Here is a 56,372-nt window from a genome sequence, read left to right on the forward strand (position 1 = left end):
CCCCCGTGTCGGTGTCGGTCGGTCCCCGGTCCCCGGTGGGTTCGGTCCCCGTGTCGGTGTCGGTCGGTCCCCGGTCCCCGGTGGGTTCGGTCCCCGTGTCGGTGTCGGTCGGTCCCCGGTCCCCGGTGGGTTCGGTCCCCGACTCGGCGCCCCTCGGTCCCCGATGCGAATCGCCCGTCTGAGCAGGCACTTCGACACCAGGACCGTCGGTTCCCGCGCCGCTGGCGGTCCCCGCGCCGGGGTCCTGTTCGACGGGGACGGTCCCCGGGACGGCGCCCACGTCTGGGGTCTTGGTCCCCGTGTCATCGCCCTCGGTCCCCGTGACTGCTGGTGCGCTGACGTCCCAGTTCTCGGCCCCCGGTCCCCCCGGTCCCCCCGGCACGCCCGGTCCCCGGTTCCCGTCCTCCGGCTCGCCGGGACCGTGGGGACCGGCTACGGGGACCGGTGCTTCTGGCGTCTGCTGCCAGGGGACCGTGGCAGCCGCGGTGGTGGTAAGCCCCGGGGACCAGGGAGAGGGGAGCGAGACCGTGGCGAGGGCGAGCGCGTGCCGGCGGGCGGCGAGCTGGTCGAGGAGCTGCGTGCGCTGGAGGGGGTCGGTGCCGACCGAGGCCCTGGCGACCGCCTTCGACAGCCGTCGGGCGAGCCGCCGGCCTCGCCAGCTTTCCCGCCGCTCGGGGGCGCGCTCGGCGAGGCGCGCGGCCAGGTCGACCGCGCGGGCGGTGGCCCGGTCGTGGGTGATCTGCGCGGCGTCGCGGTCGCGGGTGGCGATGCCGAGGCGGGACAGCAGCCGTTCGCGCACCTCCCGCCCCAGGACGGCGAGCAGCCCGTGGGAGGCGGCGCCAGGGGTGTGGAGACGCAGCTCGATTCCCATGGCGAGGTGCCACAGCATGGCCGCCATGACCGGGCCGACGAAGGCCCGGACGGTGCCACCGACGGGACCGCTCTCGGCGTAGGCGGGGATCACCTGCACTCCGGTGATCACCCAAACCAGGGTCCCGGGCAGGCCCGGGGCGCCCTGCGTGGCCAGGTTCTGCCGCGCCATCAGCGCGGTCGCGAAGAGCGCCAGCTCGGCGGCGGCGAACATCCCGGCGCGCTCGGCGGTGCCGGCCATGTCGAGGTAGTCGGCCGCGAAGCGCCAGCTCGTGTCGGCGCTGTAGGCGGTGCAGCCGAGGGCGGCGAGGGCGGCGACCTTGACCGCCGGACCGCCGACGCGCTTCTGCGGGCGGCCTCCCCGGCGCTGGATCGTCCAGGCGACCAGCACCAGGGCGAAGACGGCGGGGACGCCGGCGACGAGGAGGAGAGGGAGGTCCGGAGCGTCACCCAGGGACAGGACGGGGTGGGTCATGCGGCCTTTCCGAAAGAGGCGGGCGTCGCGGTCGACGCTGCCTGGCGGGACACCGGCTGTCGGGTGCCGGGCTTGGTGGTCACGGGGCGGCCCGATGCTGGAGCGGTCTTCTGCCGCTTCTTCGTGGACCGGGGCATACCCTGGCGGCGATCGCGGTCGAGCACCTTGTTGGCTGCCTGCCGCAGCAGGTCACGGGCGTGCTTGGGGCTGATCTGCAGGCTGGCGGCGAGCCGGTTGGGCCGCCAGCCCCGGACATAGGCGTGGTCGACGACGACCTGGCGCTCGGCCTCGGTCAGGTGGACATCGCGTCCCTGGAAGAACGCGATCACGCGCCGGTAGTCGAGGCGCTGGGGCAGTCCGTCGTGCCACGGGCGGCGCTCGGCCTCGGTGAGCCCGCCCCAGATGCCCTCCTTGAGGACGTTCTCGAGTGCGTAGTTGAGGCACTCGCTGCGCACCGGGCACCAGCCGCACAGCTCCTTCGCCTCGGCGATGGCTTCGTGGTCCCGGGGGAGGGGGAAGAAGACGGCGTCGGCGTCCTCGACGTCCATGCCGTGGCAGGCTCCGCGGGTGTGCCAGCTGGTGTCTGCGATGCCGCGCAGGCCGGTGGCCGGAGCGTCGTGGGTGGTGATGTGGCGCAAGGGGGTTCTCCGATGTGCTGCCGCGCCAGCGGGCCAGGGCGGTGCTCGGCGGGCACGGCGTCGGGTGCCGGCCGCGGCGCGGGAGTGTGCGCCGCAGCCGAGGAGGGACGGTTGTGGTCGGCGGTGCACCGAGCGGGGTGCACCAGCCGTGGACGCCGGTCAGACCATGGCCGGCTGCTGGGCCCGCTGGGCCTGTTGGGCGGCGGCGAGGTCGAGGCGGCCGGGGTGCGGGGTGGCACGCGGGGCGGCTCCGCGTACCCCGTCGTCGGGACCGATCCGGCGCCGGCGGCAGGGCTCACCGGGCTGCGCCAGGCACCAGCCGCAGCGCACGCCGAGAGGGTCGGGCTGGCCCTGCGCGACGGCCGCCTCGCGTGCGGCCCGGGCGGGCCGGTAGGGCGCGAGGGCGGCCCGGGCGGCGGGCGGTATGCAGGAGCCGATCTCCCGCAGCCGGGCCTCCAGCTGCGGGTTGATCCCGCTACGCCCGCTGGTGATCGCCCTGGCCTGCGCCGGCTGCGCGAGGCCGGCGGCGACGGCGCGGCGGGCGCCGGCCAGCGCAGCGGTCCAGGCGGCCTGGTCGTCCGGGTCGACGGACGGCGTGGGGTCGGAGTGCCTCGCCAGGCGGTCGCGCCGGTAGCTCTCCCAGGGACGGGCCACGTCCGCGGGCAGGATCTGGTACGGCGAGGTGCGGATGTGCTGGCGGGCGGCGACGCGGGCGTCCCAGCCGTGCGGGGTGGCCATCGGCACGTCGCCGAGCAGCTCGTGCCACTGGGCGAGCTGGTCGCGCGCCTCGCCCTGGTCGGTGCGGATGGTGCGGGGGTCGAGTCGGCCGATGTAGGCCAGCAGGGCGGCGATTTCGCGGCGGTCCACGGTCAGCCCTCCGTTCCGGTCGGCTCGTCGAGGGCGGCGAGAAGGGCGGCGGTGTGGGCCTCGGCCCGCGTCATACCGCCGGTGGCGGCGGAGGCTCCGCCGGGCACGGCGTAGAGGTTCGGGCGGCTGGGGGCGTGCTCCCGGGCGATCCAGGAGCGCCAGTCGGTGGCCCAGGCGTCCGCCGGCCTCGGCTTGAAGGCCGCCCGGTGGGCACGCCACTTCGCGTCGGCCGCCCGCAGGCCCTCCTGGCCGAGGCGGTCGAGGTGTCCCTGCTCGCGGGCCCAGGTGTGGGTGGCGGGGTCGACCTGCCACTCGGCAGCCGAGAGGACGGCGGCACCACTGCTGTACCTACGGTTCAAATCCGGTTCACTACGGTTCTGTGTGCCGGTTTCCGGTACACCGCTGTGCCGGTTTCCGGTACGTCGGGGTGCCGGTTTCCGCCGGGGCCTGCCGGTTTCCGGTACTGCCGGATTCCGGCCCCTCGCGGGGGATTCCGGCACCTCACGCGGCCGGATTCCGTACCGCCGCAGAACCGAGACCCGCAGGGTGGGGGCGGCCTCGGGCCCGCCCGTCGGCGCCTGGTCGGCGTCCTCGGCCTGCGCGGTCTCTGCGACGGCCTGGGCGGCGAGGGGCAGGCGGTAGACCGTGCTGCGCTGCGGGCCGGTGAGGTCGTCGAGCTGCTCCAACTCACCGGCGTGGACCAGGCGATCGATGGCCTCGCGCACCGTGGAGACGGAAGCGCGCGTGCGCTTGGCCAGGCTCGACAGCGACGCCCAGGAGACGCACTGCTCGTCGGCCACCCGGTCGGCGATCGACAGCAGGACCAGGCGCGCGGTCCCCCGGCTGGAGCTGTGCTCCCAGACCCACTCGCGGGCTTCGCTGCTCATCGGCCGCTCCCGGCGACGGCGCGGAGCCGACGGTTCGCCGGGGCAGGGGAGGCGGGCTCCGTCGCGGTGCGTGAACGCGCCGGGGCGGAGGTGGCTGCCGCGCAGGCCAGGTGAAAGGGCCTTTTACGCAGGGCATGAGGCATGCGATACTCCTCGTTGCAGTGTTGCCACGCTGACGCGCCCCTCGGAAGGACTCAGCGTGGTGATGGTGGGCAACCTCCGCCCTTGCCGGGGCGGACATGCCACTTAGCGTTCGGCGTCTGGGAGTTCCCGCTCCCGGGCGCCGTCGCTGTATGCAGACCTACACGGTCTGGTCGGTGCGTATCTCGCTCCTCATGATCGCGGTGCCGGGCGGGTGCCAGGAGGACGACGAACATACGCAGGGACCCGCGTCAAGATCCAGACTTGGTTCTTAAACTCTGTAGAACTTGTTGCCCCATCAGGCGCAGGCGCCGAAGGCGCAGCTTGCACTGCAGAGAGATCGTTTCCTGGCGGGGCGGCGACGACGCCCGTCATTCGCCCTGGGGAGTGGCCTCTCCCGGACTCCGTCACCTTTTTCCTGGGATTAGCGCCCTGACGGGCTGCGCGATGGGCGCTGTCCGGTGTGCGGGCCGCCACAAATTGCGCCACATGCAATTTAGCGGAAGTGATGCGGCTCACTGTGAGAGTTGCTTCCTGTCCGTAGGGCTCTAAGAATTGAGGTGGAATTTATGCCTGCCAGGCCCTGCGCGTCAAGGGTGGTTTAATGTCTCCGGAATTTGCGCGTGGCGCAATTCATTCAAATTGCGCGTGGCGCAATTTTGCCGAATGATCTTGAAGCGCTGAGAGGTGAGAAAGTGCGAGCTGTCACTATGTCCAGCCACGGTGGCCCGGAGGTCCTCCAGCTCACGGAGGTCCCTGAACCGGAGTCGACGGCCGGACACCACAGGGTCGAGGTCCTCCAGGCGGGGGTGAACTACGCGGACCTGCATGTGCGAGAAGGGGACTACCTGGCCGGTGTCACGCTCCCGTACGTCCCCGGCAACGAAGTGATGGGCTACAGCGACGGGCGGCGGGTGGTGGCCCTGACGCGCGGCGGCGGATATGCGCAGGTGGCCTTGGCTCACCGCCGCTCCACGATCGCGATCCCGGACGACATCGACGACGCCACGGCAATCTCGTTGACCCTCCAGGGCAACTCGGCCTGGCACCTGCTGCACACCGTGCTGCGCATCACCCCAGGGGAGACTGTGATCGTGCCCGCAGCCGCCGGCGGCGTCGGGTCCCTAGCAGTGCAGCTCGCCAAGCGGGCCGGAGCCCGCGTGGTGGCCCTGGCCGGCACGGACTCCAAGCGAGCTCTGGCCCTCGGCCTCGGGGCAGATGCCGTCGTCGACAGCACCTCGACAAGCCTGGCCGTAGACCTGAAGGAGGCGACCCGTGGCGCAGCCGCCGCGGCGCTGGAGATGACAGGCGGCGATACCCTCCGTTCGACCTTGGAAGCCCTGGCACCCATGGGCCGGATGGCGGTCTACGGAAGCGTCAGCGGCATCGAGACCACCATCACCACCCGCGACCTCATGGCTACCGGCAAGACGGTCAGCGGATTCTGGCTCCCCCTGCTGTTCGGGCATCGGACCGCGCTGCGCGACTCCATGACCGACCTCTTCCAGGCCGTACGGGACGGGGAACTCGCCGTCCCGGCGCCCACCGTGTACCCGCTGAGTGAAGCGGCTCGCGCGCACGAGGACATGGCGGCCCGCCGAACCACCGGCAAGGTCGTCCTCGACCCAGCTGCCTGACTCGGCTCGGTATCCGGCGCGGCTCGGACCCCGGTGCTCTGCCCCCACGAGGGGAGGGGGCGAGGCTCGAGGTCGAGCTCGCTGCCGTCAACCGACCGGCTCGTCCAGCTGCTCGCGCAGATCACGCAGAACCACCAGGCGCTCCGACAGCTCGGCGATCATCGTGTCCAGCTCACTGCCGGCCTCTCTCGCGGAGGCCGGCAGTGTCGTGCGCAGAAGCTGCTGGTACTCGCGCACCACGCCCCGGCGGGACGACTGCGGCACGAGACGGCTGAGCGTCGCCTCCGCGGAGAGCGAATTCACACGCCACCCGCCACCGTCCTGCCGATACGCCCACACCACGGTCCGGTCCTGCGGGTTGAGCGTGAGACGGCACCCAGGGCCGGCCAGAGCGCTCAGCTCTGGCAGGTCGATCGCCCCGTTGCCCGCGAGTGCTGCCGCGTCCTCCGCAGAATCAGCCCACCCAGCCTGCGCCCAAGAGGCGTCCCCGATCGCCTCGGAGCCCTCGGCCCCACCCGCTGACAGCGCATTCGGCTGCTGCACGGATCCGGGCTGGAGTTCGTGCTCGCTGCCGAGCCAGGTGATCACCACCGCCCGCAAGTCCGGGTGGCCGGCCGGGAAGAGGAGGTGCGAGACGACCTCGACCTCCTGGAAGTCGAACCGTGGCAGGCGCATGCGGAATCGGTTGCCGTCGCGATGGGCGACCACATGGGGGCTTTCGTCCCACAGTCGACGGCAGTCTGGGTCCTCGTAGATCTCGCGCAGCAGGGAGGTCATGAAGCGGTCGGCCTTATGGCGCGCCAGGAACATGCGGATCATGGCCAGGTACACACGGGCATGATCTTCCCAGCCCACGTACTGCTTGCGGGCGTCCGGGTGCAGCAGGGCCCAGCGCATCAGGTTGGCGTCCGGCTCGACGACCCAGGGGTACCAGTCCGCCATCGCCCGGTTATAAGCGATCATGGACCAGCGGGCGTCGGTTACATAGGCGGGGTGGGGCATCTGCTGGTCCAGCAAGAACTGCAGGGTGCGTAGCTCCGGAGGCTCGTCCCTCGGTCTGGTGCGGCCGATCAGGGCACCGCCAGGGGTGTAGTACAGAAGCGTCTGACGCTCGTCCGGCCCCAGGTGCAGCCGCCCGACCAACTTCTCGACCGCGTCATGCGGGAGGCGAGGAACCGCGCCCCGTTCCAGCTGCCCGTACCACTTCTCGGACATGCCGATGGCGTGCGCCACCTCTGCTTGAGGGATCGCGCGACCGCGCCCCTCCTTCAGCCCCGCAGCGAGGCGCCACGCCCTGAGCAGACCGGCCAGCCCCATCAGCTCTTCCGGGCCGAGTTCTCCTTCGTCGCTTTCTCCGAGACTCATGCGGCACCAGCTCCCATCGCGTGCCGCCAGCTTGAGGCAGCCCGAAGGAGGCGACAACTTGAGTCACGCCGGCAGGGGCGCGAGGCGCCTCTCCTGCAGAGTCCTCAGAAGCCCAGCCCGGAGCGGTAGTCGTGTTCCGGTAGCCGTGTTCCGGTACTCCAGTTCCGATTCCGCCCTGAGAACGTGTGCGAGCCGGGGACGGAGACGGCTTTCCGTCCCTGAACTTGCACGTCGGGCACCAATCATCCCGCTATTAGTTCTGGATTCAATATGGCATCCGAGCGCCCCAAGGGGAGCAGCCACGCAGAGCGAGTGATCCGGGTCATGCAGGCATTTGCCGAGCTCCCCGGAGACACGCATTCTCTGAAAGTCATTTCCGATCACACGGAATTGGATCCTGCGGTGGTTCACCGCATTCTCGCGTCCCAGGTCGCCGCAAAATGGGTCGAGCGCGTAGGTCGAGGCAAGTACCGGCTCGGCAGCCACGCGGCCCGCGCCGGGATGCAGGCCATGGCCGGCATGTATGACGGCCTGGACCAGCACGAGATCCTCGTCGACCTGCAAGCGGACTGCGGCGGCCTCGTCCTCTTCTACAGCCTCGCCTCCGTCGGCGCGCGCCGTGTCTGCACCGACTACGCGATCGGCAACTACTGCCCGGACGACTTCGGTATGACGGCGTACGACATCTTCACTGCCGGCTGCTCCCTGCGCACCGGGGCCTCCGGGCGAGCCCTGCTCGCGTACGTCCCCGAGAGCCTCCGGGAGATCGCACTCGCCGAACCCATCCCCGGAACGGCCGGCCCGGGTGCGCTCAGCAACGACGATCTCCTCGCCACCCTGGACGGAATCCGCACCCGGGGCTACGCCATCGGACGGCAGGAGTGTCTCCCGGGATGGGACTCCGTCGCAGCACCGGCCCTGTGGGGTGAGACGGCCCTCGGGGTCGTCCTGCTCCTGAAACCCCTGAGCGACACTCCGAACGACATCACCGATTACATCGACCAGGTCCTCGGCGCAGCACAGTTGATCAGCCTGGCGGCCACCCAAGGGGGTCGCAACCCCCAGCTCGTTGCCTGACCGCGAGAAAGCACAGGACACCATGACCTTCATCGCTCACGTCCAGACGGCAGACGAGGCCAGCGAGCTGATCGCTGACCTCGCCGGCGGCAACGTTCGCGACCTCGACGCGCTGGCCCATCACCTGGGCCCTGTTCGACTCACCCTTGCCCCGGAACACCAGGAGATCTGGTGGGCGGCACCCGAGCGCGATCGATGGGCTGTCGAGACGACAACCCCCGGCCAGTGCCTCGACCTCATCCACGATCGGGCCGACCCGGCCTGGGCCTCGGAACCGACGGCGCGCGCTGACTACCAGCGCATCCTCGACGTACTCCTTCCGCCTGTGGAACTCGCGGGGCGGCAGGCGCCCGTATCAGGGTGTCTCTGACGGCTGTTCGGGATCGGTGGGGACGGTCGGCAGGAACTTCCCGGCCTTGTCGGCCAGCTGCCGGTGCAGGTAATCCGCGGCGTCGTTAGGCCGCATCCTGTACAGGGCGACCATCCCGGTGATGACCACGTCCGCGACCTCGGAGTGGACATCGCTCCAGTTGTGACTGTCTCCCTTGCGCGGGTTGGTGCCACGCGCACCGATCACGGCCTGGGACGCCTCACCGGTCTCCTCGGCGATCTTCAGGACCTGCATGGTCCACTGTTCCTGCGGGGCGAGGCCGTGTTGCTCGTCGTGATCGTTGAACCAGCGCGCGAGATTTTCGATGGTCTGCCAGATGGTGTCGTGCACGAGGGCGTCTCCTTGATTGGGTGTGGGCGCAGTGCCATAGGTGATGAACAGGGCAGGGGGTTGAGCGCCGTCTTCAGGCTGGGTGACGGGCACGGATGAGCATGGAGGACAGCGAGCTGTTCTCGTCGGGCCCGCTGAGGACGTCGATCGCGCCGTCGAGCAGGCCGTGCTCGACGAGGAGCCTTCCCAGAGAGCGGGGGAGAGCACCCACACCTGAACAGTCAACGGCTTGCCTCCCGCGAGAGGGGGGCCTCGGGCCTGGCGGCGACGAAGCTGCAGGGGCCGTCATCGGACGGTCAGTCAGTCGGAAGCGAGCGAAGGAGCGAGCCAGCTCTCACGAGGTCTTCAGGTGTGTCGATGGCCAGGCCGTCGTCGAGGACAGGAAGCATCCGTATGCCGTGGCCGTGCTCGACGAAGCGCAGCATTTCTACACCTTCGGTTCGCTCCAGAGGCCCTTGAGGCAGTTGTTGGAACAGGCTGAGGGCCGCTCCCGTGAAGCCGTAAAGCCCCAGCTGGCGTCGGTACTTCGGTCGGTCTCCTCGTGGGTAGGGGATCGGCTGGCGGGAGAACATCAGCGCGTTCTCTTCGGCGTCGACGACTACCTTCACGACGTTGTGGTCAAGGACCGCGCCCACGTCGTCCAACATCGTGTACGCGTTCACGGCGAGCGTTTCCGGGACGAGGTGTTCCAGGGCTTCGGAGACTGCGTCGATCGCGGCAGGGGAGATGAACGGCTCGTCGCCCTGCACGTTGATGTACGCGTCCGCCGGCAGACGCGTCGCGCACTCCGCGACGCGGTCCGTACCGGTGCGGTGCTGGCCAGTGCGCATGCACTCGATGCCCAGCTCGTGGCATACCCTCTCGATGCGCTCGTCGTCAGTGGCGACCACCACGCCGTCGAGACGCTCGGCCTCCAGGCAGCGCTGGTGGACGTGCCAGAGAAGCGGCTGGCCTCCGAGCTGCGCCAGGGGCTTTCCCGGAAACCGAGAGGCTCCCCAACGGCAGGGGATGACGGCCACATGATGGTGGCGTGCAGTATTCGGTGGTGCGGTCGTGGTGGCGGCCACGGCGTACTCCCGTCGGTGAGTGTCAGGAATGGGTGGGACGAGGGAGGAGGACCAGGTCGGCCAGGGCGACCGGCGGGGCGGAGTCGTCGAACGAGCGCAACGCATGGCTCCTCGGCTCTTCGGCGTGCAGCTCGGTGGCCAGAGCTCTCATGTGGGCGTGCATGCCGTTGTGAAGGTCGACCTGGGGCTGCCAGCCCAGGACCTCCTGGGCACGGCCTCGGTTGGCACGGGTGGTGAGTACGTCGCCGCTGCGCGGGTGCTCCTGGTGAACCTGGATCTCGCGACCGGCGAGGCTGTTCGCGATGTTGATCACTTCGAGCAGGGAGGCGCTCGAACCGCCCCCGACGTTGATCACCCCGCTGGCCGTCGGGATGGTGGCCGCGGCGATGGTGGCGGAGACCGCGTCGTCGATGTACGTGAAGTCCCGGCGCTGGTGCCCGTCCCCGTAAAGACGCAGCGACCGTCCGCCCAGGGCGGCCGTGAGGGCGCGGTGCGTGAACATGTCGGGACGCTGTCGAGGGCCGTAGACAGTGAAGTACCGCAGGGCGACGACACTGGTGGGGCAGTGGGCCTGGGCGGAGTGCGCGAGGCAGAGCTGCTCCTCGGCGAGCTTCGTGACCGCGTACGGGGATGACGGCTGGGGCCGGTCGGTCTCGACGCTCGCACCGCCATCGGTGGGGCCGTAGACGCTGGAGGAGGAGGCCACTACGAGCCGGGGAACGCCCATCCGGGAGACGGCGTCCATGACGCGGTGGGTGGCGAGGACGTTGGAGGCCACGTAATCGGTGAACTTCGGGCCCCACGAAGGGCGTACCCCGGGGATGCCCGCCAGGTGGAAGACGGCGTTCGCGTCCACGAGAAGTGGCTCGATCGCGCAGCTGAGGAGATCGGCGGTGACGTGCATGTACCCCGGGAGCCCCTGCAGGACGGCGAGATTGGCAGCGGCCGTCGGATCGGTGGCCGAGTCGCGTCGGTCGACGCCGACGACAATGGCGCCGGCCTGGACGAGGGCGTGCGCGAGGTGGGAGCCGATGAAGCCGGCGGCGCCGGTCACGACCGCCCGGCGGGGGACAGCGGTGGTCAAGTGGGGTGGATGCTGCGGCACGGGAATCTCCATGAATCGGGGGAGGAGGCGGCTTAGGTAAGGCGTGCCAGCACGGTGCGCCCGTGGGTCTTGAGGGCGAGGTCGTCCTGCTCGTGTCCACGCACCAGGGCGGTGACGGCCTCGATTGCGCCGAAGGACTCCAGCAGCCGCTGCTCGGTGTCGTTCAGCGGCTGTCCGTATCCGGCGAAGAACGCCGTTCGCAGGTTCGGGACGGCCTGCCAGCGGCGAAACTCGAGCCGGGCGAAGTCGCGGATGCGGGCGTCGCGCCGCATGTGCTCGAAGTCGCACAACCCGAAAGCGTCGCCGAGGAGCCAGTTCCGCGGCTGGTAGTCGAGGTGGCATACGGCGCTGTCCATGAGCGTGTTCGCCAGGACGTCCGCGTTGTGGTTCAGGCGGTCGCGTTCGACCTTAGAGATGAGGTCGGCCCGGTCTGCGCGGGCGATCCAGTCGCGCAGCCGCTGGGCGAGTTCCGTGCCGACGGCGCCGGTACGCGGCACCGCAGTGGAGTGGTGCAGCTTGCTCAGCACGCGTCCGGCCTCGTAGTGGGCCTGCTCCTCCTCGGGCGACCCCGGTGTGACCATGTCCGCCCGTACGCCGGGGACAGCGGTGAGAAGCAGGGTGCATGTTGCGTCCTGTCGGCCGACCACGTGGGGGACGTGGCCGATCAGGTGGGTCCCCCAGGCGAGATAGGCGTGCAGCTCGCGGGTGTACCGGTTGCGTTCGCTGTGCTGCTTGGCGAAGAACTCGTTGCCGTCGGTGTTGACGAGGCGCAGGACGCGGGGCGGGAGAGCCGGATCGTGCACGACACGGACCTCTCCGAGGGCGCCTCGGGCCAGGTTCAGGCGTGGGTCGTCGTAGATCGTGATCACGGGGCGGCCTCCTGCGATAAGGCGACCAGGTGTGCGGTGTCGTTGTGGCGGTCGAGCATCCACCTTTTCTGTCCGAGGCGGTTGAGGTGGTGCTGCCAGCGGGTGATGGAACCGTGGGAGACCGTGAATCCGGCCGAAGAGCCGGGCGGGATCCCCAGGAGCTGGGTGTGCGCGGCGATCACGGTCTCGCCGTGCGCGGCGAACAGGACGCGTTCGCCTTCGTGCCGGTCGATGAGTTCCTGCAGGAAACGGCCGGCCCGCTCCAGGTATCCGTTCCAGGTGTCGGATCCGACAGCCCAGGGCTTGTCGGGGTGGGCGTGCGGCCCGCCGTCGGCGGCGGTCTTCACCTCGGCCCAGGGCAAGCCGTCGGCGGCGCCGTGAACGGGACCGTCGAGACGGCCGTCCGTGTACATGAGGAGCTGGAGAGCCTGGCTGATGATCTCGGCGGTCTGGCGCAGACGGATGCGCGGGCCGGCGTACAGCGCGTCGAAGGGCTTGTCGCGGTGTTCGGCGGCGAGCCGACGGGCGACCCGTTCGACCTGGACGTATCCGCGGTTGGTCAGCCCGGTGCACGTGCGTGGGCCGCCGACCAGGCCGTCGACGTTGCACTGGGCCTCGCCGTGGCGGACGAAGACGAGTTCGGTGGTGATCATGCGGATCCTTGGGTGCGTGGTCGGGGCGGCCAGCTGTAGCGGTAGCCGTTGCGCCCGGCGTATGGAGCGGTCAGGACGGCGTGCAGGGAGAGGAAGTCGTCGAGCCGCTGGCGATCCGTGGTGGCGAGTCGGGGGTCGTGGCGCTCGGCTGCCTCGTTGTAGGCGTGCAGGGCGGAGTCGATGGCAGGGGCCGGCAGATGCCCGTGTGTCAGGGCAAGTGTCGCGATCAGCTTCGCCAGGTCGTACCCCATCGGCGCCAGCGTGAGGTCGTCGGTGTCGACCGTATAGACGTCGCCGGCCTCGGTGATGAGGAAGTTCCGGGGGTTGCTGTCCTTGTAGAAGGCGGTCGGCCCCTCGGCGGTCCTCTCCAGCAGCGTCAGCATCGCGTGGAGGGCGGCCCGGTCCGGCAGGTATCCCTGTTCCAGTCGATTTCGCAGGGCGGTTTGCCGGGGACCGATGTAGTCGCCGAAGGCGATGCCGTCCCGGAAGCGGTGCGGCGTGTTCAGGGAGGACGGTCGGAGGTCGGTGGTCCAGGCGGCTCCGTGGGCGTCGCCCAGCAGCGCGGCCAAGGCCGGCAGATCCTCGGGCCGGGCGGGGCGGCCGTCGACCCACTCGTACGTCAGGCTCGTCGGCCCGATCACGGTCAGCGCCGGCAGCTGCAGCGGTCGGGCGTGCTGGGCGAGCCAGGTGTGATGGCGGGCTGCCGACGCCACCCGCTCAGGAGCCTCGTAGCGCTTGGTGAAATACCGGGGCCTCATTTTCGTCCTCCCCGTGACTGGGTGACCACGAAGGTGACGAGGGACGTGGTGGTGAGGGGCCGGTCCGGCATGGACTCGTGCAGGGTCGTCGCGAGCGCGTCCGCGTTGCCGTAGAGGCCGGGGGCGAGGTCGTACTTCGGGTTGGTGGCGAGGTACTCGGCGACGTGTTCGTGGCCGTCGAAGGTGAAGCTGTGTTCCTCGTGCTCCACGGTGAGTACGTCGAGCGACACGGCGGCCAGGCCGGCGAGGTTGCCACTGTGCGCCGAGACGTAGAGGCTCTCGTGCTGCTCGGCTCGCGGGTCGAGGCCGGCGGCGGCCACCAGCTGGTCCATCTCCCGGTAGCTGTCGAGGCTCTTCGTGACGAGCACGGCCAGACCGCCGGGAGCGAGTGCCCGACCGATCTCTGCGACCACAGCCTGTGGGCGCGGCGAGTGGTAGAGGCAGAACGCGGCGACGACGACATCGCACGACCCGGCGGTCACGGGGAGACGGTGGAAGTCGCCCTGGTGGAAGGTCACCGAGAGGCCGTGCAGTTCCCGGGTTCGCAGGCGAGCTTGCTCAAGCAGGGCCGACGCGGCGTCGAGGCCGATGACGCGCCGGGGGCGGAGTTCCTTGGCGAGGGTCAGGCTGCTCGTGCCGCGGCCGCAGCCGAGGTCCAGGACCAGGCCGAGGCGATCCGGTCGCTCGTGGTGGTCGCGGACCAGCGCGACGATTGTGTCCGGTATGGGGCGTCCGGAGGTCTTCGCCCGCATCAGCGCACTGGACCGGCCGGCCAGCCGAGAGGCGTGTCCGTACAGCTCCGCCTGGCGCGCGGGGTCCAGGAAGGGGTTGATGCCGCTCATGCCGCACGCTCCCCTCGGGGGAGCGGCAGGCTCAGCGGTGCTCGGCGGCGACCTTCCGCAGCCAGCGGCGCGTCTGACGTCGGCTGGACAGCAGCACCACGTCGGCCCGGCCAGACGCGAATTCCTCGATCTTGGCGATGACCCGCGGGCGCATCTTGCTGCGGTACGTCGCCACGTACTTGATCACGCCCCAGTGGATGCGGTTGTGCACGCCGTTGCCCTTGTGCCCGGACCCGTGCCGGATCTGCCGGGAGAAGATCCCGTACAGCGCGGCTACGGTCGAGACGTCCATCAGGACCACCGTGTCGCAGGCTTCGAGCCGGATCTGCAGCGTCGAGTTGTAGTTCCCGTCGATCACCCACCTCGGCTGCGCGACCAGCTCCCGCTGCAGGTCGGCGAACTTCTGCATGGGCAGTGCGTTCCACTCGTCGTCGTAGAACGCGGCGTCCAGGTGCGTCACCGGGGCGTGGAGAATCCTGCCCAGCTCGCGCGCCAGGTACGACTTGCCGCTGCCTCCGCAGCCGACGATGGCGACCTTCTTCATGGTGCTCCAGGGTAGAGGTGCTCGGGGGCCCGGTCGGACTGGCCGCCTGGGCACGTGCGGATGAGCCGGACGAGGTGGCCTGGCTGCTCAGCTGCATCAGGCCGCTCCGTGTTCCAGTGCGACGACGGGGTCGATGGCCGTGTCCAGGGCTGCTTCCAGTGCGTCGACCTGTCGGCTCAGGCGGAACAGGTCCAGGCGGTCCAGGCAGGCCGCGATCAGGTTCGCGTGCTGCTGGGTGCCGGCGATCCGCTGGAGGTGGTTCAGCCGCTCGATCACCTCGTCACCAGAGCGGACGATCAGTTCCTCGGGTACCAAGTGGTCGGCGTGCGCGATGTCGGCAGGAGTGAGCGGGAGGCAGCCAGCGAGCACGGCTTCGAAGATCCGCTGCGTCATCTGCCCGACGGCGGCGTACCGCTCCGGCAACATGAGCACGGTCGCCAGCGTCCTGCCGTACACGCCGTGGACCGCCTCGAAGGGGAGCCTGCCGAGGAACCGGACGTGCGGCCAGCGGCTGGTCCTGGTCCATTTGCCTCCGACGAGGTGATGGAAGCGTGCGGCGGCCGGTGCGAAGAAGCGGTCGAAGTGGTCGTCGCGGTCGTACTGGTTGCCGAGGTACCCGAGGACGAGGTCCCGGGGCTGCTTGGCCAGCGCGACCGGATCCGCCTCGGCGAGCAGGCGGTCGTCGACGGGGAAGAGCAGGCGGTGCGCCCCAGTCGTCGGTTCGAGAGCTGCCTCGCAGACAGTGACCTGGGGAACGCGCCGCCACACGCTTTCCGCCCGGAGTTTGCGGTCCTTGTCCCAGGTCACGGTCGGCGTCTTCCGGCGTACGGTGTAATGGGTGATCAGTTCGGCCTGGCGGTGGAGGTCGCACGTGTGGCCTTCGGAGCCGCACGGGGTGGTGTTGCGTCCCTCGATCGACCAGCGCCACTCCAGGAACAGGGCGTCGATGGCCGGGCGGCCGCTGTGGAAGGTGTAGGCGTCGCCCAGGTCGTCGCCGGCCTCGAGCAGGTCGCGGTTGGCCTGCAGGAAGACGATCTCGTGGCCGCGATCGAGGAGGGCATCGATCAGGGGGCGGCGGTGGCTGCGGCCCCCGTCCGGCGTGTCTGTGATCCCGTTGCCGAGGAATCCCCAGAAGCTGTATCCGATCCTCACTTGGTGATCCACCGCCCTTCCAGCAGGAGGGCATCCAGGCCCGAGTTGGCCAGGCAGTCCAGCGCCATCGCTGGCGTTCCGCAGATCGGCTTGCCCTTCACGTTGAGCGAGGTGTTGATCAGCACAGGCACGCCCGTGCGCCGGGCGAAGGCGCTGAGGACCTCGTGCATGAACGGGTTCTGCGAGCGCGTGACGGTCTGCAGGCGGGAGGTTCCGTTGGCGTGCACGATGGCCGGCACCAGCTCGCGCGCCTTGTCGGTCACGCCGGACGCCATCGACATGTACGGCGCCTCCTGGCCCAGAGTGAAGAACTCCGCAGCGCGCTCGGTCAGCACCATGGGGGCGAAGGGACGGAACGGCTCCCGGAACTTCACCGTGGCGTTCAGCCGCTCGACGACGCCCGGCTCCCGCGGGGAGGCCAGGATCGAGCGGTTGCCCAGGGCGCGGGGGCCTGCCTCGACTCGTCCTTGGAAGAGCCCGACGATCAACCCGTTGGCGAGCTGCTCGGCGAGGAACTCGGCGGCTTCGCCGCCCAGCGCCTTCATCTGGAGGCCGGGCCACGACGTGAGGTCGAGGGCCGTGTCCTGGAAGGACGGGCCGAGGTAGCAGGCCCGGACGACACCAGACAGGGGCTGTCGGGCGTGGCCATCGTGGTGTACGGCGATGGCAGCGCCGATCGCGGTGCCGGCGTCGCCTGGGGCGGGCGGCACGAAGACCTCGTCGAACACGCCGGCCTCGATGATGCGGCCGATGCTCACGCAGTTCGTGGCGACGCCGCCTCCGACGCACAGGCGGCGGGAGCCGGTGATGGTTCGCGCTCGGCGAGCCAGGTGCAGCATCACCTGCTCGGTGCGCTCCTGGAGGGCCGCGGCCAGATCCCGGTGCACGTCGCGCAGCGGTTCGCTCGGGTGGCGTTCGGGGCATGCCTCTTCGATGAAGCGCCGGGTGGTCCTCGGGTAGCCCGAAGTCAGTACCCGTGGGGGAAAGTAGAGCGGGTCGACGGCGAAGCCCGTGGGGGTAAGGCGGACGGCCCGGGTGAACAGTGCCCGGAATCGTGCGGGGTCGCCGAGTGCGGCGAGCGCCATCACGGTGCCTTCCTCGTCACCGCGGCGCCACCCGAGGTGTTCGGTGACCGCGCCGTACACGTACCCGAGGGAGGCGGGATCGTTGATCGCCTCCAGGGTGCGGGTGCGTGGACGGAGCGCGTCGTGGCCGCGGGCGATGGTCGTGGTCTGCCGCTCGCCGAGGCTGTCGACGACGAGCACTGCGGACTCGTTCCACCCGGAGGCGGCGAAGGCCGCCAGTTGGTGGGCCCGGTGATGCAGGACGGGGGAGACGCGTGCGGCGGGGAACCGCCGGCTGATCTCGCGGACCCGGATCTGGGTGCGCATCGCCACTTTGGCGAAGCCACGGGCTCGCGGCACCGCCCGGTTACGTGTGGTCGGTGACAGCGCCAGACGCAGCGCGGCCGGGGATTCGATCAGGTAGCGGGCGGGCTGGAAGTTGTAGGCCACGGCGTCGACGTCGGTGGCGGACAGCCCGGCCTTGCCGAGCAGCCACTCGACGGCGTGGCGCGGGTAGTCCTTGGTGTGCTTCTTCTGGGACAGCCGCTCCTCCTCGACGAAGCCGATGAGCTGCCCGTCGACGAGCAGTGCGGCGGCGGAGTCGTGGGTGTACGAGCACAGGCCGAGAATGACCGAGGGCGTCTGGTCCACGGCCGCCGTCACCGCGCACCCGCCGAGGCGTGCGCGGACGAGATCCTGGTACGACGGTTCAGCTCGTCGTACCAGGCGGTCATGGCCTGGCCGAGCGGTCCGTCGATCTTGCCGGCCAGGTTCGTCGCTTGCTCCCGCCGGCCGCTCTTCCAGAGCTGGTAGCTGCGCAGGGTCTCGGACATGGTGTCCCAGCCAGCGTGCCCGGTCACGTCTCCCGTTTTGACCTGATGGAGGAGGGCGTCGAATCCCTCCCATGACGTGGTGAGGTCCGGCATGTCGACGCTTGCGACGATCGAGGTCAACTCCTCCGCCTGGTCGAGGTGGTTCTCGTAGATGTGCAGGGATCCGACGTGGTGGTGGAAGTCGCCCAGCTCGGCGCCGGTCCAGCCGGCCACGAGCTCGTGCAGGACCGTGTAGAAGAACAGGTCGTACGGCATGCCGATCCACACGTCCTGGCCGCGCATCGTCGTCGACATGTGCAGGCGGCCGTCACGCAGGTAGAAGCGGAAGCCCAGCGTGCAGGGCACGTCCTTGTGGCCGGCGGCGTCCCGGGCCGGGTCGTAGAGCTGGATCAGGGCCCGGCGGGAGTCAGGGTCCTGCTTGAGGATCTCCACGACGCGGGCCAACTGGTCCACCGCGCCAGCCCACTTCCGCATCCGCGGGCCATACGCGCCGCGCAGGACTCCATTGTCGGCGTACTGCCGGAGCTTCGCGTTGTAGTCGAAGATCCAGGGCTCGTCCGAGCCGGAGAGGATCCAGACGGTCTCGGCCACCGCGAACGCCGGGTTCAGGATCCTGCTCGGCGGCGCGTACAGCAGGCGGGCCCGCGGACGGGTCAGCCGCATGTGGACGTCGAGGACCTCACGAGTGGCCATGCCGCGCGGGCTGACGCTCTCGCCGGACTTGGCCAGGGCGACGGCACCGACGAAGAGCTCGGCGATGCTGTCGGCGGTCAGGGATGTCATCGGGCGGAAACTCCTTCGTTTCGGAGGCGTTCGAGCTGATGGCCGGATGCGCGGCTGACGATGAGGTGCGCGACCAGGGCGGCGCTGTCGCCGCCCCAGCGGCACACCGCGTCGGTCGAGGCGGGTTCGGCGGCCTTGAGCGGCATGAGGGGTGTGGAGAGCGCGTCGGCGACATCCCCGGCGGTAGTGCAGCGTCGCGCGAGGCCGTGAGCCGCAAGTCCGAGCGTGCGTTCGTCGGTGGTGCCGATCTCCAGGACCGGCACGCCCAAGAGGGCGGCCTCGATGCCGCACGTCGAATAGGCGCTCGCGACGACGTCGGCGCCGGCGAGACAACCCCGGGCCCCTACCTGCGGATCGGCGATGGCCACGAGCGGCCTTCCGTCCCGCTGCATGAGTGAGGCGAAGACCTCCGGGCTCTGCGCCGGGTGCGGGGCGATGACCAGTCCCCATTCGCCCTCGGTCTTCCCCAGCCCGTCCAGGAGGAGGTCGGCGTGGGCCTTGAGCCGGTCGGCACCGAAGGGCTGGCAGGCCCAGACCATGATCCGGTCGGGGCTCCGCCCTGATCCGGAGACCAGCAGCTTTTCGAGGTACTGCCTCTGGGCTTCCCGCCCGAGGCCGGCGAGAGCGTCGAAGCGGGGCTGCCCGAGCACCTGGACCTTGGCGTCCGGGTGCCGCGCCCACGCCTTGGCGAGCGGGGCATCGCGATCGCCCATGACGACGATGTCCCGGCTGTGCAGCGCGGGCCACGCGACCGACCCCGCGGTCCAGGCCCCGTGCTGCACATGGACCGTGTTCACGCCGTTGAAATCGGCCAGGTGGACGGCGAGCGCGCCAACGGGGCTGGTGTCGTTGCTGACGAGCAGTGTGTGCGGGCGAGACGCCTGCAGAACACCGCGCAGCCACGTCTCCAGACGGACCACGGAGCGCCACGACGGCTGGGTGCACCCCCCGTTCGTCTCCAGCAGGAGGGCCAGAAGACGAACCAGGCGCGAGAGCCGGACGATGTGTTCCCCCACCTGGACGACGTGCTCGTCGTCCCGCAGCTGCAGGCGCTCCACGGCTCCGGACAGAGCGAAGAGGCCAGCGGGAGGCATAACGAGCCTGATGCCCTCGACGGCTGGGGTGTCGCAGCGTTGCGCTGGGTCCGTGGCGAGATCGACGAGGAGACTCGTCCGGCCACCACCTGCCAGCTCTTCGAGCACCGGCAGCAGAGTGGCCGCATGGCGGGACGACCACGAGAGTGCTACGACGCCGGTGCGCGGCAGCCCTGACGGGACAGGGCTTGGCCCTCGCGTGTCGACGCGCGCTGACTGCAGGTTGCTCAGCTGCGCCGTACGAAGTGGGTTGTACAACGCGGTTGCCCCGAGCAGGTACGCGATGCCGGACCACGTGACGGTGTAGGGGCGGTACTCCCGGGAACTACTCTCGCGAAGCCCGACGAGTCCCTCATGCGGAGCGATCTTCAGCGGGCCGGGCGCATCCCTGAACGGCTCCCAGACGCTGAGAGCCATCAGTTTGCGTACGACGTGAGCCACGAGGCGACGGACCGGTACGTGCTGCACGTACAGCCACCCGGCCCCGCCCGGCGTCGTCCTGAGATCGGCCCCGTACCACTGGAGCGCGTCCATGACATGCTCGACCAGTCCTTCGTGCTCCTGCGTGTCCAGGGGCAGGTTTTCCAGCTCGCTCGTGGTGATCCGGTCGGATGCCAGAGTCGCGAGCGTGCCTTCACCGACCAGTGCCCACGCGGGCTGTCCGTCGATGTCGGCCCGTGCCAGACCGTGGACATGGCGAGAGGGTGTGGTCACAACAGACTCCCTTCGAGGAAGGGGCCCGGGGAAAGGAGCCTCAGCAGATCCCTCGGGGCCTCGGCGACCACGGGGGAGGGGGAACCCGGGTTGCCGTATCCCCAGCTCGCGTGGACGTACGGGACTCCGGCGCGGCGGGCGGCTTCCTGGTCGACCGCCATGTCGCCCACGTACACAGCGTCGGCGGGATCGACACCGAGGTCGATCAGTGCGAGTAGGACTGGGTCCGGCGCGGGCTTGCCGCGCCCACCCCCGTTCGGCGTGCGCACGGTGGAGAACGGGCAACCGAGGCTCGTCAGGAGCGGAGCCGCCCGCTCCAAGGGCTTGGACGTAACGATGCCGAGGAGCCAGCCGGCGGCGACGAACGTGTGCAGGACCTGCACGGTGCCGTCGAACTCGCGGGCATGGTTGGAGGCCGCGATCGACGCCTCGTCGTACGTACGGTGAAACCGCTCGGACTCGGTGAATCCGAGCCGTTCCATGATGTCGGCGAACGGCCGGCCGAGATGGCGCTCGTACTCCTCGAACGATACGTCGAGACCATGCTCCTTCCGGACTTGCTGCCATGCGCGCTCCATCACCGGGCGGGTGTCGAGGAGCACGCCGTCGAGGTCGAGCAGCAGTGCCTTCGGAGGTAAAGGCGACGGCGGGAGCAGGGTGGACATGAGGCATCTCCGGTGAACGGGATCAGGGAGTCAGGGAGGTCTCAGGGCGTTTCACGAAGGCGATCACTCGCTTTCCGCTTCCGTCCTGCTTGGGACATGCGGTCCAGGCGTCGGCCAGGGCGGACACCAGGAGCAGGCCACGTCCGCCAGTCGCGTAGGGGGAGGCGATCTTCGGAACGGGGGGCTCCGGGGAGTTGTCCTCCACCTCGATCCCCACGACGCCGGCCTGGAGGGCGAGCGTCAGAGTGATCTCGTCCCGGTGCGGATCCTGCTGGGACTGCCCAAGGTTGCCGTGGTGCACGACACGTCGGCCGTGGCGTTCGGCGTTCGTCGCGAGTTCGCTGACGATGAGCACGACGTGGTCGAGCAGGTTCTCCACACCCCAAGCGATCAGCGCTTCGCGGGTGAAGGCGCGTGCCGTGCCCGGGGCCGTGTCGTCGGCGGCGAGCGTCAGGCTCTTCTGGTGCTGCGGGGCGTCAAGGACGCTGCCCAGACCGTCGATGCGGCGGCTGTCCAGCAGGAGGAGTTCCCGGTCGAGGTTCATGGCGCGGTGCTCCCCGGGGCCCATTCGTCAGCTACAGGCGGCCGGGCACCTCGTACGAGCAGAATTTCGGTGCCGGCTTCGTGCAGCCGCTGCCTGCGATCAGCTGCTATGGCCCTGGGGCCCAGGTGGGACGGCGTGGGGAAGACGACGCCGTACGGATGAGTGGCCGCGACGGCGTCGAGCATGCCCACGAACGCGCCCGACGTTGCCGCGCACCGCTCCATGTACACACCGCCCAGCGTCAGTTCGTGGCGGCGGCAGTAGTCGGTGATGGTCTTGGCGAGAGCCTGCTGCCGACGCGCGGACACCCCGACGAGCCGCAGAAATCCGAAGACGATCGGGCCCGTGACGTTCCGCTGTTCCGTGAGGGGCTCCATGGTCGTGACCACCCATCGGATCGGGGGAGGGGGACACTCCGAGCCTGGTCGCCACCTTGCGTTGGGGGAATCCACGTCTGTCCCACTTCTGTCCCACAACCGCTCCCCGGCACGGACCCCACATGCTTCGATGGCATCGGAAGGGAGTGGCACGTGGCGACCGTTCACGAATGGACCGGCCTGGAGGCCCTTGCGCTGCGCAAGGCACTCCGGCTGAGCGTGCGTCGCTACTCCGAGCACCTCGGCATCGCGGTCAACACCATCAGCAACTGGGAGAAGTACCGGGACAAGCGGCGGCCCAACACCGAGAGCCAGGCCATCCTCGACACCGCGCTGGCCCGGGCCGATGCCGCGACCCATGTGCGTTTCGAGACGGAGCTCGCCAAGCTCACCGCAGGAGAGGGGACAGGACCGGCCGGCGGTACGTCGCGCGTCACCATCCCCCGGCCCCGGGCCTGGGAGTATGAGTCCTGGACGGACGACCTCGAACGCGCGGTCGTCGCACTGTCTCACCAGAACTTCGCCTTCGCGGACGACCTGCTTCGGCGGTGGTCGTCCACCTACCGGCCATCGGACTTGGACGAACGCGGCACGTACCTCCTCGCCCGCTCCATCGCCCTGCAGGGTGATCTCAAGCGAGACCAGGGGGCGGTCGTCGGCCCACTCTCCGCGCAGCGGAGCTACACCCAGGCCCGCTCGCTCTACACTGAGTTGGCCATCCCGCGTCGTGTGGCGCAGCTCGACCTCTCCCTGGCGGTCGTCACCGAGATGTCCGGCGCCCTGGAGACTGCGGCTCGACAGTACGAGGACCTCGCGATCGACGAGCGGTTATCCCCACGAGACCGCGCCCGTGCGCGCCTGTGGGTCGGCACCGCCCTCAGCAAGGACGGCAACAACGACTACGCGGTCCGGGTGATGGAAGAAGCCATCCGCGAGTTCGAGAGCCTGGCCGAGCAGGACGACTGGTCCGTCGCACAGCAGAAGCTCGCCCTCGCCCACCGAGGGTCCGGCAACCTCGACGCGGCTCTTCGCCTCATCGACGTGGCTCGCAGCACAGGCATCACCGATGCGCCGATGCAGCGGGTACGACTGGACACCGCGTACGGGCACATCCTCCTGTCCGACCGCGCGACCCTGGATGATGGGTTACGCGTCCTCGACGACGCTGCCAAGCGGGCGGCTCAGTACGGCCTGACCCACCAACTCCGCAGCATCACGGACATCCGGAGGACGGCCGATGGGCCAGCCAGCCCTTCACCACGTTGACCAGGGAGACGAGCGAGTGACCGACAACCAGCCGGCCATCAACGACGAGCAGATCCGCAACGCCAAGCTGGTCTGGGACTACCACCAGATGGGTCACGACCTGCGTCCCGTCGACGTCGCGATCGGCCTCGGAAGCCACGATCTCGGCGTCGCGGCCTTCTCCGCCGATCTGTACCGGACTGGGCTGTTCCCCACTCTGGTGTTCACCGGCGGTAACAGCCCCACCACCGCGAAGGTCTTCCCCCGTGGCGAGGCGGTCCATTTCCGCGAGCACGCTCTCACGCTCGGCGTGCCGGACAGCGCGATCCTGGTCGAGCCGAACGCCGGCAACACGGGTCAGAATGTCGAACTGTCCCGAGAGCTTCTCGCCTCCGCCGGCATCACACCGAAGTCGGTGCTCCTCGTCTCCAAGCCCTACATGGAGCGCCGCTCCTTCGCCACCGCCCGCAAGCTGTGGCCCGAGGTCGAAGTGCTGTGCGCCTCCGAACCGATGGAGTTCGACGACTACCTGAAGAGCATTGGTGACGAGAAGCTCGTCATCGACATGCTCGTCGGCGACCTCCAGCGCATCATCGAGTACCCGAAGCAGGGCTTCGCGATCGAGCAGGACGTCCCGGAGAGCGTGCATGCCGCGTACGAGGACCTCATCCGCGCCGGCTTCACCAGCAGGCTCATCGGCGCGTGAAGCAGCCTCGGGGGGATTGGTGGCGATCCACCAGCCCAACCTCTTCCCCCGTCTCAGCACCCTCGCGAAGCTCTTCGCGGCGGACTGCTGGATCGTCCTCGACGACGTCCAGTTCGCCCGCCGCGACTTCCAGCACCGCGCCCGCCTCGGCAGCATGTCCGGCCCGGACCGGCGCCAGTGGCTCTCGATCCCGACTCACCTGCCCCACGGGCGGTCCACCCTCATCAAGGACGCGGTTGTGGCCGACCCGGACCTGGCTCGTCGCCGCCTCACGCACATGCTGGCTCAGTACTACGCGAAGAGCCCCGACTGGCCGAGGTTCAGGAGTGGGCTGGACGCTGTGCTTCATCGGTTTGAGACCGCGAGGATGGCTGATCTTGCCGAGGAGTCCACAAAGCTATTGCTCAGGCTCCTGGGGTGGAGGGGACGCATCCTGCGGAGTAGTTGCTTGTCGGTCCGGCCGGAGCGCTCAGAGCGGCTCGCAGACCTCTCCGCTGCCACCGGCGCGCGCGGCTACCTATGCGGTACCGGTGGTATGCGCTACCTGGTCACCGCGCCGTTCGAAGCACATGGATTGAGCGTTGTGCCCTTCGTGACCCCGAGCATTGGCGTTTGGAGGGACGCGCGCGAAATGAGCGCCTTGCGGCCGCTCATGGCCGCAGGGATTGCAGCCGTAGCTGGCGATGTGCGAATCGTCGCGGCAAGCCATCAGCGGACCATGGGCTCGGTGTAGGCACCGCTGGTCCGAGCCTGCGCGAATCTGTAGTCCGCATTTGAGACTCCAGCATGTTGTCTTCACGCCGTCGTACCGACTCGGCCGGCTCACGGCGTCCACAGAGGGGAAACCCGGTGCGGCGTCGACGAGCCGGCGAGCAGCGATGTCACGCCCTGGGGAACACCGAGCTGCCTCAGAGCCCAGTCGAGCGCATCAGCTTCGGCATGGCACATTCTGGCTATCAGGCTGGTTTGTTCAGGCAGGAGGATTCGCCGGGGGATCACGATCGTCTCCCGGACCCGGTCGAGGGGCAGCCCCCGTCGGAAACCCTGTGCGGCGGGGCGGAGCGCGTCCTCGTCCGGCGGAAGCGGCAGGCGCCGGTGGGCTGCATTCGAGACGACGATCCCGGCAACGTGGACGTACTCCGCCAGCAGCGGCCCCAACAGGTCTGCGAGCGCATCGGTCTTGGCGGCGAGCGACATCCCGGCGAAGGGCGTCGGGAAATGGAAGAGGCCGCTGTGGTCCTCCACCCAGATCCACGCGGTGCCCGCGCCCGTCGTCTTGGCACACTTGCCACGTACCTTGTCCAGGAGCCGCCTGCCCTGGTCGGTCTCCACTGTGTCCCCGGTCAGAGTGGTGCCCTGGGGAGCCGTGCCAGGGTGGACAGTCAGCCGCCTGCCGGCGTGGCTGAGGACGTCGACCGCGGCCCCCGAGGCAGCGCACTGTTGGGCGGCCTCCTCGGTCCACTTCTTCCATGTCTCGAAGGCGTGGCCGTTGAGGAGTTCAGGGAGGTCGCCTTCCCAGTAGATGTCACGGCCCCTGTCCAGGGTGAAGAGGTGAGCCCGGACGTTCTGGCGGAACCTCTCGTAGTCCTGGAGCTTCTGGTCCTCGGCGAGGGTGACGACCTCGATGAAGACGGGGCCGACACGGACGTCGCCGGGACCGCCGCTGGCTTTCGCCGGCTCCAGTTCGATCGGGAGTCCGCGGGCCGCCCCCATGAGCGCGAGCCGGGCCTGCGTCTGGGAGTGCAGGAACCGGGACAGCGTGACGTCGCGGCGTGCATCCCGCTTTACCGAGGCAATGCCGGGCACCCCGGCTTTCTCCAGATAGGCGTACGCGGCCCACCACCGCACCGCCTCCACCCATGCTCCCGGCACGGCTCCGTTCATGATCTGGAGCACCGGGGCGGCTCGGCCTAGGCCGACGAAGGTGTCGCTGGCCCGGCCCGGGGCTGGGGAGGGGACCACGGCCTTGGGTAGCCAGCGGCTGTCGAAGAACGCGGTAAAGCCGGCCACCGCGCGTGCGGTCACCTCGTGACCTGCGGGGGAGAGATAGTCGGCGCCTTCCGGGCAACCGAACCACGCCTCCCAGTCGATCGCCCGGAGGCCCTGGTCGATGGCCCGCCATATCTCTTCGTCACGAGGGTGCACGCCCGTGATCATGACGCATCTGCAGACGAGGGTGGGGGAGTTTCCCGAACGTCCGGTGCATTCTCCCAGCCCGTCCTAGACCAGTCTGAGCGCTCGGGCGCAAGCTAGGGCATTCCTACGAGTTGGGCGGCGGTACGCCTCGGTGCCGAGCGGGCACCGAGAGTTGCCAAGGAGGTGTTGGCATACCGTCTGCGTTCAAACCGTATGGCCACAGCTTGCTGAGCGTTTCCGATAAGTAAGGCAGACGAACAGGCTCGGCGGTGGTGTCGCCTTGGTTGGCGGCTTGCAGGAGAAGGCTCTCCTGCCCTTCCCGATCCCCATCCTTCTCCCGCATCTCGGCCAGGTGAGCGAGAGCGTAGACGTCACCTCGGTCGGCGGCTTGCAGCAGAAGCCTCTCAGCGCCTTCCCGATCCCCAACTCTCTCCCGCATCTCGACCAAGCGATATCGGGCGTGGGGATCACCGCCGTCGGCGGCTTGTAGCAGAAGATTCTCGGCGGCTTCCCGGTCCCCGGCCTCCTCCCGCTTCACGGCCAGGCGGCACAAGGCAAGAATGTGGCCGCAGTCGGCTGCCTGCCGGGCCAGGTCCTCGGCAGCTTCCCGATCACCGGCTTCCTCTCGCTTTACGGCTAGGTCGTACAAGGCGAACGGGTCACCGCCATCGGCGGCCTGTAGGAAAAGATCCTCGGCGGCTGCCCAATTACCGGCCCTTCCCCGGATCTCAGCCAGGCGGACCAACGCATGGGTGCTGCCGTGGTCGGCGGCGAATCCAAGGAGGATTTCGGCAGCGTCCAGATTCCCGGTCTCCTCCCGCATCCCCGCCAGGCGGGTCAGACCATAGACGTCGCCTTGGGCAGCGGCCTGCCGAGCCAGGCTCTCGGCAGCTTCCCAATTCCCGGCCCGCCCCCGAATCGTGGCCAGATGAGAAAGGGCGAAGGTGTCGCCGCGGTCGGCAGCCTGCCGGGCTAGCGCCTCGGCTTCTTCTCTGTCCCCTGCCTCCTCCCGCCTTGCAGCCAGATACGCCAGGGCGCTGATGCTGCCGTACTTGATGGCCTGTCGGAGAAGGTTCTCGGCAGCGTCGTAGTCCCCAGCTTCCTCCCGCATCCACGACAGGCGGGTCAGACCATAGGTGGAGCCTCTGGCGGCAGCCCGCCGGGCAAGGCTCTCGGCGGCTTCTCGATTTCCGGCCTCCTCCTTCCTCTCAGCCAGATAGGTCAAAGCGTTGCTATTGCCGTGGTCGGCGGCGCGGTGGCGGAGGTGGTGAGCCCACTGAAGGCGGTGCCGGGACTCAGCGGCTTGAGTGAGGCTGCCGAGGTCGTTGGGGTGAGTGAGGTGGGTGTGAGCAGCGTGCCAGAAGGAGTCAGGAGGGCAGAGGTGGCGGCGGGTGGTGCGACCGTGCTGTTCGAGGTAGTCGGCGAGCCGGAATGCCGGTCCCAGAGGGGGCGTAGTGGGCTCACCGTCGTTGGGAGGGATGGGTGGACGTCGTGGAGGTCGGGGTGCGGTGCGGCGCAGGGGGGCTTGTTTGCCGTGGACCGGTGCCGCGAGTTGTGCGTAGGCGCGTTCGGCCCAGTCGTCGGTGAGCTGGTCGTAGTCATTCTGGTCGAGATAGTCGGGGGCGGCGTCGGTCAGGAAAGCATGGGGAAGCTGGAGTCCCACACCGAGGCGGCGAGCGTCCATCGCCGCCTCCAGCAGAGCTCGGGCGGCAGGGGTGGCTTGCTCATAGCGGCGCAGGAGTTCGGGGGCGCCAGACAGATCCTGGGCGACCCGTCCGCCGTCCCGGGCGCGAGTGAGGGCGTCGGCCAGGAGCCGATCACCCTGGTCGGCCAGCGCGGCGGCTGTGGCCAAGGCGGTGCTGTCGAAGGCATCCGGAACCGCGAAGGTGCGGCCGGCCAGCAGCTCCCGTACCCGGCTGTACGGATCCTCCCTTCCAGGTGTGGGCAGGGAGGTGTATTCGGCGGCGTACTCGGGCCACAGCGTGCCCAGCACCAGGGCGGGTCCACGCTGTTCGTCGATCAGTATCTGGTGCACGGCTGCCGCGATCCGTTCGCCAACCGCCCGATCGCCGAGGTAATGCTGGGCCTCGTTCAGCCACACCACCGTGCGCGGCCCGACCCTGCACAAGTCCGCCAGTGCAGCCTCCGCGCGAGTCGGGTCGAAGGGGTGCCACAGCCGCCAGCCCTTCTCCTCAAGCGGCTGCACAGCCTCCCAACACGCGCGCGTTTTCCCTGTCGACGAGGTTCCCACCAGCACCACCATCCGGCTGTGGCCCCCCATCGCATCGTGCACCGCTTCATCCAGCACCCGGTCATGCTCGCGGCGCACATAGCCGGGCAGCACTCGCGCTGCAGGCGCATTCGGGTTCGAGGAGGACTCACGGAAGCCGGCGGGGTGAACTTCCAATTCATGTGGATCCCACCGACCGATCGGGCGGCCCAGCCTCACCTCGTCACCCACGGTCATGCTCGACGTGTCTTCTGCCGTACGCCGCAACTCCAAGAGTTCGTTTACCGGAAGCCTCAACACACGGGCCATCTCCTGCACCGTCCGGGGGGACGGTGCAGGCTTGGCCGGGGAAAGTGCCTCCGACACGGTGGTGCGCCCTAGACCCGCCAGGCTGGCGACCTCCGTCTGATTCAGCCGAGCCTTGAGCATCCCCTCGTTCAGTCGCCTGCGCAGTTGTGCAAGTGCCTGACTCTGGCCGCTTTGTTCGTCGTGCACGTGCTTTCCCCCCGAGCCAGTGGTGTGTTCGCCGGTGTACATCTTCGGTCCGGCGAACCACGGCGCACACCTTCTCCGCGACCTTCGATCACGTCAGTACCTGACCGTCTAGAAGGAGCTTGTCGTGACCGTCGCCGTTGTCCTCCTCGCCATCGCACTCGTCCTCGTCGTCGCACTGCTCGCCGCCACTGCCGCAGGCAAACTCGCCCGCATGGACGGCGCTACCTACCCCACAGCCCTCACCCGAGCCGCCACCGCCTTCGTCGCCGTCATCACCCTCGCCACCGGCGTAACCGCTGCCATCGCCACCCTCCTGGCCTGACGAAGGGATCTCGAAGGTGCTGAGAGCACTCCGGGACTGATGTTCGGGCTACTGAGCTTTTTCCAACCTCAGTTTGAGCTGGTCAGATGAATGGCGAGGACGGCTTGGACGAGGCGGGTGATGCGCGTGGCCGAGCAGCGGAGCTTGCGGAGGAGTCTCCAGGACTTGAGGGCGGTGACGGCGGGTTCGACCAGGGCCAGGATCCTCGCGTGCGACCGGTTCGCAGCCTTCTGGCCTGCCGAGAGGTTCTCCCACCGCCCCCAGCACGGGATGCGGACCGTTCCGCCGGCACCTCGGTAGCCCTTGTCGGCCCAGTACCGCATGCCGGCTTCCGCGAGCGCGTCGAGGATGCCGTGTTCGCGGGCCGCCCGGAGGTCGTGGATGGCTCCGGGCAGGGCCGGTGAAGCCCATAGCAGCCGGCCGAAGCGGTCGGCGATGACCTGCACGTTCATCCTGTGCTTCTTGTGTTTCCCGGAGTAGAACGGCCGGTCCGCGGCAATGCGGTCGATGGGCAGGAGCGTGCCGTCCAGGATCAGATACGCCTTCACCGAAGCGGTCCGCACCGCGTCGGCCAAGCTCGGGGCGAGAGCGACCAGGAGCTCGACCGCTTCGGAGACATAGCGGAAGGCCGTCGTGATGCTGACACCGAATCCGGCCGCGAGCTGGGCGTACGTGTGTCACACCCGCAGATGGGCGAGGGTAAGCAGGGCCTGACGGCCGGCGCTCAGCAGCCGCCACCGGGAGCCAATCGTGCAGCGGTGGCGCCGCAACTGCTGAGTGAGGAAGCGGAGGGCGGAACTGGACACGTCGACCCCGATGGGCAGACAAGCACGTAAAGCCTCTGGTGGAGTCGGTTCTCTTGGTGGGAAAACCCATCTACCTGGGGTTTTACCCTGTTGTCAGCCCATCGGGGTACTGCTGATGCAGGTCGAAAAGGCTCAATGTCAGTGCCGTGCTGTTCACTTGGCCGCATGGACGCCCCAGCTCTGCGCACCCGTCTGAACGACGCCTGGCGCGCGCCCGAATTGCACTGCACACTGCCCACTCATGGGGCAGGGCATGTCTGTGTGCCCAGCGACGCGGAGGATCTGGCCGAGCTGGAGCGCGTCGCTGCGGACGTGATCGACGGGGCGAGTCTGCCCGTACGCGCGTGGGTCGTCGGGGGTACGGCGGCAGGGGTGCCCGACGGTCCGCCGGTGGGCGGGGAGGGTGGGCTCCCCATCGGCGGGGAGGGCGGGCTGCTGGAGCTGCGCGGGTGGGTGCTGGCCGAGCACTGGTTCGGATACGGCGTGACGGCCACCGCCGATGGCCCGCGCCGCGTCGTGATCCTCGCCCGGCGCGCGTTCACCCGTCCGCCCGGTGTCGGGTGGGCGGCGTTGCTGCGGGAGGCCACCGGGTGGACGGAGCCCGATCGGTGCGGCGTCGACTGGGCCGCGACGGAGGCCGCGCTGGGCACCGCGCTGCCCGGTGACTACAAGGACATCGTCGACGCCTTCGGCCGGGGCAGCTTCGACGAGTACCTGGACCTGCTGGTGCCGGGTGCGCTGGGCACGGATCTGGTCTCCTGGGGCCAGGACATGGCGCGGTACGCCGACCTGTACCGGCCGTACCCGGTCCACCCCGCGCCCGGCGGCGTGCTCACATGGGGGATCTCCGAGCAGGAGCTGACCTTCCACTGGCTGACCGGACCGGCCGATCCCGACGACTGGCCGGTTCTCGTGCAGTACGTGGGCGGTGAGTGGCAGCGCTTCGACTGCGGCACCGGTGAATTCGTGCTGCGCCTGCTCACCGACCGCACCCCGCCGTTCGGCTTCCCGCCCTCCGCCGGACCGTTCCCCCACTGGTTTGCTTCATGGGAGCTGCCGGAACGCTGAGCCCTTTCTCACCCGGTTCTCAGCGCCGCTGGCCATGCTCGGCGAAGTTTCTGGGGCCTCGAGGACCGCCTGCGGATCTGCTCGTCATGGCCTCGCTACAGATCGGTGCGTTCAGTTGTCAGCAGGCCGATGAGCAGCACAGGTATGAGGTTGGAAAAGGCTCACTGGGTGGTTCTGCCGGTGGGAAGTCGCCGACGAGTTGTGGGCGGTGCACGCTGTGCCGCAGGGAACGTAAGTGTGTCGACAGCGCCTCTCCCGACGCGACGCCTCCCGGCACCGTTACGCCTGGCCGGCGGAGCTTGACCTGATGGCGCGGAGCGCCGGGCTCGAGCTGGAACGTCGCGTCGCGGACTGGGACGGGTCTGCGTTCACCCAGGATTCCGCGAAGCACATCTCCGTGTGGTGCAAACCGGCCTGAGGCTGGCCACCGGGCTGTCCTTAAGGCGGCCGTGCCTCTCTTGACTCTTATCGGGAGTTCGGGCGCCGGCAGTTCAGTGCGCGTCCCAGGGCGCGGAAGGCTTCGTGGATGTCGTCGCATACCTCCCAGGGGAACCAGCGCAGACGGGTGAATGCTCGCCCTACGCCTCAGCGTCCTGCTCCTCGCCTTGAGGTGGACAGGAGCGAGGCGTCCTCGTCTTAAGCGTTCGGCACCTCGTGAAGTGCTGGCAGCTGGGAACCTCGCGAGGAAAATTCACTAATGGATCTTCTGCTGCTCTAGCCACTTGAAGATCTCGGACCTCTTGTACAGGACCTTCGCGTTCCTGCCTCGTCCGAGTTTGTAGCCCTTCAAGCCCAGCTTCGATGCCTCCCTGTAAACCCAGCTCGTGGACATGTTGAGCATCGCAGCGACCTCAGCAGTGTCCATAAGGACGGGCTCTACGCTACGGCGCCTGCCCAACGAGTTCACATCGGTGCGGGTCTCGTCGAAGTGCGACTGCGGTTCCACGGGCAAGATGGCTCCCTGAGGCTGGCCTGAGCCCGATCGCGGCATTGGCTCGCTCTCTGCTCTGGCCGAATTCCAAACGTCCTTGACACCCGCCCTGTGCCAAGAGTCACCGGACGAGCTGTAGCCATGGTCATGAGGATCGCCGGTTTGGCTAACCGGCGATCCGCGGCTATGTTGCCGCGCCACTTCGGTCCCTCGGATGCCTGTGGGCAGCCGGATCCCCGGCGACCGCCCTCGCCGCTTGCCTCCCAGACCGCCAGAGTGACGGTGATCACGGACACCCTTCGGAGGGTGCTGCGTAGGCTTGTGCAGTCGTCGCGGTGGGGTCCAGGAGGGCGGGCGAAGCCCCCTGCAGTCACCTGACGGTGCGTCAGGAAAGTCAGCAAGTGGTCAGCATGAGTCCTGAAAAACCTGGGGAATGCTGCCCGAACATGCGACTCGTTGTAGGGTAGGAAAACCGCCCTTGACCTGCAAAAACGCAGGCAGGGAGCCTATGTTCAGGAGTACCTCGATGATGCGTACAATGTTCAAGTCCAAGATCCATCGCGCCACCGTGACCCAGGCGGACCTGCACTACGTCGGTTCGGTCACCGTCGACGCGGAGCTGATGGAGGCCGCCGACCTGTTGCCCGGCGAGCTGGTCCACATCGTCGACATCGACAACGGCGCCCGCCTCGAGACCTATGTCATCGAGGGTGAGCGCGGCTCCGGTGTCATCGGGATCAACGGCGCCGCCGCCCACCTCGTGCACCCCGGCGACCTGGTGATCCTCATCAGCTACGCGCAGATGGACGACGCGGAGGCGCGGAGCTTCGTGCCGCGCGTCGTACACGTCGACGGTGACAACCGGATCGTCGAGCTGGGCGGCGACGCCTCCGCCCCCGTCCCCGGCAGCGACACGGTGCGCCCCCCGCACGCCGTGCCCGCCCAGGTCTGAGCCGCCCGGCCGCCCGGCCCTTCCCGTGAGGGGCCGGGTGACCCGAAGGGCGGGGTCCGGCGGGCGTGGCCGGGGAGCACGGGCCACCCTGGAAGGGGCCCGTGAAACCCCTGTGGCCCCACGCCGCGGAGCTCCCGCGCCAGGGGCCTCCGTCGACCGGGAGGTCCGTCATGACCCACCCTTCCCCCGATCCGCTGCCGCCCTCGCCGATCCCGCCGCCGGTCCCCCCGCCGCCGCCCGTGCCCCCGCCGAACCCGGTGCCGGTTCCGCCGGACCCCTCGCCGACCCCGGCGCCCCAGCCGGGCGGGCCCGTACCGGAACCCGAACCTCAGCCCGAACCCGGCCCCGCCGGCGGATGACCGGATCCAACCCCGAGGTGACACAAGGGGCTTGAGGTTTCGCCAGGCCCCTTGTCACGGAGCGTGCACCACCCCTAACTTGGACGGCTGCTGCTGTGTTCAAGGGGGGCCCATGGCCGTACGCGGACGTCACCGCCGCCACCAGCCGAGCCGGATCAACCGTGCCTCGCTCACCGTCACGGCGGGAGGCGCCGGCATGGCGCTGCCGCTGATCGGCGCGGGCGCCGCACAGGCCGCCTCGCTCGACGTCTGGGAGAAGGTCGCGTCCTGCGAGTCCTCTTCCAGCTGGCACATCAACACCGGCAACGGATACTTCGGCGGCCTGCAGTTCACCCAGTCCACCTGGGAGCGGTACGGCGGCACGCACTACGCCCCGCGCGCCGACCTCGCCTCCAAGGACCAGCAGATCGCGATCGCCGAGCGTGTCCTCAAGGGTCAGGGCCCCGGCGCCTGGCCCTCTTGCGGCCCTCGCGCGGGGCTCGCCCGGGGCGGGGAGACAGCCGAGGCCACGCCCCGGCACGCCACGGCGGCCGAGCGGTCCGGCGGCGGGAACGCCGTCCGCGCCGCCTCGCTGCCGGGGCAGCGCCTCCTGCCCGAGCAGGCCGCGCGGAGCGCGACCCCGACGACCGTGCCCACCGTGCGGGAGATGTACACGGTGACGCCCGGCGACTCCCTGTCGAAGATCGCCCGGGACGAGCACGTGAAGGGCGGCTGGCAGCGCCTGTACGAGGCCAACCGGCCGGTCGTCGGCGACGACCCCGACCTGATCCTGCCGGGCCAGCGTCTGACCCTGCGCATCACGGCGCCGAAGAAGGCCCCGGAGAAGACCTCGCAGAAGGCGGTGGAGAAAGCCGCGCCGAAGACCGCTCAGAAGGCGGTGCCCAAGACCGCGCAGAAGGCGGCGCCCAAGACCGCGCAGAAGGCCGTCCCGCGACCCGCCAAGGCCACGCCCCCCAAGGCCGCCCCGCCCAAGTCGGCCCCGAAGCCCGCCACCCAGCACACCTCGAAGCCGGCCACCAAGCCCGCCACCAGGCCGGCCCACAACACCACGAAGCCCCAGACCACCCACAAGCCCGCCACCAAGCCGGCCGCCGACAGCTACTCCGCGCCCGTCTCCGCCGGCATCGGCACCCGGTACGGCACCCGGGGCTCCTCCTGGTCCAGCGGCTACCACACCGGAGTCGACTTCCCCGTGCCCACCGGCACCTCGGTCAAGGCCGTCGCCGGCGGCCGGGTCGTCTCCGCGGGCTGGGGCGGCGCGTACGGCTACCAGATCGTCATCCGCCACGACGACGGCCGCTACAGCCAGTACGCGCACCTCTCCGCCCTCACCGTTCGCGAGGGCCAGCGGGTGCAGGCCGGTCAGCGCATCGCCCGCTCAGGATCGACCGGCAACAGCTCGGGACCGCACCTCCACTTCGAGATTCGGACGGGTCCCGGGTACGGCTCCGACATCGACCCCCTGGCCTACCTCAGGGCGCGCGGAGTCTCCGTCTGAGGCGCGCCCGTCCTGGGCGGATGACACCGACAGCGACTCCGGCGGGACCGCCATGCGGTCGAGCGTGAGCTGTACGAGCCCGCCCGCGGCGACCGCGCCGCTGATCAGCGCGGCGACGGTGCCCGCCGCGCCGTAGCGGAAGCCCTCGCCGAAGAGCGTCACGCCGACCGCCGCCGCGACCACCGGGTTCACCACCGTGACGGTGGCCAGCGGCGCGGCGAGGCCCGCGCCCCGGTAGGAGGCCTGGGAGAGCAGCAGACCGGTCACCGCGAACGCGGAGAGCACGAGCAGCCCCGTCCACTCGGCGAGCGGGGCCTCGGGCGTCCACTCCTCGGCCACCGACTTCGTGAGGACCGAGGCCATGCCGAAGGAGACGCCCGCGGCGGCGGCGAGCACGACGCTGCGCAGGGCGGACCGGCCCACCAGGTGCGCGGCCGTGAACAGCGCGGCCACCGCGCCGAAGGTGACGCCCGCGAGCAGCCACCGGTCCCCGTCCGCCAGGGACCGGGCCTCGGCGCCGGTGGTGAGGCTCAGCAGCCCGGCGAGGCCGACCGTGGCCATCAGCGCACCGCGCCAGGCCCGCCGCCCGGCCCTGCGGCCGACGAACAGCGCCGCCATGGGCAGCGCGAAGACGATGGTGAGCGCGCCCAGCGGCTGGACCAGGCTGAGCGGTCCGTATGCCAGGGCGGCGACGTGCAGGCTCGCGCCGACGCCGTTCAGGAGGACGGAGACCCACCAGGCAGGGCTGCGCAGCGGCGCGTAGCGCGGGCCGGCGGCGGAGGCCGCGACGCGCTCCTGCACGATCGCCGCGGCCGCGTAGGCGACCGCGGAGGCCAGGGCCAGGGCGACGGACAGCATGAGTGGACTCATACCTTCCACGATCTCTCTTCCCGGCCGTTCGCGTCGTCGTACCAGGGGACGTCTTCGCGGATACCGCCGACGCAGTACACGGGCCGTGCATACGCCCCGGGATGTACACCCGTGCAGGTCGGAACGGGTGCAAAGCGGCCTTTACGGCCCGTCTGGGGCGGCTCTCCGGGAGCCCGCGGAGAAGTTACGGTGGATCCGGACGACAGGATCGGCGGGGCGGGGGCGTACGGACATGGATCTCGGCGCGAGCGGTGCCGGCGGATCGCCGGGCGGCTTCTTCGTCCTGCGGACCGCCGCCCCCGCGACCGGCGGCGCGCACCGCCCGCTCGCCCGCCTGTACGCGGGGGAGTACGGCCCCCTCACCGCGCGCGTGGACCACGTCGCCGACCGGATCGGCGCCCCGGAGCGGCGCGTCGGCGCCTCCGTCGCCCACCTCGGGCTCGCCGCCCGCCTCTGGTCCATCGCCCTCGGCCCGGCCGCGCTCCACGGCCGCTTCCCGGCCCTGGACCCCGCCGAGCTGTACTGGGACGGGGTCCCGGCCGCGCCCGACGACCTCTGGTGGGCCGGGACCGAGACCCGCCCCGGGACCGTGGACGAGCTGCGCGCGGCCGTCCAGGAGGCCCATCTCGTCCCGCTGCACGCGGCCTTGCGCCGCGACGGGAACATCTCCCCGCGGCTCCTCTGGGGCAACGCCGGCTCCGCCCTCGCCGGCGCCCTGCGCGAGCTGATCCGCTGGGCGCGCGCCCACGGGCGGCCGGAGGCGGCCGAGCGCGCCGCCGCCCTTGTCTCCGGACTCCTGGACCACCCGGACCTGGCCGGGACCCTCCGCGGCCCCCGGCTGCGCCGCACCAGCTGCTGCCTCTACTACCGCGCACCGGGCGGCGGGCTGTGCGGCGACTGTGTCTTCGACCACGCCCCCCGAACGGGTTTGGAGGCGCGGCCTCCCGCTCCGTAAAGTTGGGTCTTTGAATGCCCGCGAGCGGCGACGACACGAGCGAACGAGGAACCCGAAGGCCATGACGGTGACCGAAGAATCCCAGGAATACGGGCCGGGCATCGACCCCGAGCGCCTGGCCGTCTGCCTGAGCGTCCTCGACGAGCTCGACAAGATCGACGTCGACCACCCGGACGCGATCACCGTCCGGCGCGCGACCGCCGGGATCTACCGGACCGTGAAGCAGCGCCGCCGCCAGGAGCGCCGGGCCGCGAAGACCGCCAACGACAAGGCGGTCACGGAGGCCACGGCCACCGGCTCCGCGCAGCGCATCGACGACGAGACCGAGGGCCTGCTGCCCACGTCGGTCACCGAGGAGGGGCGGATCGCGGGGATACTCCAGCGCCCGCGGTCCTGCTACGTCTGCAAGACGCGGTTCGTCGAGGTCGACTACTTCTACCACCAGCTCTGCCAGAAGTGCGCGGCGGAGAACCGGGCCAAGCGGGAGGCCCGCGCCGACCTCACCGGGAAGCGCGCGCTGCTCACCGGCGGCCGCGCCAAGATCGGCATGTACATCGCGCTGCGGCTGCTGCGCGACGGCGCCCACACCACCATCACCACCCGCTTCCCCAAGGACGCCATCCGCCGCTTCAAGGCGATGGAGGACTCGGCGGACTGGATGCACCGCCTGGAGGTCGTCGGCATCGACCTGCGCGACCCCGCCCAGGCCGTGGCGCTCGCCGACCAGATGACCGAGGCCGGCCCGCTCGACATCCTCATCAACAATGCGACGCAGACCGTGCGCCGGCTGCCCTCGGCGTACGCCGCGCTCGTCGAGGGCGAGGCGGCGCCGCTGCCCGCCGGCGAGCTGCCCGCGCACCACGTCATCGGCGCGTTCAACTCGGGCGCGGTCGGCGAGCTCGTCGGTTCGTCCGAGCTGCCCGTCGGCGTGCGCGACCTGGAGGCGCAGCAGGTCGCCGACCTGGCCCTGGTCGCCGGCAACGCGAGCCTCGCCAAGCACATCGACGGCACCGCCATCGACGCGGGCGGCCTCGTGCCCGACGTCGTCGAGACCAACACGTGGGTGCAGAGCATCGAGCAGATCTCCCCGGTGGAGCTCCTCGAGACCCAGCTGTGCAACTACACGGCGCCGTTCATCCTCATCAGCAAGCTGCGGCCGGTGATGGCCGAGGCGGCGAAGAAGGCGGCCAGCGGCCGTGCCTACGTCGTGAACGTGTCGGCGATGGAGGGCGTCTTCAGCCGCGGCTACAAGGGCGCGGGCCACCCGAACACCAACGCCGCGAAGGCCGCGATGAACATGGTGACGCGGACCAGCGGCCAGGAGATGTTCGAGACCGACGGCATCCTCATGACCTCGGTGGACACCGGCTGGATCACCGACGAGCGCCCCCACTACGACAAGCTGCGCCTCGCCGAGGCCGGTTTCCATGCCCCGCTGGACCTCGTCGACGGCGCGGCCCGGGTGTACGACCCGGTCGTGCGCGGCGAGGCGGGCGAGGACCTGTACGGCTGCTTCCTGAAGGACTACCGGCCCGCCAACTGGTAGGCCCCGGGCTACCGCGTGTGCCGCGGCCCTGACAAGAGCGCCCCACCGGCCTGGTGGGGCGCTTTTTCGGCTCCGTTCACTCGATCGCATCACACTTTGGAGCCCGGTAGAGCGCATGCGTGCTCATTTGGTTAATGTGAGGCACACGGAAGGCCACCGAGGAGACACACATTCCTCACGATCTTCCCGGGACAGGCCTGCCACCAAGGCCGCGGTCCCGCCAAAAACGGCGCCACCGCGACCGCCCGGCACTTGTCCCACATTGACGCGACACAAAGGAGTGCGCGGTGACATCCGAACTGACGAAGCAGGAACCGCGACCGGCCGAACGCACCGAGCGGCCCCGCCGCAACGGCGAGCTGGGCAGCCTCGAGGTGTGGGCCCACGCGGCCCCGATCCGGCTCGCGGGTTACGAGGAGGACCTCGCCGAGCCCCACATCCTGCCCGGCATCGACTGATCCCTTCGCTGCACCCCGGGTGCCCCCGGCCGTTCGCGGTCCGGGGGCACCGGCGTGTTCGGGGAGGTGTCGCCGGCGCGTTCAGAGGGAGGTGTCGTTGGGTTCGCGCAGCCGGATCGGCGGCATGTACTCCCGTACCAGCGTCCGGTGCCACCAGGCCCGGGTCTCCCGGAGCTCGCGCCAGGTCGTGTACCGGTAGCGGTAGAGCCGGGCGCGGACGAGGGCGGGCGGCGCGTCCGGGAAGGGGTTGTGGGCGAGCAGCCGCAGGGTGTCGCGGTCGTTCTCGAGCAGCCGCTCGACGAAGGGCCCGAACCAGTCGCGCGCGTACCCCGGGGAGAGCGCGGCGAACCACATCAGCCAGTCGAGCCGCAGATGGTACGGGGCGAACTGTCGGGGCAGCCGGCGCGGATCGCCGGGTTTGCCCCTGAAGCCGTACTCCCGCCACACGGTGTCCCGGTGCGGCACCTCGTCGTCGGTGCCCTCGATGACGATCTCGTCCCGGATCCGGCCGACGGTGCCGAAGGCGCCATAGCTGTTGACCAGGTGGTACGGGTCGTAGGAGCGGTTCATCGCCTGGTGCTTGGAGAGCAGGTTGAGCGCCGGGCGGTAGCTCCGTACCAGGACGAGGAAGGTCACCGAGACCACCGTGACCACGTACCAGAGCGGGGGATCGGGCTGGGGGTGGTCGCCGACGAGCGGGGAGGCGTCCACGGCGGAGAGCGCGAGCACGATCGTGAGCCAGTTCAGCCAGGCGAAGTTGCCGGAGAGCACCAGCCACAGCTGGGTCGCCACCATCAGTCCGGCCGCGATCGTGGCCACCGGCTGCGGGGCGAAGATCAGGAACGGTACGAACAGCTGGACGACGTGGTTGGCAGCCACCTCCACCCGGTGCAGCGGGCGGGGGAGATGGTGGAAGAACCAGCTCAGCGGGCCGGGCATCGGCTGGGTCTCGTGGTGGTGGTAGAGGCAGGTCAGGTTCCGCCAGCAGGGGTCGCCGCGGATCTTGATCAGCCCGGCGCCGAACTCGACCCGGAAGAGCAGCCAGCGCAGCAGGAACAGGATCAGGACGGGTGGTCCCGTGTCGTCGTTGCCGAGGAAGACGGCGAGGATCCCCGTTTCCAGGAGCAGCGACTCCCAGCCGAAGGAGTACCAGGTCTGGCCCACGTTCACGATGGACAGGTACAGCCCCCACAGCACCAGCCACAGCAGCATCGAGACCGGCAGCGGCACGGCGTCCCCGGCGCCCGCGACGAGCGCGAGCGCGAGGGCGAAGCCGGACCAGGCGACGGTCGCGAAGAGGCGGTCGGAGTAGCGCCAGTGGAAGAGCGAGGGGGTGTGGCGCGGGCGGGTCCGGCGCACGTACTCCGGTACGGGGAGCATGCCGCGCTCGCCGATCAGCGCCCGGAACTGGAGGGCTGCCGACAGGAACGCCACGCAGTACAGCCCGGCGAGGCCCCGCTGGAAGACGATCCGGCTCAGCCACAGCTCGGGTGCGGTGAACCACTCCATCACCACCAGTATCGGCCCGGGATCACGTCCTGACGAGACGCGCGAGGGTCCGGCCGAGGCGGCGGGCGTAGGCGTGCTGGAGCCGTGGGATCACGGGTCCGGCGAGCCGGGTGTACCAGGTGGCGGGGCGGCTGAAGGCGGTGACGGTGAAGCGGACCGTGCCGTCGGGCTCCAGCGTGACGACGAAGGACTCCTCGCCGCACTCCGCGTGCCCGGTGAGGGTGCCGTAGGCGAAGCCGGCGCGGTCCTCCTCGTATGCCGTCCATATCACCTCGCAGGGGACGCCGAACCGGAGCGGGCCGGCGCCGAGCGACACGTCGAGGCGGGCGCCGGGCTCGGCGCGGTCGGCGTCGGCGTGGACGCCCGCCCCGGAGGCGCGGTGCATCCGCCAGGTGGTGACGGCGGCCCCGGCGGTCTCGAAGGCGGTTCTGCCGTGGCCGACGACCGCGCTGTGCCGCAGGTGGTGGTAGCCCTCGGGGAGGGCCTCCGGGCTGCGGGTGGCGCCGACCTCGCGGTAGGTGAGGTTCGGGCGGTGGGTGGGCCGGGAGAGGCCGTTCAGCAGACGGGTCATGCCGGGAGCTCCGTTCGCGGGCGGGTCGGGAGGGACGGGGTCGTGCGGTCGGTCCGCGGGCGGCGCCCAGTGCGGTCGGTCCGCGGGCAGCCCCGAGCGGCGTCGGTCGGCGGGCGGCTGCCGGTGCGGTCGGTCCGAAGGCGGCGCCCGGTGCGGTCGGTCCGCAGGCGGCGCCGGGCGAGGAGCGCGCAGACGGCGAAGCCGAGGGCGTTGCCCAGGCCGTGGGTGGCGGCCGTCCAGGTCAGGGAGAGGTGCGGGAGTCCGGTCGCCTCGCCGAGCGCCCAGCTGAGCGCGAGCAGCATGGTGACGACGAGGACCAGGGCCGAGACGGCGAGGAGGCCCCGGGTGAGGCGATCGGCGGCGAGCTCGCGGCGTTCGCGCAGGGTCAGCACGGAGACCGCGGCCATGCCGGCGGTCAGGACGACGGCCCCCGCGAGCTCGGCCCAGTCGTCGACGAAGTAGCCGAGCAGGACGAGCAGAGTGCCGGCGGGGACGCTGAGCGCGGCCACGCGGGCGGCGGGAGAGTCGGAGGTACGGCTGACGAGTCCGGCGACCAGGGCGGCGGCGAAGCCCGCGAAGTGGAAGTGCGGGACGGTCAATGCGAGGAGGTCGAGGTCGAAGCCGAACAGCGGGTACGAGGCCCGCTCGGCGACGAGCGCCAGACCGGCGACGGACGGCGCCACCAGGGCGGAGAGGACGGCGATCTCGCTCGGCCGGAGTGAGCGGGTCAGCATCAGCCGGGCCGGGGCCTGGAGCGCGAGTGCCAGGGTGGCGAGGGCGTAGACGGCGGCGAGCGCCGTGGCGAGTCCGGACCGAGGCAGCCAGAGCGCCAGGGCTCCCGGGACGGCGAGCAGGGGCCAGGCCCGGCGGAGCGGGTCCCAGAAGGGTGGCCGGGGGCCGTCCAGCAGGGCGAGGCCCGTCGGTACGACCCAGAACATGCCGATCATCACGACCGGATTCACCAGGACCGACAGTCCGGTCATGGGTCAGCACCCCCACTTGAACGCGTTCAACTGACAGGTCGAGAGTAGGGCTTCTCTTGAACGTGTTCAAGTCTCTTGTGGAGGGACCCGGTCGGCTGCGCTCCGCTTGCGGGCCGGTACGCGCTGCGACAGACATGAAAGGACTGGCAGCACACCGGGCGCCGGGCCCGGGGGAGAACAAGTCGGGAGAACCAGGTGCGCTCATCCCTCCGCCGGACGCGGCGAACCGGTCTCGCCGCCGCTCCGCTCGTCTCGGCCCTGCTGCTCACGGGCTGCTCCTCCGTCTGGGAGGGAGCCGCCGGCGAACCCGCCGCGGCCCCCGCCCAGGAGGACGTCTTCCTCCAGCCGCTCGGAGCCCACGGCCCCGACCCCTTCACCGCCTCCACCGTCCGCAACACCGCGCCGCCCACCGCCTCGAACCGGCGGCCGGACGACGGCGCCGAGCAGGTCCGCGAGGTCACGGGCTCCACCCCCGGCCTCTACGGCGGCACCCGCGCCGTCGGCAGCTGCGACGTCGAACGGCAGGTCGCCCTCCTGGCCGCGGACAAGGTCAAGTCACGCGCCTTCGCCGAGGCCGCCGGCATCCCCGAGTCCCATGTCGCCGACTGGCTGCGCGGGCTCACCCCGGTCGCCCTGCGCGCCGACACCCGCGTCACCGACCACGGCTTCCGCGAGGGCAAGCCCCGCGCCTTCCAGGCCGTCCTGCAGACCGGTACGTCGGTCCTCGTCGACCAGTACGGCGCCCCGCGCGTCCGCTGCGCCTGCGGCAACCCGCTCCGCAGCCCCGCCGCCGAGCGCAGCGGCATCCACCAGGGCGAGCCCTGGGACGGCTTCGACCCCGACCGCGTGATCACCGTCAAACCCACCAGCACCGTCGTCACCAGCCTGGTCATCGTCAACACCACCGACCACACCTGGATCGAGCGGCAGACCGGCAGCGACGGGGCCGAGGACCGGAAGCCCGACGTGGAGCCCGCCTGCGACCCCGACAGCTGCGCCCTCACCCCCGACCCGAATGCCCCGGGCCGGCCCACCTCCCCGGACTCCGCCTCCCCGGCCGTGCCGCCGCCGCCCACCTCCCCGGACCCGAACCGGCCCGCCCCCACGAGCCCGCACCACGACGTCCCCGACCCGTCGGGCACCGGCGGCACGGGCACCGATCCGACGGCGCCGCTGGTCCCGGACCCGTCCACGGACCCGTCCACGGACCCGTACCCCGACCCGTACCCCGACCCGTACACCGAGCCCGTCCCCGACCCGTTCGCCGAAACCCCCGCCGTCCCCGACGGCGAACTGCCGCCCGACGAGCTCTTCCCGGCCGGTCCGGTGCCCGACCGGCCGGAGACCTTCCAAGGGTGAAACCGATCTTCCTGGTGCGCCCGGGCGGGGCTGCGCCTAGCGTGGCCCCATGAACGCGGGCAGCGGGGGCGGGGAGGCGATCGCGCGGCTCGGCCGTGCGCCGGTGGAGCCGGGGGCGGCCACACGGATCCTGGCCGACTACGGCTCCGCCTTCCGCATGGGCGGCTTCGACTGGGACCTGCTCACCGGCACCATGAGCATGGACGAGGCCGCCCTCGACGTCTTCGACATGGACACCGACGAGTACGACGGCCGGCCCGAGACGCTCAGCTCGCGGGTGCTGCCGGACGAGGGCCGCCGGCTCGACACCCTGGTCGCCCAGGCGCTCAAGGACGGCAGCGAGCAGTACGGCGCGTACTTCCGCATCCGCCGCCGCGACGGCAGCCACCAGTGGACCCACACCCAGGGCCTCGTCCACCGCGACGACGCCGGCCGGCCCGTCCGCATCATCGGCATCCTGCGCGACGCCACCCATGAACTCACCGAGTCCGCCGCCCGGCTCGGCCTCGACGAAGGACGCAGGAAGCGCGCCGGGGTCGTCGAGGGCACCACGGCGGCCCTCGCCTACGCCCGGACCGTGCAGGACGTCATCGACCTGCTCAACGACTCGCACGCGCTCGAACACTTCGGCGCCGCCAGCCTCGTCATGGGCCTCCTCGAAGCCGGGCGCATCCACCTGGTCGCCGAGGGGCCCGACGGCGCCTTCGTGCCGGGCACCCGGTTCACCCGCGTGGACGAGCCGTACCCGATGAGCGAGGTCATCCGGACCCTGCGCCCGCGGTTCATCGACTCCGCACGGGACTTCGCCGACTCCTACCCGGTGCTCTGGCCGCACATCAGCGGCCTCGGCATCACCGCCGCCGCCTATCTGCCGCTCATCGCCCAGGCCCGGCCCATCGGCGCGCTCGGGCTGCTCTACAGCGACAGGACCGGCTTCAGCGAGGACGAGCGGACCCTGCTCGTCGCCCTCGGCAGCAGCATCGCCCAGAGCCTCCAGCGCGCCATGCTCTACGAGCAGGAGCACGACCTCGCCGAAGGGCTCCAGCAGGCGATGCTGCCGCGCCGGATCCCCGAGGTGGCCGGCGCCCAGACCGCCGTCCGCTACCGATCCGCCCGCCTCGGCCGGGACATCGGCGGCGACTGGTACGACCTCATCGCGCTGCCCGGCGGCCGGGTCGGCTGCGTCATCGGCGACGTGCAGGGCCACGACACCCACGCGGCGGCCGTCATGGGCCAGCTGCGGATCGTGCTGCGCGCCTACGCCGCCGAGGGCCACCCCCCGGCCACCGTCATGGCCCGGGCCTCCGTCTTCCTCCACGAACTCGACACCGAACGCTTCGCCACCTGCACCTACGCGGAGGTCGACCTCGGCACCGGGGTCGTCCAGGTGGTGCGCGCCGGCCATGTCGACCCGCTGATCCGGGACGTCGACGGCCGCTGCCGCAGACTCCCGGTCGTGGGCGGCCTCCCGCTCGGGCTCTCCGCGGAGTTCGGCCGCCTCGACTATCCGGTGACCACCCTGGAGCTGGACCCCGGCCAGACGCTGATGCTCTACACCGACGGCCTCGTGGAGAAGCCCGGCGCCGACCTCGACGAGGGCCTCCAGTGGCTCTCCTCGCTCGTCCGGCGCGGCCCCGCCGACCTGCAGCACCTCGCCGACCACCTGTGCGACGTCGTCGCCGACCGGGGCGGCGAGGACGACGTCGCGATCCTGCTGCTGCGCCGCCACGGCACGTACCAACCGCAGGGCACCGGCCGCTTCCAGCAGCACGTGGCCCAGAACGACCCGGAGGCGCTGAGCTCCGCCCGGCACATGATCCGGGCCGCCGTCCGGGCCTGGGGCGCGGGGGAGCGGGCCGACGAGATCGAACTGGTCGCCGACGAGCTGATGACCAACGCCCTGATGCACACCGACGGGGGAGCGATCGTGACCCTGCGGATCCTGACCGGGCCCCCACGGCGGCTGCGGGTGGAGGTCGAGGACCGGTCCAGCGCGCTGCCCCGGCGCCGCGAGGCCGGGGACGCGGGGGTGTCCGGTCGCGGACTGCTCCTCGTCGACCGGCTCTCCGACGCGTGGGGCGTCGAGCCACGGGGCGGCGGCAAGTGCGTGTGGTGCGAGTTCACCGTGGAGCGCTGAACTTGTTAACTGAGCGTGAACTGATCGTACTTGACCGTAACTGACGGTACGCGATTGACTTCGTCCGCCACCCTTCCCGCGTAGGACACGTCGTAGAACACCGCAGCACACCGCCGGACAAGAGGACACTGTGAGCAGCGAGCTACTGGCACCCCTGGACCTGGCCTTCTGGCACCTCGAATCCACCGAACACCCCCTGCACCTCGGAGCCCTCGCCCACTTCGGCCCCCCGCCCGCCACCCCGGGAGGCGAACCGGCCGACCTCCTCGGACTCCTCGCCCGCCGCGCCGCCGCCGTCCCCCGGCTCCGGATGCGCGTCCGCGACGTCCTCTTCCCCGTCGGCGGCGCCGCCTGGAGCGCGGACCCCGACTTCGACGTACGACGGCACGTCCACGAGATCACCCTCCCCGGCACCGACTTCCCCGCCGAGACCGCCCGGCTCGCCGCCGAACTCATGGAACGCCCCGTCGCCCGCGGCCTGCCGCCCTGGGAGATGTACCTGCTCAGCGGCGCCCCCGACGGCTCCTTCGCCGTCCTCGTCAAACTCCACCACGCCCTCGCCGACGGCATGCGGGCCGTCGCCATCGGCGCCGGCATCTTCGACGAGATCGCCGCCGGGCGACGGCCCTCCCGCCGCGCCCGCCCCGTGCCCCCGCGCTCCTGGCTCCCCGGCCCCGGCCGCCTCCTCGGCATCGCCCGGGACCGCCTGGGCGACCTCGGACGGGCCGTCGAGGTAGGCGCCTCGGTCGTCGGCTCCTCCGTCGCACGCGCCGGCCACCTCGACCCGCGCCCCACCGGCCCGCTCGCCGCCGAGTCCAGCGGCACGCGCCGGATCGCCACCGCCACCCTGCCCCTCGACCGCGTCCACCGGATCCGCCGCACCACCGGCGGCACCGCCAACGACGTCCTCCTCGCCCTCGTCGCCGGCGCCCTGCGCCGCTGGTTCGACGGACGCGAGCTGCCCGTGCCCGGTGCCGACCCCCGGGCCCTCGTCCCCGTCTCCCGCCGCCGCCCCGGCGGCCCCGCCGGACCCGGGAACAGCCTCTCCGGCTACCTCCTCGACCTGCCCGTCAGCGAACCCGACCCCGCCGCCCGGCTCGCCGCCGTCCGGAACGCCATGGACCGCAACAAGGCCGCCGGACCCTCCCGGGGAGCGGGTGCCGTCGCCCTCCTCGCCGACCAGCTGCACCCGCTCGCCCACCGCTTCGGCGCCCCCCTCGCCGCCGGAGCCGCCCGGCTCCTCTTCGACCTCCTGGTCACCCAGGTACCGCTGCCCCGCTCGGCGCTCTCCCTCGGCGGCGCCCCGCTGCGCGCGCTCTTCCCCATGGCCCCCCTCGCCCGCGGCCAGTCCCTCGCCGTCGCCATGTCCCCGTACGGCGGCCGGGTCCACATCGGCCTCGTCGCCGACGGCGAGGCCGTCCCCGACCTCGCCGCCCTCGCCGCCGCGCTCACCGCCGAACTCGACCTCCTCGACCCGCCGGAGGCTACGGCGCGCACGTAGTGCCGGGACGGACCCTCGTGAGCGAGACCAGGTACGCCTCGACCTTCTCGTTCACGCAGGCGTCACGGCCGTACCCGGTGTGTCCGGGGGCGTCGAAGGAGAGCAGCATGCCGCCGGGGAACTGGCGCGCCAGGCTCACCGCCTCGTCGTACGGCGTTGCCGGATCGCCCTCCGTGCCCACGACGAGGACCGGCGGAACGCCCGCCGCCCGCACCCGGTGCGGCCGCTGGGCGCCGGCCGGCCAGTCCTTGCAGACCAGTTCGCTCGTCACCCCGGACGTGCCGTACACCCCCGCGGCCTCGTCGGCGGTGGCCAGCGCGTCCCAGTAGGCCTGCGCGTCGCGCGGGTGGGGGACGTCGAGGCAGTTGACGGCGATGAGGGCGGCCTCGCTGTTGTCCTCGGGGACGTCGTCGGCGGGGGATGCGGGGGAGCCGTCCTCGGAGCCGGAGCCGGAGCCGGAGCCGGAGCCGGAGCCGGAGCCGGAGCCGGAGCCGGAGCCGGAGTCGGAGTCCGAATCGGAGCCGGAGCCGGAGCCGGAGTCCGAGTCCGAATCGGAGCCGGAGTCCGAGCCGCTGCCCGGGCCCCCGGCCCCTTCGGCGTCGGAGTCCGCGTCCGCGTCCGGGGCCTCCTCCTCGCCCGCCGCCAGGGCCGCCAGCTTCGTCCCGTCCCCGCCCTCCGCCGCGCGCAGCGCCTCCGAAAGGCCCTCCCACTGCGCCTCCGGCGTGTACATCGACAGGCTGAGCGCGTCGACCAGGCCCGCCGTGTCGAGACCGTCCTCGGAGCCGTCGACCGTCAGCGGCTCGCGCCGCGTGGATGCGAGGAGCCGGTCGATCAGGGCACGTATCTCCTCGGGCGACCCGCCGGGGCAGCCCTCGCCGACCACCTCGGCGCAGGACTCGGCGTAGGTGTCGACCGCGTCCCGGAACCCCTTCGACTGGCCGAGTACGCGCTGCCGCCAGTCCAGGGACGGGTCGACCGCGCCGTCCAGGACCATCGCCCGTACGCGGCGCGGGAACTGCTCGGCGTACGAGGTGCCCAGGCTCGTGCCGTACGACCAGCCGACGTACGTCAGCCTCCGCTCGCCGAGCGCCGCCCTCAGCACGTCCATGTCCCGGGCCGCGTCCTCCGTCCCCACGTGCGGCAGCAGCGGGCCACTGGCCTTGCGGCAGGCGGCGGCCTGCGCCCGCGCGCCCGCGAGGACCTCGGCGCGCTCGGCGTCCGTGCGGGGATGCAGCGGCGTCCCGCCCCCGGCCTCGGTCCCGTCGGTGCGGCAGGTCAGGGCCGGCTTGCTCCCGCCGACCCCGCGCGGGTCGAAGGACACGACGTCGAACCGCTCGCGCACGCCCCGGCCGATCTCGTCGGCGACACCGTCCCGGACGAGCTTCGCACCGGGCTCGCCCGGGCCGCCGGGGTTGAGGACGAGCGAGCCGACGCGCTTGCCCGGGAGCGCGGTGGCCGCCTTCGCCACCGGCAGCACGAAGGTCTTGCCGTCGCCGGGGCGGGAGTAGTCCCTGGGCACGGTGAGCGTGGCGCACTGGACGTCGCCGCAGGTCCGCCAGACGAGCTTCTGGCCGTAGAAGCGCCGCAGCTCGGGACGGGCGGCCGGGTCGACGGGGGAGGCCGAGGCGCGGGGCCGGCTGCCGTCCTCGCCGGGCCCGGCCGTGCAGGAGGCCAGGGAGGTGGTGCCGAGGACGGCGAGGGCGAGGACGAGGGCCCGGCGGCGGGCGGTCGAGCGGAACACGGAAACTCCCCTGAGTGGTCGGACCCGGGAAGGATCACTCAGGGATGCTGAGGATTTGCTGAGGACGGGATCCCCGGTCAGCCGGAGGCCGGCAGCCGCAGCACGAACCGGGCCCCGCCCGCCGCCGACCGCCCCGCCGTGAGGCTGCCGCCGTGCGCGTGCGCCACCCAGGAGGCGATGGACAGACCGAGGCCGGTGGACCCCGCTCCGCTGCGGAACCGTTCGAACAGCGCGCCCGCCACCTCCGGCGGCAGGCCCGGCCCCGCGTCCTCGACCGTCAGCGTTCCGTCACGGCCGACCGTGAGGAGCACGTCCGCGGGGACGCCCGGCGCGTGGCCGTGCGCGAGCGCGTTGTCCAGCAGGTTCCCCACGGCCCGGCGTACGAGATCGGGGTCGGCGACCACGACCGTCTCCTCGGCCTCGACCCGGACGCGACGGCCCTCGGCGTCGGACTCCTGGACCACGGCCTCCACCAGCTGGTCCAGCCGCAGCGGCTGCCGCGCCACCGCCGCCGTACCGGACATCAGACGGGCCCGGGTGAGGAGCCCGTCGACGAGCCGGCCCATCCCCTCCGCGAGACGCAGCGTGCGCCGGTGCACGTCCGCGCTGTCGGTCTCGCCGCGCAGCGCCGTCTCGGCGAGCGTGCGGAGCGAGGCGGCCGGGGTCCGCAGATCGTGCGCGGCGTCGGCGAGGAACGCCTCCTGCCGGTCGAGCGCGGTGAGCGCGGGCCGGACGGACCGGCCCGACAGGACGTGACCGACCGCCGCCGACAGCAGGACGAGCACCGCGCAGCCGCCCGTCACCACCCAGACGAGCCGCCGGTGGTCGTCCCGGGGGCCGCGCGCGTCGGCCACGGTCACGAGCGCGCCCTGCGGCGCCTCGTCGTCGGCCGCCTCCGGCGCGTAGAAGGGCTGCGCAAGCACGCGGACCGGCTCACCGCCCGTCGTCCGCCCGTCGAAGGCCCGTACGCCGTCGGCCCGGACCGCCGCGCGGCCCGCGCCCAGGACCACCTGCCGGCTCACGGTCAGACACGGCTTCGCGGGCGCGTGCTCGACCGTCAGCGCGGCCGGGTCGTCCGGGTCCACGAGGAGCACGGTCAGCGGCGGGCACGCGGTGTCCACCGAGTCCGCCAGGACGTCCAGCACGAGCCGGCCGTCCTCGTCGGTGTCCAGGAGGCCGAGGGCCCAGCTGGTGTCCGCGTCCATCGTGTGATCGAGCTGCTCCCGCCAGCGGCCGCTGTCGCTGTGCACGGCCAGCACGGCCATCGCGATCAGCCCCACGGCGCTGGTCAGCGCGAACAGCAGACTGATCCTCCGGCGCAGCCGCAGCACCCGGTCCTTCGGCGTGAGCGGCCGCGACGCGCGTCTCATCGCGGGTCTTCGTGCGAGAGCCGGTAGCCGACCCCGCGCACGGTGTGGATCAGCGGCGGCTCCCCGAGCTTGCGGCGGAGCTGGGAGACGAGGACCTCCAGGACGTTCGACTGCGGTTCGGCCATCTCGTCCCAGCAGCTCTCGATCAGCTCGGCGCGGGGGACCGCCTGGTCGGCGCGGGCCGCCAGGACCTCCAGGACCGCGAACTCGCGGCTCGTGAGCGTGAGGAGCACCCCGGCCCGGCGGACGTGCCGGCGGGCGGTGTCGATCTCCAGGTCGCCGATGTGGTGCACCGGCGGGCGTACGACCGCGGAGCGGCGGCACAGGCTGCGCACCCGGGCGACCAGCTCGGGCACGGCGAACGGCTTGACGAGGTAGTCGTCCCCGCCGCTCGCGAAGCCCTCCACCCGGTCCGCCACGGTGTCCCGCGCGGTCAGGAACAGGACCGGCACGTGACGCCCGGAGCGCCGCAGCCCCTCGACGTAGGCGGCGGCGTCTCCGGACGGCAGCATCCGGTCGAAGACCGCGCAGTCGTACGCCGTGACGAACAGGGCCTCGTCGGCCCGGGGCAGATCGGCGGCCTCGTCGACGGCGAGCCCGGCGGCCCGCAGAGCGGCGGCCACCCCGAACCGGAGATCTTCGTCGTCCTCGACCAGCAGTACACGCACGCCGGACACCCTAAACGGTGTCCGGCGCGCGTCCCGATCCCCGGTGCGGCAGGGTGGAGCCATGCCCGAACTCCCCGAGGTGGAAGCGCTCCGCGCCTTCCTCGACACGCACCTGGTGGGCAAGGAGATCGCCCGCGTCCTGCCCGTCGCGATCAGCGTCCTCAAGACGTACGACCCGCCCCTGAACGCCGTCGAGGGTGCCGAGTTCACCGCCGTGGGCCGGCACGGGAAGTTCCTCGACCTCACCACCAGTGGCGCCGCGGGCGAGCTCCACCTCCTGATCCACCTGGCCCGCGCCGGCTGGCTCCGCTGGCAGGACCCGCTGCCCTCGGGACCGCCGAGACCGGGCAAGGGCCCGCTGGCGCTGCGTACCGCCCTCACCGGAGGCGACGGCTTCGACCTCACCGAGGCCGGCACCACCAAACGCCTCGCCGTCCACCTGGTGCACGACCCCCAGGACGTGCCGGGCGTCGCCCGCCTCGGCCCCGACCCGCTCGCGGAGGACTTCGGCCCCGAGGAGTTCGCCGCCCTGCTCGCCGGGGAACGGCGCCAGATCAAGGGCGCCCTGCGCGACCAGAGTCTCATCGCCGGCATCGGCAACGCCTACAGCGACGAGATCCTGCACGTCGCGAAGATGTCCCCGTTCAAACCCACGCAGAACCTCACCCCGGAGGAGACCGCCGCCCTGTACACGGCGATGCGCACCACCCTCCACGACGCCGTCGAACGCTCCCACGGCCTCGCCGCCGGCAGGCTCAAGGCCGAGAAGAAGCTGGGCCTGCGCGTCCACGGCCGCACCGGCGAACCCTGCCCGGTCTGCGGCGACACCATCCGCGAGGTCTCCTTCAGCGACTCGTCCCTCCAGTACTGCCCCACCTGCCAGACCGGAGGGAAGGTCCTCGCCGACCGCCGTCTGTCGAAACTCCTCAAATAGACTCCCGCGCATGCTGCGCGTACTGGCCGTCGACGACGAGGAGCCCGCCCTCGGAGAACTGCTCTACCTGCTGCGCGCCGACCCCCGGGTCCGCACCGCCGAAGGAGCGGGGGACGCCACCGCGGCCCTGCGGAGGATCGGGCGCGCCCTGGAGACCGGCCCCGGCGGCGACGACGGCATCGACGTCGTCTTCCTCGACATCCACATGCCCGGACTGACCGGCCTGGACGTCGCCCGGCTGCTCGCGGGCTTCGTCCGGCCCCCGCACATCGTCTTCGTCACCGCCCACGAGGGCTTCGCGCTCCAGGCCTTCGACCTGAAGGCGGTCGACTACGTCCTCAAGCCGGTCCGCCGCGAGCGCCTCGCCGAGGCCGTGCGCCGTGTCCACGAGCTCGTCCACGCCACCGCCGCGCCGGCCGCGCCGGCGGCATCCGAGCAGATCCCCGTCGAACTCGGCGGCGTGACCCGGTTCGTCCCCGTCGACGAGATCGCGTACGTCGAGGCCCACGGCGACTACGCCCGCCTCCACACCGACCAGGGCAGCCACCTCGTCCGCATCCCGATCTCCACCCTGGAGGAGCGCTGGGCCTCCCGGGGCTTCGTCCGCATCCACCGCAGCCACCTCGTGGCCCTCGGCCGCATCGACGAACTCCGGCTCGACTCCGGCGCCATGTCGGTACGGATCGGCGACACCGACCTGGCCGTCAGCCGCCGCCACGCCCGCCACCTGCGGGACCTCCTGATGCGCAGGGCCGGCGGCTGACCCCGTACCCCTACCGGCGCCGCACCCCCTCTGCTTAGACTCCACGGGTTCAGGAGCCAGTCAGAGAGCGGACGCCGATGCCGGAGCAGCAACCCCCGCGCAGGCCCCGGCGCGAGACCGTCACCTACGCCTCCGCCCACGGCCCTGGAGCCGTGCCCGTGCCCGCCGCGCGGCGCCCCGCCCACCCGCCGGCCCGCTCCGAGATCGACGAGCAGACCACCCTCGGCCACACCTACGTCCGCTCCCTGATGCGCAGTCAGCTCCGCGCCGCCCTCACCGCGCTGGGCGCCCTGGCCCTGCTCGTCGGCTCGCTGCCGCTGCTGCTCGCGCTGCCCGCGCCCGAGGCGTTCGTCTGGGCCGCCCTCGGCTTCGGGGCGTACCCGGTCGTCTGGGCCGTCGCCCACTGGTACGTCCGCCGCGCCGAGCGCAACGAGCGCGACTTCACGGGCCTCGTCGAGACCGGCTCCGGCGAACGGTGACGTGCCCCGCGTGAACCAGACCTACGCCGTCCCCGCCGTCACCGCCGTCGTCCTCGCCACCGTCCTCATCGGCGCCCTCGGCCTGCGGATCTCCCGCACCACCTCCGACTTCTACGTAGCCTCGCGGACCGTCCGGCCGGGCCTCAACGCCGCCGCCATCAGCGGCGAGTACCTCTCGGCCGCCTCCTTCCTCGGCATCGCGGGACTCGTCCTCGTCCAGGGCCCCGCCATGCTCTGGTACCCGGTCGGCTACACCGCCGGATACCTCGTCCTGCTCGTCCTCGTCGCCGCCCCGCTGCGCCGCTCCGGGGCGTACACCCTCTCCGACTTCGCCGAGGCCCGCCTCGAATCCCCGCAGGCCCGGCGGCTCGCCAGCCTGTTCGTCGTCGGCATCGGCTGGCTGTACCTGCTGCCACAGCTCCAGGGCGCCGGACTCACCCTGGAGATCCTCACCGGCGCCCCCGACTGGGTCGGCGGGCTGCTCGTCGCCCTCGTCGTCACCGGCATCGTCGCCGCGGGCGGCATGCGCAGCATCACCTTCGTCCAGGCCTTCCAGTACTGGCTGAAGCTCACCGCCCTGCTCGTCCCCGCCCTGTTCCTGCTCGCCGCCTGGTACGGGGACGGGGCGCCCCGGGCCCGTTTCGACGCGCCCGCCGTGCTGCGCGGCCACACCGTCGTCGAGGTCGCCGACACGGTACGGATCGGGCTCGACGCCCCGCTCGCGGTCACCGTCACCGGCAGCGTCGACTCGGTCCCGTACAACGGACGGACCGTCACCCTCGCCCCCGGCGCCCATCACGTCCTGGGCGGCACCACGCTGTCCTTCCCCCGGGGGGCGGCCCTGCCCGAGAGGGCCGCCGGCGGCTCCGACCCCCTCGGCTGGTCCCAGCCGCTCGCCGGGGGCCGCGACGGGCACCAGCTGTACGCCACGTACGGACTGATCCTCGCCACCTTCCTCGGCACCATGGGCCTGCCGCACGTCGCCGTCCGCTTCTACACCAGCCCGCACGGCCGCGCCGCCCGCCGCACCACCCTCGTCGTCCTCGGACTCGTCGGCACCTTCTACCTCCTACCCGGGCTGTACGGGGCCCTCGGCCGGATCTACGCCCCCGAACTCGCCCTCACCGGCTCCGCCGACGCCGCCGTCCTCGTCCTGCCCGACCGGGTGCTCGGCGGGCTACTCGGCGACCTCCTCGGGGCGCTCCTCGCGGCCGGCGCCTTCGCCGCCTTCCTCTCCACGGCCTCCGGGCTCACCATGTCCGTCGCCGGGGTCCTCACCCAGGACGTCCTGCCCTCCCGGACGTCCGCCCGGGGCGTACGGCACTTCCGGCTCGCGACCCTGTGCGCCACCGCCGTCCCGCTCGCCGTCGGGGTCGTCGCCTCCAAGGTCCCGGTCGCCGACGCCGTCGGCCTCGCCTTCGCCGTCTCCGCCTCCTCCTTCTGTCCGCTCCTCGTCCTCGGGATCTGGTGGCGCCGGCTCACCCCGCCGGGCGCCATGGCCGGGCTCCTGCTGGGCGGCGGCTCCGCGCTCGCGGCCGTGATGGCGACCCGGGCCGGCCTCGCTCCCGCCGGCTGGCCGCACACCCTGATGGCCTGGCCCGCCGTCTGGTCGGTCCCCCTGGGCTTCCTGACGATGGTGCTCGTCTCGCTCGCCACCCCCCGCCGGATCCCGCCCGGCACCCCCGCCATCCTCGCCCGGCTCCACCTCCCGGAGGAGATCACCGGCACCGTCCCCGTCCAGGAGGTGCGCCGATGAGCGGCATCGCCCTCGCCGCCGCGGCCGCCGCCGGGGCCGTCCTCCTCGCCGCGGGCTTCGTCCTCGGCCGCCTCGCCGCCCGGCGCGGCGGCCGCACCGCCGACGCCGACCTCGGGACCCCCGTCGAACGGGCCACCTTCCACACCCTGCACACCGCCTCGCTCGCCGCGCCCCCGCTGCGCGCCGGACTCACCGAGGAGACCGCGCGCAAGGCGGCCCGCACGCTCCGCTCGCTGCTCGGCACCGAGGCGCTCTGCCTCACCGACCGGGGCGCGGTCCTCGCCTGGGACGGACCGGGCGAGGAGCACCACCGGGCGCACGTCCGCGAGCAGGCCGCCGAGACCCTGGCGACCGGCCGCAGCCGCTCCGCGCACAGCGGCTGCGAGGACCCGGCGTGCCCGCTGCGCTGGGCGGTGACCGCCCCGCTCACCGGGGAGGACGGGGTCCTCGGCGCGCTCGTCGCCTACGGCTCCCGGGAGTCGGCCGTCCTCGTACGGGCCGCGACCGAGGTCGCCCGCTGGGTCTCCGTCCAGCTGGAGCTGGCCGAACTGGACCGCTCCCGCACCCGGATCGTGGAGGCCGAGATCCGCGCCCTGCGCGCCCAGATCTCCCCGCACTTCATCTTCAACTCCCTCGCCGCCATCGCCTCGTTCGTCCGCACCGACCCGGAGCGTGCCAGGGAACTCCTCCTGGAGTTCGCCGACTTCACCCGCTACTCCTTCCGCAAGCACGGCGAGTTCGCCCAGCTCGCCGACGAACTGCGGTCCATCGAGCAGTACTTGGCGCTCGCCGGTGCCCGCTTCGGCGACCGGCTGAAGGTGACCCTGCAGATCGCCCCCGAGGTGCTCCCGGTGACCCTTCCGTTCCTCTGCCTCCAGCCGCTCGTGGAGAACGCCGTCAAGCACGGCCTGCAGGACCGGGAGCGGGGCTGCCGGGTCACGATCGCCGCCCGGGACGCGGGCGCCGAGGCGGTGGTGACCGTCGAGGACGACGGCATCGGCATGGACCCGGAGCGGCTGCGCGCCGTCCTGCGCGGAGAGCACCCGGCGGGCTCCGGCATCGGCCTGTCCAATGTGGACGAGCGGCTGCGCCAGGTGTACGGGGCGGAGCACGGCCTCGTCATCGAGACGGGGGTCGGCGCGGGCATGAAGGTGACGGTACGCGTCCCCAAGTACCGCCCGGGTGTGCATCCTTCGGCACCGTAGCCGCCGTCAGCGCAGGTGCAGGGAGAGGTGCGCGAGCGGGAGACCGAGCTTCCAGGCGGGGAGCCAGATCTGCTCGGTCTCGTCGACCGGGCTCTCGGGGCCGGTCCGGCCGTCGAGGTCGGCGGCGCGGATCCAGGTGTCCCGCAGCCGCTGCCAGGCGGTCCGCGCCAGCGCCAGGTCGGGGCCTTCGCCGCCCGCCGCCCGGGCGGCGAGCCGCTCCTCGACCCAGGGCGGCCAGGGGCGGTCGTACGCCGTGTGCCGCAGCCACTCGTCGACCCGGCAGGCGGCCCACCCGCCGGCCGGTCCGTCCGGTTCCTCGGCGAGGTGGACGGTGAGGGCGAGGGCCTGGAGGCCGGCCCGGTACTCCAGGGAGCCGGGGGCCACCAGCGCGGCGGCCCGCAGCACCTCGTCGGCCAGGTACTCGGCGCACAGCCAGGCCATCGGGACGGCCAGGCCGCCGCCGCTGGTACCGCCGGCGCCGTTCGTGCTCTCGGGCAGCAACGCTCCCACCTTCTCCCGGACGTGGAGGGCCCCGGACGTCAGGGGCCCGGGGGAGAGCCTCCTCCGTGAAGGGCCCCCGCGGGTCCCGCTTTGCTCAACTCGCCCGTGTGGTTTCGGATACGTTTCCCGGCCGGATCGGTACGGCTGAGATTCCTGATGCCAAGCGGGTCGAGGGTGGCGGGAGGGGCGGGGGAGCGGCCCTGCCTAGCCCAGGAGCGCGTAGACGGCGGTCGCGTGGGCCGCGGTCTCCTCCGTGCCGTCGGCCGTCATGGTGATGTCGGCGAAGGCCATCCGCTTCCCCGCCTTGGTGAGCCGCGCCCGTACGAGGACGTCGGCGCCGATCACCGCGCGCTGGAAGCTGATGGACTGCTGGACGGTGGTCATCGGCACGAAGCCGCCCCGGGCCGCGGCGACCGCGATCACCGTCGCGGTGTCGGCCGCGGCCATCAGGGCCTGGCCGGAGAGGCCACCGCCCTCCCGGGCGAGCCGGTCGGACCAGGGGAGCCGGAGTACGGCCTCGTGTCCGTCGGCCGAGTCGACGGACTCGACGGTCAGTCCCAGATCGAGCACCCAGGG

At 71.3% G+C, this 56,372-nt stretch carries 54 protein-coding genes and 2 pseudogenes (1 of these 56 running past the window's edge); 22 read left to right on the forward strand and 34 right to left on the reverse strand.

Features of this window, described 5'->3' with window-relative positions; all coding sequences use genetic code 11:
- From ABT041_RS03710 to ABT041_RS03725, 4 genes are all read right to left on the reverse strand, one after another.
- Positions 1-1,345 (reverse strand): collagen-like domain-containing protein (locus ABT041_RS03710; protein ID WP_351178370.1); only part of this gene is annotated, 1,345 nt, incomplete at its 3' end.
- Entirely contained in the window at positions 1,342-1,983 is a 642-nt protein-coding gene (locus tag ABT041_RS03715) for a WhiB family transcriptional regulator (protein WP_351178373.1), read from the reverse strand. The genes ABT041_RS03715 and ABT041_RS03710, both read right to left, overlap by 4 nt.
- A 159-nt stretch (positions 1,984-2,142) precedes the next feature.
- The gene (locus tag ABT041_RS03720) at positions 2,143-2,850 is read right to left on the reverse strand and encodes a zinc finger domain-containing protein (RefSeq protein ID WP_351178376.1); all 708 of its coding nucleotides are present in this window, start codon (positions 2,848-2,850) and stop codon (positions 2,143-2,145) included.
- 2 nt (positions 2,851-2,852) lie between these two features.
- Positions 2,853-3,737 (reverse strand): helix-turn-helix domain-containing protein, encoded by an 885-nt coding sequence (locus ABT041_RS03725; RefSeq protein ID WP_351178379.1) that lies wholly within the window; start codon positions 3,735-3,737, stop codon positions 2,853-2,855.
- A gap of 836 nt (positions 3,738-4,573) precedes the next feature.
- Here ABT041_RS03725 and ABT041_RS03730 point away from each other — a divergent pair.
- Complete coding sequence (locus ABT041_RS03730; RefSeq protein ID WP_351178382.1) at positions 4,574-5,515, forward strand: quinone oxidoreductase family protein; 942 nt, start codon at positions 4,574-4,576, stop codon at positions 5,513-5,515.
- Positions 5,516-5,602: 87 nt separating this feature from the next.
- Here ABT041_RS03730 and ABT041_RS03735 read toward each other — a convergent pair whose 3' ends face one another.
- Entirely contained in the window at positions 5,603-6,880 is a 1,278-nt protein-coding gene (locus tag ABT041_RS03735; protein ID WP_351178385.1) for a helix-turn-helix transcriptional regulator, read from the reverse strand.
- Positions 6,881-7,150: 270 nt separating this feature from the next.
- Here ABT041_RS03735 and ABT041_RS03740 point away from each other — a divergent pair, with 270 nt between their 5' ends.
- Together ABT041_RS03740 and ABT041_RS03745 are read left to right on the forward strand one after the other, a co-directional pair.
- Positions 7,151-7,957: a helix-turn-helix domain-containing protein gene (locus ABT041_RS03740; protein WP_351178388.1), complete on the forward strand. Its 807-nt coding sequence runs from the start codon at positions 7,151-7,153 to the stop codon at positions 7,955-7,957.
- A gap of 22 nt (positions 7,958-7,979) precedes the next feature.
- The gene (locus ABT041_RS03745) at positions 7,980-8,327 is read left to right on the forward strand and encodes a hypothetical protein (protein ID WP_351178391.1); all 348 of its coding nucleotides are present in this window, start codon (positions 7,980-7,982) and stop codon (positions 8,325-8,327) included.
- Here ABT041_RS03745 and ABT041_RS03750 read toward each other — a convergent pair.
- From ABT041_RS03750 to ABT041_RS03825, 16 genes are all read right to left on the reverse strand, one after another.
- Positions 8,313-8,678 (reverse strand): MazG-like family protein, encoded by a 366-nt coding sequence (locus tag ABT041_RS03750; protein ID WP_351178394.1) that lies wholly within the window; start codon positions 8,676-8,678, stop codon positions 8,313-8,315. The genes ABT041_RS03745 and ABT041_RS03750 overlap by 15 nt on opposite strands.
- Positions 8,679-8,751: 73 nt before the next feature.
- Entirely contained in the window at positions 8,752-8,889 is a 138-nt protein-coding gene (locus ABT041_RS03755) for a hypothetical protein (protein ID WP_351178397.1), read from the reverse strand.
- Between the two features lie 85 nt (positions 8,890-8,974).
- Positions 8,975-9,745 (reverse strand): 3-deoxy-manno-octulosonate cytidylyltransferase, encoded by a 771-nt coding sequence (locus ABT041_RS03760; protein WP_351178400.1) that lies wholly within the window; start codon positions 9,743-9,745, stop codon positions 8,975-8,977.
- A 22-nt stretch (positions 9,746-9,767) separates the two neighbouring features.
- Positions 9,768-10,829: an NAD-dependent epimerase/dehydratase family protein gene (locus tag ABT041_RS03765; RefSeq protein ID WP_351178403.1), complete on the reverse strand. Its 1,062-nt coding sequence runs from the start codon at positions 10,827-10,829 to the stop codon at positions 9,768-9,770.
- Between the two features lie 53 nt (positions 10,830-10,882).
- A complete protein-coding gene (locus ABT041_RS03770; protein ID WP_351178405.1) occupies positions 10,883-11,719 on the reverse strand; it encodes an aminoglycoside phosphotransferase/kinase family protein in 837 nt (278 codons plus the stop codon).
- Positions 11,716-12,372 carry a histidine phosphatase family protein gene (locus ABT041_RS03775; protein ID WP_351178408.1) on the reverse strand — a complete coding sequence of 219 codons (657 nt, stop codon included), beginning with the start codon at positions 12,370-12,372 and terminating at the stop codon, positions 11,716-11,718. The genes ABT041_RS03770 and ABT041_RS03775 overlap by 4 nt, the downstream gene beginning before the upstream one ends.
- Positions 12,369-13,130: a phosphotransferase gene (locus ABT041_RS03780; RefSeq protein ID WP_351178411.1), complete on the reverse strand. Its 762-nt coding sequence runs from the start codon at positions 13,128-13,130 to the stop codon at positions 12,369-12,371. Before ABT041_RS03780 ends, ABT041_RS03775 begins: the two co-directional genes overlap by 4 nt.
- Positions 13,127-13,972: a class I SAM-dependent methyltransferase gene (locus ABT041_RS03785; protein ID WP_351178414.1), complete on the reverse strand. Its 846-nt coding sequence runs from the start codon at positions 13,970-13,972 to the stop codon at positions 13,127-13,129. Before ABT041_RS03785 ends, ABT041_RS03780 begins: the two co-directional genes overlap by 4 nt.
- Before the next feature lie 31 nt (positions 13,973-14,003).
- Positions 14,004-14,516 (reverse strand): P-loop NTPase family protein, encoded by a 513-nt coding sequence (locus ABT041_RS03790; protein WP_351178417.1) that lies wholly within the window; start codon positions 14,514-14,516, stop codon positions 14,004-14,006.
- Between the two features lie 96 nt (positions 14,517-14,612).
- Entirely contained in the window at positions 14,613-15,668 is a 1,056-nt protein-coding gene (locus ABT041_RS03795) for a glycosyltransferase family protein (RefSeq protein WP_351178420.1), read from the reverse strand.
- Positions 15,665-17,383, reverse strand: coding sequence for a carbamoyltransferase family protein (locus tag ABT041_RS03800; protein ID WP_351178423.1), 1,719 nt, complete (start codon positions 17,381-17,383; stop codon positions 15,665-15,667). The genes ABT041_RS03795 and ABT041_RS03800 overlap by 4 nt, the downstream gene beginning before the upstream one ends.
- Before the next feature lie 8 nt (positions 17,384-17,391).
- Positions 17,392-18,348, reverse strand: coding sequence for a thymidylate synthase (locus ABT041_RS03805; protein ID WP_351178426.1), 957 nt, complete (start codon positions 18,346-18,348; stop codon positions 17,392-17,394).
- The gene (locus ABT041_RS03810) at positions 18,345-20,156 is read right to left on the reverse strand and encodes a glycosyltransferase family protein (RefSeq protein WP_351178429.1); all 1,812 of its coding nucleotides are present in this window, start codon (positions 20,154-20,156) and stop codon (positions 18,345-18,347) included. Before ABT041_RS03810 ends, ABT041_RS03805 begins: the two co-directional genes overlap by 4 nt.
- On the reverse strand, positions 20,153-20,821 hold the full coding sequence (locus tag ABT041_RS03815; RefSeq protein WP_351178432.1) for an HAD family hydrolase: 669 nt from the start codon (positions 20,819-20,821) through the stop codon (positions 20,153-20,155). The genes ABT041_RS03810 and ABT041_RS03815 overlap by 4 nt, the downstream gene beginning before the upstream one ends.
- Positions 20,822-20,843: 22 nt before the next feature.
- On the reverse strand, positions 20,844-21,365 hold the full coding sequence (locus ABT041_RS03820) for an ATP-binding protein (RefSeq protein ID WP_351178435.1): 522 nt from the start codon (positions 21,363-21,365) through the stop codon (positions 20,844-20,846).
- Positions 21,362-21,742: a hypothetical protein gene (locus tag ABT041_RS03825; protein ID WP_351178438.1), complete on the reverse strand. Its 381-nt coding sequence runs from the start codon at positions 21,740-21,742 to the stop codon at positions 21,362-21,364. Before ABT041_RS03825 ends, ABT041_RS03820 begins: the two co-directional genes overlap by 4 nt.
- 153 nt (positions 21,743-21,895) lie before the next feature.
- Between ABT041_RS03825 and ABT041_RS03830 the strand changes: the two genes are divergently transcribed.
- The 3 genes from ABT041_RS03830 to ABT041_RS03840 are packed head-to-tail and all read left to right on the forward strand — an operon-like array spanning position 21,896 to position 24,426.
- Positions 21,896-23,008, forward strand: coding sequence for a helix-turn-helix domain-containing protein (locus ABT041_RS03830; RefSeq protein ID WP_351178440.1), 1,113 nt, complete (start codon positions 21,896-21,898; stop codon positions 23,006-23,008).
- 16 nt (positions 23,009-23,024) lie between these two features.
- Positions 23,025-23,693, forward strand: coding sequence for a YdcF family protein (locus ABT041_RS03835; RefSeq protein WP_351178442.1), 669 nt, complete (start codon positions 23,025-23,027; stop codon positions 23,691-23,693).
- Positions 23,694-23,712: 19 nt separating this feature from the next.
- On the forward strand, positions 23,713-24,426 hold the full coding sequence (locus ABT041_RS03840; RefSeq protein WP_351178445.1) for a WbqC family protein: 714 nt from the start codon (positions 23,713-23,715) through the stop codon (positions 24,424-24,426).
- Between the two features lie 89 nt (positions 24,427-24,515).
- On the opposite strand, the gene ABT041_RS03845 is transcribed toward ABT041_RS03840, so the two are convergent.
- Both ABT041_RS03845 and ABT041_RS03850 read right to left on the reverse strand, forming a co-directional pair.
- Positions 24,516-25,850 (reverse strand): hypothetical protein, encoded by a 1,335-nt coding sequence (locus ABT041_RS03845; RefSeq protein ID WP_351178448.1) that lies wholly within the window; start codon positions 25,848-25,850, stop codon positions 24,516-24,518.
- A gap of 103 nt (positions 25,851-25,953) precedes the next feature.
- Positions 25,954-28,554, reverse strand: a complete 2,601-nt coding sequence (locus ABT041_RS03850; protein WP_351178451.1) for a hypothetical protein — start codon at positions 28,552-28,554, stop codon at positions 25,954-25,956.
- A 124-nt stretch (positions 28,555-28,678) separates the two neighbouring features.
- Here ABT041_RS03850 and ABT041_RS03855 point away from each other — a divergent pair, with 124 nt between their 5' ends.
- Complete coding sequence (locus ABT041_RS03855; RefSeq protein WP_351178454.1) at positions 28,679-28,876, forward strand: hypothetical protein; 198 nt, start codon at positions 28,679-28,681, stop codon at positions 28,874-28,876.
- A gap of 68 nt (positions 28,877-28,944) precedes the next feature.
- On the opposite strand, the pseudogene ABT041_RS03860 reads toward ABT041_RS03855, so the two are convergent.
- Positions 28,945-29,700, reverse strand: a pseudogene (locus tag ABT041_RS03860) (transposase family protein).
- Positions 29,701-29,943: 243 nt separating this feature from the next.
- Between ABT041_RS03860 and ABT041_RS03865 the strand changes: the two are divergent.
- Positions 29,944-30,750, forward strand: coding sequence for a hypothetical protein (locus ABT041_RS03865; protein ID WP_351178457.1), 807 nt, complete (start codon positions 29,944-29,946; stop codon positions 30,748-30,750).
- Positions 30,751-31,006: 256 nt separating this feature from the next.
- Positions 31,007-31,168 (forward strand): annotated as a pseudogene (locus ABT041_RS03870) (SAM-dependent methyltransferase); the annotation flags it as partial.
- Between the two features lie 276 nt (positions 31,169-31,444).
- Here ABT041_RS03870 and ABT041_RS03875 read toward each other — a convergent pair.
- The gene (locus ABT041_RS03875) at positions 31,445-31,696 is read right to left on the reverse strand and encodes a helix-turn-helix domain-containing protein (protein WP_351178460.1); all 252 of its coding nucleotides are present in this window, start codon (positions 31,694-31,696) and stop codon (positions 31,445-31,447) included.
- 511 nt (positions 31,697-32,207) lie between these two features.
- On the opposite strand from ABT041_RS03875, the gene panD reads away from it, so the two are divergent.
- The gene (gene panD / locus ABT041_RS03880; RefSeq protein WP_351178463.1) at positions 32,208-32,633 is read left to right on the forward strand and encodes an aspartate 1-decarboxylase; all 426 of its coding nucleotides are present in this window, start codon (positions 32,208-32,210) and stop codon (positions 32,631-32,633) included.
- A gap of 471 nt (positions 32,634-33,104) precedes the next feature.
- On the forward strand, positions 33,105-34,490 hold the full coding sequence (locus ABT041_RS03885) for a peptidoglycan DD-metalloendopeptidase family protein (protein WP_351178466.1): 1,386 nt from the start codon (positions 33,105-33,107) through the stop codon (positions 34,488-34,490).
- On the opposite strand, the gene ABT041_RS03890 is transcribed toward ABT041_RS03885, so the two are convergent.
- A complete protein-coding gene (locus ABT041_RS03890; RefSeq protein ID WP_351178469.1) occupies positions 34,371-35,360 on the reverse strand; it encodes a DMT family transporter in 990 nt (329 codons plus the stop codon). The two genes, ABT041_RS03885 and ABT041_RS03890, sit on opposite strands and share 120 nt — an antisense overlap.
- Positions 35,361-35,592: 232 nt before the next feature.
- Here ABT041_RS03890 and ABT041_RS03895 point away from each other — a divergent pair, with 232 nt between their 5' ends.
- The 3 genes from ABT041_RS03895 to ABT041_RS03905 all read left to right on the forward strand — a co-directional run bounded on the left by ABT041_RS03895 (position 35,593) and on the right by ABT041_RS03905 (position 38,319).
- The gene (locus ABT041_RS03895; protein WP_351178472.1) at positions 35,593-36,315 is read left to right on the forward strand and encodes a (2Fe-2S)-binding protein; all 723 of its coding nucleotides are present in this window, start codon (positions 35,593-35,595) and stop codon (positions 36,313-36,315) included.
- 61 nt (positions 36,316-36,376) lie between these two features.
- On the forward strand, positions 36,377-37,861 hold the full coding sequence (locus tag ABT041_RS03900; RefSeq protein ID WP_351178475.1) for an SDR family NAD(P)-dependent oxidoreductase: 1,485 nt from the start codon (positions 36,377-36,379) through the stop codon (positions 37,859-37,861).
- A 287-nt stretch (positions 37,862-38,148) separates the two neighbouring features.
- Positions 38,149-38,319 carry a hypothetical protein gene (locus ABT041_RS03905; protein WP_351178478.1) on the forward strand — a complete coding sequence of 57 codons (171 nt, stop codon included), beginning with the start codon at positions 38,149-38,151 and terminating at the stop codon, positions 38,317-38,319.
- 81 nt (positions 38,320-38,400) lie between these two features.
- Here ABT041_RS03905 and ABT041_RS03910 read toward each other — a convergent pair whose 3' ends face one another.
- From ABT041_RS03910 to ABT041_RS03920, 3 genes are read right to left on the reverse strand one after another with little or no spacing between them, the layout of a single operon-like run.
- A complete protein-coding gene (locus ABT041_RS03910; RefSeq protein WP_351178481.1) occupies positions 38,401-39,828 on the reverse strand; it encodes a lipase maturation factor family protein in 1,428 nt (475 codons plus the stop codon).
- Positions 39,829-39,850: 22 nt separating this feature from the next.
- Positions 39,851-40,399: a DUF1990 domain-containing protein gene (locus ABT041_RS03915; RefSeq protein ID WP_351178484.1), complete on the reverse strand. Its 549-nt coding sequence runs from the start codon at positions 40,397-40,399 to the stop codon at positions 39,851-39,853.
- A complete protein-coding gene (locus ABT041_RS03920) occupies positions 40,396-41,382 on the reverse strand; it encodes a YndJ family protein (protein ID WP_502976354.1) in 987 nt (328 codons plus the stop codon). Before ABT041_RS03920 ends, ABT041_RS03915 begins: the two co-directional genes overlap by 4 nt.
- 195 nt (positions 41,383-41,577) lie before the next feature.
- Here ABT041_RS03920 and ABT041_RS03925 point away from each other — a divergent pair, with 195 nt between their 5' ends.
- From ABT041_RS03925 to ABT041_RS03935, 3 genes are all read left to right on the forward strand, one after another.
- Positions 41,578-42,741 (forward strand): DUF6777 domain-containing protein, encoded by a 1,164-nt coding sequence (locus ABT041_RS03925; protein ID WP_351178487.1) that lies wholly within the window; start codon positions 41,578-41,580, stop codon positions 42,739-42,741.
- 49 nt (positions 42,742-42,790) lie between these two features.
- A complete protein-coding gene (locus ABT041_RS03930) occupies positions 42,791-44,878 on the forward strand; it encodes a SpoIIE family protein phosphatase (RefSeq protein WP_502976355.1) in 2,088 nt (695 codons plus the stop codon).
- A 130-nt stretch (positions 44,879-45,008) separates the two neighbouring features.
- Complete coding sequence (locus ABT041_RS03935) at positions 45,009-46,379, forward strand: wax ester/triacylglycerol synthase family O-acyltransferase (RefSeq protein WP_351178490.1); 1,371 nt, start codon at positions 45,009-45,011, stop codon at positions 46,377-46,379.
- Here the strand turns inward: ABT041_RS03935 and ABT041_RS03940 are convergent.
- The 3 genes from ABT041_RS03940 to ABT041_RS03950 form a co-directional block, all read right to left on the reverse strand.
- The gene (locus tag ABT041_RS03940) at positions 46,363-48,120 is read right to left on the reverse strand and encodes an alpha/beta hydrolase (RefSeq protein ID WP_351178493.1); all 1,758 of its coding nucleotides are present in this window, start codon (positions 48,118-48,120) and stop codon (positions 46,363-46,365) included. The genes ABT041_RS03935 and ABT041_RS03940 overlap by 17 nt on opposite strands.
- 77 nt (positions 48,121-48,197) lie before the next feature.
- Positions 48,198-49,490 (reverse strand): sensor histidine kinase, encoded by a 1,293-nt coding sequence (locus tag ABT041_RS03945; RefSeq protein ID WP_351178496.1) that lies wholly within the window; start codon positions 49,488-49,490, stop codon positions 48,198-48,200.
- Positions 49,487-50,158 carry a response regulator transcription factor gene (locus tag ABT041_RS03950; protein WP_351178499.1) on the reverse strand — a complete coding sequence of 224 codons (672 nt, stop codon included), beginning with the start codon at positions 50,156-50,158 and terminating at the stop codon, positions 49,487-49,489. Before ABT041_RS03950 ends, ABT041_RS03945 begins: the two co-directional genes overlap by 4 nt.
- A 61-nt stretch (positions 50,159-50,219) precedes the next feature.
- On the opposite strand from ABT041_RS03950, the gene ABT041_RS03955 reads away from it, so the two are divergent.
- The 5 genes from ABT041_RS03955 to ABT041_RS03975 all read left to right on the forward strand — a co-directional run bounded on the left by ABT041_RS03955 (position 50,220) and on the right by ABT041_RS03975 (position 55,295).
- A complete protein-coding gene (locus ABT041_RS03955; protein WP_351178502.1) occupies positions 50,220-51,092 on the forward strand; it encodes an Fpg/Nei family DNA glycosylase in 873 nt (290 codons plus the stop codon).
- A 10-nt stretch (positions 51,093-51,102) separates the two neighbouring features.
- Positions 51,103-51,855, forward strand: coding sequence for a LytR/AlgR family response regulator transcription factor (locus ABT041_RS03960; protein WP_351178505.1), 753 nt, complete (start codon positions 51,103-51,105; stop codon positions 51,853-51,855).
- A gap of 77 nt (positions 51,856-51,932) precedes the next feature.
- Positions 51,933-52,334 carry a hypothetical protein gene (locus ABT041_RS03965; protein ID WP_351178507.1) on the forward strand — a complete coding sequence of 134 codons (402 nt, stop codon included), beginning with the start codon at positions 51,933-51,935 and terminating at the stop codon, positions 52,332-52,334.
- A gap of 10 nt (positions 52,335-52,344) precedes the next feature.
- Positions 52,345-54,090, forward strand: coding sequence for a sodium/solute symporter (locus ABT041_RS03970; RefSeq protein ID WP_351178510.1), 1,746 nt, complete (start codon positions 52,345-52,347; stop codon positions 54,088-54,090).
- Positions 54,087-55,295 (forward strand): sensor histidine kinase, encoded by a 1,209-nt coding sequence (locus tag ABT041_RS03975; RefSeq protein WP_351178513.1) that lies wholly within the window; start codon positions 54,087-54,089, stop codon positions 55,293-55,295. Before ABT041_RS03970 ends, ABT041_RS03975 begins: the two co-directional genes overlap by 4 nt.
- Before the next feature lie 6 nt (positions 55,296-55,301).
- Here the strand turns inward: ABT041_RS03975 and ABT041_RS03980 are convergent, their stop codons facing one another.
- Both ABT041_RS03980 and ABT041_RS03985 read right to left on the reverse strand, forming a co-directional pair.
- A complete protein-coding gene (locus ABT041_RS03980) occupies positions 55,302-55,796 on the reverse strand; it encodes a hypothetical protein (protein ID WP_351178516.1) in 495 nt (164 codons plus the stop codon).
- A 204-nt stretch (positions 55,797-56,000) separates the two neighbouring features.
- Positions 56,001-56,372, reverse strand: the 3' portion of a protein-coding gene (locus ABT041_RS03985) for a PaaI family thioesterase (RefSeq protein WP_351178518.1). Its footprint extends 51 nt past the window's final position; 372 of the gene's 423 nt are visible here — the last part of the coding sequence; the start codon falls outside the window, past its right edge; its stop codon occupies positions 56,001-56,003.

It is taken from the genome of Streptomyces sp. NPDC002825 (genome assembly GCF_040295385.1).
Lineage (GTDB): Bacteria > Actinomycetota > Actinomycetes > Streptomycetales > Streptomycetaceae > Streptomyces.

Excerpts from the sequence above, each read along its gene's own strand:
- ABT041_RS03920 (WP_502976354.1), bottom strand. The coding sequence starts at position 41,382 with ATGACCGGACTGTCGGTCCTGGTGAATCCGGTCGTGATGATCGGCATG.
- ABT041_RS03845 (WP_351178448.1), bottom strand. The coding sequence starts at position 25,850 with ATGATCACGGGCGTGCACCCTCGTGACGAAGAGATATGGCGGGCCATC.
- ABT041_RS03955 (WP_351178502.1), top strand. The coding sequence starts at position 50,220 with ATGCCCGAACTCCCCGAGGTGGAAGCGCTCCGCGCCTTCCTCGACACG.
- ABT041_RS03945 (WP_351178496.1), bottom strand. The coding sequence starts at position 49,490 with ATGAGACGCGCGTCGCGGCCGCTCACGCCGAAGGACCGGGTGCTGCGG.
- ABT041_RS03915 (WP_351178484.1), bottom strand. The coding sequence starts at position 40,399 with ATGACCCGTCTGCTGAACGGCCTCTCCCGGCCCACCCACCGCCCGAAC.
- ABT041_RS03885 (WP_351178466.1), top strand. The coding sequence starts at position 33,105 with ATGGCCGTACGCGGACGTCACCGCCGCCACCAGCCGAGCCGGATCAAC.
- ABT041_RS03930 (WP_502976355.1), top strand. The coding sequence starts at position 42,791 with ATGAACGCGGGCAGCGGGGGCGGGGAGGCGATCGCGCGGCTCGGCCGT.
- ABT041_RS03745 (WP_351178391.1), top strand. The coding sequence starts at position 7,980 with ATGACCTTCATCGCTCACGTCCAGACGGCAGACGAGGCCAGCGAGCTG.
- ABT041_RS03815 (WP_351178432.1), bottom strand. The coding sequence starts at position 20,821 with ATGTCCACCCTGCTCCCGCCGTCGCCTTTACCTCCGAAGGCACTGCTG.
- ABT041_RS03975 (WP_351178513.1), top strand. The coding sequence starts at position 54,087 with ATGAGCGGCATCGCCCTCGCCGCCGCGGCCGCCGCCGGGGCCGTCCTC.
- ABT041_RS03805 (WP_351178426.1), bottom strand. The coding sequence starts at position 18,348 with ATGACATCCCTGACCGCCGACAGCATCGCCGAGCTCTTCGTCGGTGCC.
- ABT041_RS03775 (WP_351178408.1), bottom strand. The coding sequence starts at position 12,372 with ATGATCACCACCGAACTCGTCTTCGTCCGCCACGGCGAGGCCCAGTGC.
- ABT041_RS03780 (WP_351178411.1), bottom strand. The coding sequence starts at position 13,130 with ATGAGGCCCCGGTATTTCACCAAGCGCTACGAGGCTCCTGAGCGGGTG.
- ABT041_RS03965 (WP_351178507.1), top strand. The coding sequence starts at position 51,933 with ATGCCGGAGCAGCAACCCCCGCGCAGGCCCCGGCGCGAGACCGTCACC.
- ABT041_RS03825 (WP_351178438.1), bottom strand. The coding sequence starts at position 21,742 with ATGGAGCCCCTCACGGAACAGCGGAACGTCACGGGCCCGATCGTCTTC.
- ABT041_RS03890 (WP_351178469.1), bottom strand. The coding sequence starts at position 35,360 with ATGAGTCCACTCATGCTGTCCGTCGCCCTGGCCCTGGCCTCCGCGGTC.
- ABT041_RS03895 (WP_351178472.1), top strand. The coding sequence starts at position 35,593 with ATGGATCTCGGCGCGAGCGGTGCCGGCGGATCGCCGGGCGGCTTCTTC.
- ABT041_RS03900 (WP_351178475.1), top strand. The coding sequence starts at position 36,377 with ATGACGGTGACCGAAGAATCCCAGGAATACGGGCCGGGCATCGACCCC.
- ABT041_RS03820 (WP_351178435.1), bottom strand. The coding sequence starts at position 21,365 with ATGAACCTCGACCGGGAACTCCTCCTGCTGGACAGCCGCCGCATCGAC.
- ABT041_RS03735 (WP_351178385.1), bottom strand. The coding sequence starts at position 6,880 with ATGAGTCTCGGAGAAAGCGACGAAGGAGAACTCGGCCCGGAAGAGCTG.
- ABT041_RS03910 (WP_351178481.1), bottom strand. The coding sequence starts at position 39,828 with ATGGAGTGGTTCACCGCACCCGAGCTGTGGCTGAGCCGGATCGTCTTC.
- ABT041_RS03785 (WP_351178414.1), bottom strand. The coding sequence starts at position 13,972 with ATGAGCGGCATCAACCCCTTCCTGGACCCCGCGCGCCAGGCGGAGCTG.
- ABT041_RS03790 (WP_351178417.1), bottom strand. The coding sequence starts at position 14,516 with ATGAAGAAGGTCGCCATCGTCGGCTGCGGAGGCAGCGGCAAGTCGTAC.
- ABT041_RS03960 (WP_351178505.1), top strand. The coding sequence starts at position 51,103 with ATGCTGCGCGTACTGGCCGTCGACGACGAGGAGCCCGCCCTCGGAGAA.
- ABT041_RS03740 (WP_351178388.1), top strand. The coding sequence starts at position 7,151 with ATGGCATCCGAGCGCCCCAAGGGGAGCAGCCACGCAGAGCGAGTGATC.
- panD (WP_351178463.1), top strand. The coding sequence starts at position 32,208 with ATGATGCGTACAATGTTCAAGTCCAAGATCCATCGCGCCACCGTGACC.
- ABT041_RS03725 (WP_351178379.1), bottom strand. The coding sequence starts at position 3,737 with ATGAGCAGCGAAGCCCGCGAGTGGGTCTGGGAGCACAGCTCCAGCCGG.